The organism is Rhodococcoides kyotonense (assembly GCF_900188125.1).
In the GTDB taxonomy this organism is placed as follows: Bacteria; Actinomycetota; Actinomycetes; order Mycobacteriales; family Mycobacteriaceae; genus Rhodococcoides; species Rhodococcoides kyotonense.
Genome location: NZ_FZOW01000018.1, coordinates 1 through 55193, shown reverse-complemented (window position 1 = coordinate 55193; position 55193 = coordinate 1). Strand labels below are relative to the sequence as shown.

Genomic DNA, 55193 nt, shown 5'->3' with positions numbered 1-55193 from the left:
TCATCGAGGTGTTCCACCGGCGGCGACGACACAGGGTGGTACTGGTGGTACGCGTGCGCGCCCCCGACCCACCGCAATCCGATACCGGCCGAACGAGCTGTCGCGGCGAAATCGGTGTCTTCGCCCCCGTAACCCGAATAGCCCTCGTAAAAGCCACCGATCGTGCTCCACGTAGCCGGCGTGACCGCGAACGACAGGGACCAGAACAGGTCGTAATCCGTGCCGTCCTCGACGACGCCGGGTTCGGGATCGGGCCGGGCGGGATGCGGGCGAGTTGCAGCGTGCAATTCCGCGGTGGTCCAGTTCTCGTGCCGCGGCGGCAGATACGTGACGGGCCCGCACAACAACGCCCCTGCGACGGCGGCGCTCTCGTAGTGACGCAGGAGATCCGTTCCGGGGATGCAATCGACGTCGAGGAAGACCAACAGGTCGGCGCCTGCGTTCGACGCAACCGATGCTCCGATGTTGCGAGCGTGGGCCAGCGGAAGTTGCGGCCTGGGAGCATCGATGTCGACGACGGTGGCGTCGCTGCCCGATTCGCGTACGACGCAGGCGATGTCGGAATCGCCCATCGCGACGACGACGTGTTGCCACGGCGAAACGGAGGATTCCGCAAGTCCATGCAGTTGTCCGGCGAGATGATCGTGACGGCCGGACACGACGGTGATCACAGAGATCTTCACGACGGCATCAGCCGCGTAAGTGCGTCCGCGGCACGTCCCGCGGCCTCGTGCTGCCGAACCTGTTCCCACGCAGCAGGATTCAACGCCAAGGCGTCGTCGAGGAGCTGAGGCCAGTCCGATGCCGCCGGCCATCGTGGCACCGTGACGGCCACCGAGGCGTCGGACAATGCTCGGGCAGTCGCTTCTTGCTCGTCGTACGGTCGCTGCTGCGGAACGACGATTGCTCGCACGCCTGCACATGCGACATCCGCGATGGCGTTCTGTCCGGCGTGCGTGACGACGACCGTCGCCGAACACAACAGAGGCCACACGTCGTCGACCCAGTTGGATGCGTCGATACCCACTGCAGCCCAACGGAACCGCTGATCCGCCGCCGACGCGTCGTCGATGTCGCGCTCGGTCAAGGCAGTTCCGCCTGCGCCCCCGAGAACCAGAACGTCGGGCGCATCGTCCTGTGTCTCACGGACACGTCCGTCGAATCGACTGATGACACCGACGTAGTCGGTCTTGTCGGCGTGAATTCGCAACCACGCGGGATCGTAGACGGACCGTGACCACGGCGCGATGATGTGCGTGGCCATCTGGTAGGCGAGGCGATGAGGCTCGTCGGTCCGCTCGCCCGGCATCGCCATGACGACGACGGGGACACCGAGAAGGCGTACGAACAGCGCGACTTCGACCGAGACGTCGACGACGAACAGTCGGGGGCGCGTTCGGGTGACCCATTCGGCAATGGACGCCATGCGGTCGGTGAGACCCGGCACCCCGAGCGGCGCCCAATGGACGGCGCCACCTGCCGTCGGATCGACGGGGTATTCGTTCTCGTCGACATCGAGTGGCAGCGAGATCCACTCGATGTCGCTGTGCGCGGGTCGGTTTCGCGACGACAACACGACGACGGGTTCCTCGAGTGCGTCCGCGATCGACGTCGCCCGAGTGACGTGACCGGAACCGTGATGGTGTGCGTAGTATCCGATCACCGGGCGAATCCGATCTCGGCGGTATCCCGCGCCAGGGCGCGGTGATAGACGGCGTCGTGCATGGCTGCGATCCGTGTCCGTTCGTGTTCGCGCTGATGCCGAGTCGGCGTCGCAACTCGGTGTCGTGCGGCGTACGCGTCCTGCACCGCCTTCGTCAGTGACTCCGGATCGAATTCGGAGAGCCCGAATCGGTATGTATGACAGGGCTTTTGGTCGGAGTAGTAACCGCAGTTCGGCACGATCGCCGCGGTGCCGACGTCGTAGCACGCCTCCAGCCACCCCGAATGCGTCCCGAATCGATACGGCAGAACCGAGACGTCGATCTCCGTCAGATAGCGCCACAATTCGTCGTCGTCGAACCGGCGGTGGACTCGGACGTCGACACCGTGCGTCGTTGCGTACCGCCGCAGCGCGTCACCGATGGGCGCCGCTCCGCGTGTGTCGTCGGATGCGAAGACGTTCTCGTCGATGTCGAGCCGGACGGTGGCATCGGGCACGTCGGCTGCTGCGGCCACGACAGCATCCATGATCGCGAGCGGATCGAGGTTGGCGCGCAGGTTCTTTGCGTGGACCCCGATGACGAATCCGTTCGAGGGGGGTCTCGGGCGCCCGACGAGATCGAGAGGGACGACGTGCGGGTGAGGCACGACGGTGGCGTCGACGCGCCAGCGGGAGGCGATCTCGTCGGCTGCACCCTGGGTCAGCGTGATCACCTCGGCAGCTGCGGGAACGAGGATGTCGAGGTGTGCGAGATGCAGTGTGTTGTCGGGGAAATGGGGATTGTGCAGATCGTGCACCGTCAGCACGAGGGGCTTGCCGTGGGCTCGCAGAACGGCGACCACGTCGGTGAGCTGCTCGGGTGGGAGCGCGTCGAACCCGAAGTGCACATGCAGCAGATCGAATCGGTCGACATTCCGAACCAACCAGTCCGGTTCGAGCCAGCGAGGTGGCCACCACGGATTGTTGGTCGTGGCACCGGATGGAACGGGATCAGGCAGCCTGACGACCGACGTGCGGGCGTCGACGGGGTCGAGATGCGCGACGTACTGGTGCGCGGTGGGGACCGAAGCAACGGTTATCAAATCGGATGGTTCCTTCGTCGGCAGACGGGATATAGGAGGTAGTGGCGTACCCTGCCCCGGCTGCTCGAGAAGGAGTGTTCTTGACAAGGAAAATACTACAGCGACGCGCACCGACGGCGGCGACGCTGTGAGACCGCCGAGTGCACGAACGCTGCACTACGGCGAGTTCTACTCTGTTTCAGAGGCATCGGGGCGCGATGATCGGCCCGCGCTCGTCGTCTGGGGGAACTGCCAGGCAGAGGCCTTGCGCATCGTCCTGAGCAGCGCGAGCGACCTTCCGTACCGGACGGTCCGCGTACCTCCGGTGCACGAGCTGCTGTCCGAGGATCTTCCCTACGTCCAGCGGTTGCTGGGCGACGCTGCGGTGATCGTGTCGCAGCCGGTCCGAGCCGGCTATCGGGGCCTGCCGATCGGCACCGCGGACATCGTCGACGTCGCGGATCCGAAGGCGAAGACGATCGTCTGGCCCGTCATCCGCTACGGCGGTCTGTTCCCGTTCCAGGTCATCGTTCGGTCACCTGACCGGCCGTCGGCGGTGCCTGCCGCGGTTCCGTACCACGATCTGCGGACACTGCTCGCCGTGCGCGACGGCAGGACCGGACTCGACGGCTGGGACGTCGACGTGACGCCCGAACAGATTCGCGCCGCCGCGCGGTGGAGCGTGGAGCAATTGTCACAGCGCGAACGTGAGCATTGCGACGTCGCGATCTCGAATGTGCTCATCGGGCTCGGCGACGGCGCGGCACACACGATCAACCATCCCGGCAACGCGGTACTGATGACGCTCGGTCGGCGTGTGCTCGATGTGCTGGGCGCGTCGGAACCCAGTGCCCCGGATCGCGAACTGCTCGGAAACCTGCGCGCACCCCTGGACATTCGTGTCGTCGAAGCCCTCGGTCTCGATGCCGCACCGCGTGAACGGTGGACGGTCGAGGGGCATTCGCTGAGCGAGGACGACGTGCGCATCGCCCAGATCGCCTGGTACGCAGATCATCCCGAGTTCATCGACGCGGCACTGGCGCGTTACGGGGAGTTGCTCGAGATCCTGGGCATGACCGTATGAACAAGCCTGTGTGTCACCTCGTCGTCGGGCCACGGAAACACGGTGTCGTCGAATACGCCATATCCGTTCACGAAGCACTGTCGATGCACGAACCGGGGCATCAGCGTGTAGTGATCGACACGCCGTGGTCGCCACTCCCGTCGTCCCTGTCCGAATGCGGCCTCGTTCACGTCCATGTCACGGACCGCCTCTTCGGACGGACCCCCGACAAGGCGTCGGAGCACCTGCGGTCGGTGATCGACGCCGTCGACAGGCCCGTGTCCGTCACGTTGCACGACCTTCCGCAACCGTCGGACGGGCCGTCGATGAGTGCTCGCGTGCAGTTCTATCGCGACGTGGTTCTCGCTGCTGCCGGCGTCATCGTGTCGAGCGAGCACGAAGCTGCGTTGCTCCGCACGCACGTCGACCCGGCAGCGGCGCCGGAAGTGGTGCCGCTCATGATCGAATCGCGCACGGCACGAGCGGTATCGCCGACGCCCGCATCGCCGACCGTCGGCGTGCTCGGCTTCCTGTATCCGGGGAAGGGGCACATCGAGACGCTGCGAGCAATGGCGGATCTCCCACCCGAGGTGGGGTTCCTCGCCCTCGGGAAGCCGTCGCCCGGGCACGAGGACCTCGTCGACGAGCTGCACGAAGTCGCGGCGCTGTCGGGGCGCGCATGCGAGGTCACCGGCTACCTCGACGACCATGAGATGCAGGACAGGATCCGCGCGGTCACGGTGCCGGTTGCGTATCACCGCCACATGTCCGCGTCCGGGTCGATCAACACGTGGATCGCCCACGGCCGCAGGCCTCTGGTGCCTCGCGGTGACTACACGTGCGAGTTGGACCGCAGGTCGCCTGGGGTCCTGGCGATGCACGGCAACGACGACGACTCGCTACGGTCGGCGATCTTCGACGCGGTGGCGGATTCGAGTTCGACGTGGCTCGGCCCCGAGACAGTGCCGTTTCCGACATCCGCGGACGTCGCCGACGCCTATGCGAAGGCCCTGTCGAGGTGGCATCGGTGACCGATGTGCTCCGTCTCGACGACGCACGCGTCGTCGTTCCGGACAATCGCTGGGATCTGGTGCAAGGCCCCGGTAGATGTCCGACTGTCGGTGTCGTCGTTCCGTACTACGACCAGCCTGCGCAGTTGGCGCTCGTCCTGGCGGCGTTGGCTGCGCAGAACTACCCGCGTGAGCTCCTGCACGTGGTCGTCGCCGACGACGGTTCTGCTGTGCCCCCGGATGTCGAACGCTGGCGACATCTGCTGTCCGTCACCGTAGTTGCCCAGGAGGACAGAGGGTTTCGCGCGGCTGCCGCTCGAAACCTGGGGGCGCGGGCGGCGACGGGAGAAGTCCTGTGCTTCCTGGACGCGGACACGGTGCCGACGCCCGACTACATTCGCAGGGCCGTCCGGCTGCCGTCGCTGATACCGGATGCGATCGTCGTGGGGCGGCGAAAGCACGGCGACCTGTCCGATGTCGCAGAAGGGGCTCTGCAGCAATGGTTCTCGGACCACTCGCAGGTCGGTGACGAGTTCGAACCCGAATGGCTCGTCGACGGCTACGCGAGAACGTCGGGGTTCATGCAACCCGGGTGGGACGGATACAAGTACGTCCTCAGTGCGGTGCTCACGTGCAGTCGTGAATTGTTCGATGCTGTAGGGGGATTCGAGGAATCGTTCGTGGAGTACGGGGGAGAGGACTGGGAGCTGGCGAATCGGGCGTTCATGATGGGAGCGGTGTTCGCATACGAACCGGCTGCGCTGGCCTGGCACGACGGGCCGGACTGGGCGGTGCGTGACGTCGAGGATCGAACGACGAAGAAGAATGCGGAGGCGTTGGCGCTCGCGCAGTTCGTCACCGATCCCGCGGCGCGCACGTTGGGTCTGCGGTATCGGGTGCCCGATGTGGTGGCGAGAGTACGCGTCGACGGGCATTCGGCGGCATCGCTGGCGGTGACCATTGCGTCCATCGTCGATGGCAGCGACTGTGCGGTCCAGCTGGTCGGATCCGGGGCAAAACAGCTGTACGACACTCTGAGACTGCATGATTCGCGTATCGAAGTCGGAGAACCCGAGGAGGACGTGCTCGCGCGGTGCCGCTTCGTGCTCGACGTCGTCGGGCGTGCGCAGTTCTCGCCGACGACGATGGCAGCACTCACCGACCAAGTCGGTCCTGGGAAGTGCGGGCGAATCGTTGTCGACGCCGGCTCGGTGTCGGTCACGCTGACGGCGTCGCGTGCGATTCATCGGGCGAGTCGATGGGCCATGCGCCTCGGCCTGAGCGAAACAGATCTAGTGGAACGGCTTTTCGGGATTGCGCGTCGTTCCGCGGACGAGGTGGGAATCACCGTCGCCGCGGACGAACCCTGGTTGTCCTGGTAGCCGCGGATTCCGCCGAGATCGATCCCTCGATCTCGGCGGAACCAGCTGTCAGAGTGCGGCTTTGGCTTTGTTCAGTGTGTCGACGGCGATCTGCAGGCCTTCGAGGGGGCCGTAGGCGGTGTCCTCGTGCTCGATGTTGACGGCCATGTTCGGGTCGACTTTCTGCAGTGCTGCGAGGAAGCGGGTCCAGAAGTCGACGTCGTGTCCTTCGCCGACGGCGACGAAGTCCCACGCGGAGTCCGTCGGCCAGGTGTTGACGAAGTGCTTGCCACCCAGGGATGTACGGGGCTGGTCGGCGGGTGCGCGGGTGAAGGAGTCGTCGAGGACGCCGTAGATCTCGCAGTTGGGGTTGATGCGGGTGTCCTTGGCTGCGGCGTGGAAGACGAGAGGTCCGAGCCATTCGATGGCCTTGACCGGATCGATGCCCTGCCAGAACAGGTGCGAGGGGTCCATTTCGGCGCCGACGTTGGTCAGGCCGCCCTTCTCGACCAGACGCTTCATCGTGGGTGGATTGAAGACGAGGTTCTGGGGGTGCATTTCGATGGCGACCTTGACGCCGTTCTCCCGGGCGAGGGCGTCGATCTCCTTCCAGAACGGGATGGCGACCTCGTTCCACTGGTAGTCCTGTGAGTCGAGGTAGCCCGAGTCCCAGGTGTTGACGTGCCAGGCAGGCCAGGTTCCGCCTGCGTGGGCTGCGGGCAGTCCGGACATCGTGACGACGCGGTCGATACCGAGCAGTCCTGCCACGCGGATGGACTTGCGCAGGTCCTCGGCGTCCTCCGGGCCGACCTCGGGGTCCGGGTGCAGCGGGTTGCCGTTGCAGTTGAGACCGGCGATGGAGACGCCGGTGCCCTCGAAGTTCTTCAGGTACTCCTCGGGGCTGATGGTGCCGGCGAGCAGGTCGTCGACCGGGATGTGGACCGGGGGAAGGAAGCCACCGGAGTTGATCTCGATGCCTTCGAGGCCGAGGGAGGCCACCGTTTTCAGGGCTTCGGGGAGGGACTTGTCGTGCAGGATCGCGTTGTAGACGCCGAGCTTCATGATGAATGTCCTTTGTTAGATCTTGACGGCGATGCCGTTGCCTGCGGCGGATTCGGCGATGGCGGCGACGATTTGCATGCCGCGCAGTCCGTGGGCGAAGTCGGGAAGCTCCGGGAGACCCGAGATGCCGGCGATCTGGTCGAGGAACGCGCGGGCCTGGTAGGCGAAGAACTCGGCCTTGCCGTGTCCGACGCCGCCGGCGTCCATCGGCAGTCCGCCCTGGATGTAGGGGTGCTGCGGTCCGATGATGACCTGACGACGGCCGTTGACCGTGTCGTCGATGTCGGTGGTGGAGATGTGGAACTCCGAAGCACGCTCGAGCGCCCACGACGCCGATCCCTTGGTACCGAACACGTCGAACGACAATCCGTCCGGGTTGCAGTGCGACACACGCGAAGCGGAGAACGTTCCGACGAATCCGCCGGCGAACTGGACGGTGAACGTCGCGATGTCCTCGTTCTCGACCGCGGCCATCTCGCCGGTGGTCTCGGCTTTGGTGTGGCCGTAGGTGACACCGACCGGAACCGGGCGCTCGGTGATGACGGTGGAGAACTGCGCGCCGCGAACCTCGACGATGGGGCCTGCGACGTACTCGGCCAGGTCGAGCAGGTGGCTGCCGACGTCGGCGAGTGCGCCGGTTCCCTGACCGCCGCGGTAACGCCACGTCATCGGGCCGGTCGGGTCGAGCGAGTAGTCGGCGCGGTAACGACCGTCGAAATGGACGATGTCGCCGAGGCGACCTGCCTCGAGCTCGTTCGCGATGGCCTGCACTGCCGGGGAGCGGCGGTAGGTGTAGCCGACGGAGGCGATGCCCTGTGCCTTGGATGCGGCGGCGACCATGGATTCGGCGTCCGCGATCGATCCGGCGAGCGGCTTCTCGCACAGCACGTTCTTGCCCGCGGCGAGAAGGCCTTCGACGATCTCGCGGTGCAGGTGGTTCGCGACCACGACGCTGACGGCGTCGATGTCGTCTGCTTCCGCGATGGCCTGCCAGCTGTACTCGGCGCGTTCGTACCCGTAGCGCTTGGCAGTGTCGTCGGCGACGGCCTGATTGGTGTCGGCGATCGCCACGAGACGCACGTCGGGACGCTCGGTTCCGAACAGGGTGGATGCCATGCGGTACCCGGCGGCATGCGCGCGTCCGGCCATTCCGCCTCCGATGACGGCGACGCCGATCGAGTTCTGTGTCATGAACGTGAGTGCTTTCTCTTGGGAAACGCTGGGGTTAGTTCGGTCTATTTGACCGGTCTAGTTCGACTACTATGAGACACGGCACACCGCGGTGTCAAGGCTGCACCCGAAGTGGGACATCATGAGGGTCGACGCGAGAGGGGTTCCATGGCCGCCGGCAAATCAGTGACGATGCAAGACATCGCGGACCGAGTGGGTGTGTCGAAGGCGCTCGTCTCCATGATTTTCCGTGGAGTGCCAGGTCCGAGCGCCGAGACGAAGGAACGGGTTCTGGCCGTCGCCGACGAACTCGACTACCGGCCGAACCGCACCGCGGCACTGCTGTCGCTGCGTCGCACACACCTCATCGGCGTCATGGCGAACATCCGAAACCCGTTCCACGCCGAGATGGTCGAGCACATGGTCGCCGAGGCCGATTCGGTGGGATACGAGATCGTCCTCGGCGCCGTCACTCCCACACATCCCGAATCCAACGTCATCGAGACGCTCCTCGACTTCCGTTGTGAGGCAGTGGTTCTGCTCGGACCCGAAGTGCCCGACGACGACCTCGCCACGTGGAACAAGAGGGTTCCTCTCGTCGCGGTGGGTCGTCGTGTCAGCGCTGTCGATGCGGTCAGGGCGGGCGATTCCCGCGGCATGAGCGACGTCGTCGACCACCTCGTCGGACTGGGGCACAAGCGAATCGCGCACCTGACGGGTTCGGGCTCCATCGGCAAGGACCGGCAGGCAGGCTACCGCCGCGCGATGCATCGGCATGGTCTCGACGAGTTCGTGTCGGTCGTGGCCGGCGACTTCACCGACCAACGAGGTTTCGACGCAGTAGCCGAGCTTCTGGCCGACGGGTCGGCGCCCCCGACGGCCATCGTCGCGGCCAACGATCGGAGCGCCGTCGGCGTGCTCGACGCGTTGCAACGCTCGGGCGTGTCCGTCCCCGGCGACATGTCGGTCACGGGATACGACGACAGCACGCTCGCCCGGATGGCGCACATCGACCTGACCACCGTCAGTCAGGAGCCCAAGGAGCAGGCGAGGCGCGCGATTCTGGCAGCGGTGGAGCGTCTCGATCACGAACGTACGGAGACGGTGTCGACAGTGTTGAGGCCCAGGTTGGTCGTCCGTGGCACGACGGGACCGGTGTAGCGCGTGCTGTTCCGTCAGCTCGAGTACTTGGTGGCGCTCTCGCGTGAACGTCACTTCACCCGGGCTGCCGAAGCATGTCATGTGTCGCAACCTGCTCTGTCCGAGGCCATTCGGAAATTGGAGATCGAACTCGATCTGCCGCTCATCGTGCGGGGGAGGAAGTTCGAGGGACTCACTCCGGAAGGCGAGCAGATCGTTCGGTGGGCCAGGCGAATCGTCGCCGACCAACAGGCCCTGAAGCACGAAGCGGCGGCGCTTCGCTCCGGAGTCGCGGGAACAGTTCGGCTCGGTGCAGTGCCGACGGCGTCGGCTACCGTCGCAGACCTGACGGGTCCCCTGTGTCAGAAACACCCTCTCGTCACGGTGAACCTGGCCGAGGATCTCCCGTCGGGCGAAATCACCTCGCGCATCGACCGATTCGAGCTCGACGGCGGCATCACCTATCTCGACGACGACATCGAGTCTCGGTTTCGCACTTTCCCGCTGTACCGCGAGTACTACGACCTGCTCGTGTCCGTCGACTCGAGTGCGATGGATGCGAAGGACACCCCAGGCGACAGCATCACGTGGCGTGAAGCGTCGAGCCTTCCGTTGTGTGCGCTGCCGTCGATGATGCGGGGGCGCCGAATCCTGGACGAGTTCTTCGCGTACGACGGCGCCACCCACACGCCTCGGGTCGAGACCGACTCGATCGCATCGTTGTACGCACACGTGAAGACCGGTCACTGGGCCGCCGTGGTTCCGCGCGTCTGGCGACACGTCTTCGGTGAACCACCCGGGCTGCGGTGCCTGCCGCTCGCGAGCGAACTGGAGGCACCGGTCATCGGGTTGATCACAGCGAGGTCTTCGCAAGGGTCAGCACTGATCCGCGCACTCGAAGAGACCGCCATCGGCCTCGAGCAGCAGTCATCGGCCTCACCTATCGAACGGTAGGCGGCCCGTCTTGGACACGGCTACCCCCGGTGAGGCAACGTCGCAGCATGTTCGAACGCGACGACCACGACTACGACGAGGGCGACGTCGTCGTCACCGAGAGCAAGAACTACGCCGCGGGTGTTCCTGCCGTACTGGTGTCGTTGCAGCGAGGTCTCGAACAGATGGGCCCGCTGCGTACGACCTACTCGCTGGCTGCTCTGAACCAACGAAAAGGGTTCGACTGCCCGGGATGTGCGTGGCCCGAGACGCCCGGCCACCGCAAGCACGCAGAATTCTGTGAGAACGGTGCGAAAGCTGTTGCGGAGGAAGCGACGAAACGAACCGTCGGACCGTCGTTCTTCGCCGAGCATTCGATCGACGATCTGCTCGGCCGCACCGAGTACTGGCTGGGGCAGCAAGGGCGCCTGACACATCCGATGGTGCTGCGGCCCGGCGGAACTCACTACGAGCCCATCGATTGGGAGTCCGCGAACGAGCTCATAGCCGACGAGCTCCGGTCTCTTCGGAGTCCGGACGAGGCCATTTTCTACACCTCTGGGCGTACGTCCAACGAGGCTGCGTTCATGTACCAGTTGCTGATTCGGTCCTACGGTACGAACAACATGCCGGACTGTTCCAACATGTGTCACGAGTCCTCGGGCAGCGCGCTGTCCGCGTCCATCGGTATCGGCAAGGGGTCGGTGTCGGTACCGGACATCGAGAATGCGGACCTGATCATCGTCGCGGGCCAGAACCCGGGGACCAATCACCCTCGCATGCTCTCCACGTTGGAGAAGGCGAAGAAGAACGGCGCCAAGGTCATCGCCGTCAACCCTCTCGTGGAGGCCGGACTGCAACGGTTCAAGGACCCGCAGAAGGTGCACGGTGTGATCGGTGACGGTGTGTCCATTTCGGACGAGTACCTGCAGATCCGTATCGGTGGGGACATGGCCCTGTTCCAGGGGCTCGGCAAACTCCTCGTGGATGCCGAAGATGCTGCTCCCGGAACGGTTCTGGACCACGACTTCATCGCCGAGCACACCGCCGGCTTCGATCGGTGGATCGACCACATTCGCCGCGTCGACCTCGACGTGGTTCTCGAGGCCACGGGCTTGAGCATGCAGCAGTTGCAGGACACGGCCGACGCGATGATCACATCGAACGCCACCATCATCTGCTGGGCAATGGGTTTGACGCAGCAGACGCACGGGGTCGCCACGATCGAGGAAGCGGTCAATCTGCTTCTCGCGCGCGGCATGATCGGCAAGCCCGGTGCAGGTGTCTGTCCCGTGCGTGGGCACTCCAACGTGCAGGGCGACCGCACGATGGGGATCTGGGAGAAGGTACCCGACGCGTTCCTCACCGCCCTCGATACCGAGTTCGGCATCGAGTCGCCGCGTGAACACGGTTTGGACGCAGTCGATTCCATTCGTGCGATGCGTGACGGACGTGCGTCGTTCTTCATGGCAATGGGTGGCAATTTCGTTTCGGCGACGCCGGACACCGTCGTCACCGAAGCGGCGCTGCGCTCGTGTTCTCTGACCGTGCAGGTCTCGACGAAGCTCAACAGGAGCCACCTCGTCCACGGCGGCACGGCGTTGATCCTGCCGTCGCTCGGCCGGACGGACAAGGATGTTCGTGCCAGCGGTAAGCAGTTCGTCACGGTCGAGGATTCGATGTCGATGGTGCACCGATCTCGCGGCGGACTGACGCCGTCGAGTCCCGAAATGCGGTCGGAAGTCGCGATCGTGGCGGGAATCGCGGAAGCATTGTTCGGCGGTCAGCACTCGGTGCACTGGGCGAAACTGGCCGACGACTACGACCTGATTCGTGACTCGATTTCTCGCGTTGTCCCCGGTTTCACGGACTTCAACCGAAAGGTAAGGCAGAAAGAGGGATTCGGACTCCCGCACCCGCCGCGCGACAGTCGAACATTCACAACGTCCACGGGTAAGGCGAATTTCGGGGTCAACGAGCTCACGTGGTTGCCCGTTCCCGAAGGCAGGCTGATGCTGCAGACGATGCGCAGCCACGACCAGTACAACACGACGATCTACGGCCTCGACGATCGCTACCGCGGAGTCAAGGGCGGCCGACGCGTCGTGTTCGTCAATCCCGCCGACATCGAGTCTCTCGGCTTCTCCGACGGTGACCAGGTGGACTTGATATCGGAATGGGCGCGGCCCGACGGCACGGTCGAAGAGCGTCGAGCAGACGCATTTCGCGTCGTCTCCTACTCGACGCCGAAAGGCAATGCGGCTGCGTACTACCCGGAGACGAACCCCCTCGTTCCGCTCGACCATGTCGCTCGCAAGTCCAACACTCCGGTGTCGAAGGCCGTTCTCGTGCGCTTGGTGCCGCACGCTCGCGGCTGAACTCGGCACGTGGATTCCGCCACCGGTCGATATCCTCGCGGACACCGATCGGCTCGAAAAACCAGCCCGCGCAAGCGTCGTTCATCATCGCATCACCGGTTGGACATCTGACGGTCACCGGTCGGTCCTGCGGTTGAGAAAGCCTGAGAGCCCTTACGTTTCCGATACGAGGAGTTCTCCCAGATGCCCACCGCATCGATACGCCGACTGGCCACGATGGGTGCACTTGCGCTCGTTGCCGCGTCGGCCACTCTCGCGACCACTGTCGCCACGCCGGCCCCCGCAGCTGCCGCACCGCTGCTGTGCCGGTTCGCCGACGTCCTTCCGACCGGGTCGGCAGGCGGCACGACGTACGGCTGCGCGGAAGCCGGCGATCTACTCGACGTGCGTATCGGCGATGTCCGGGCGACTCAGCCCTCGCTCGGTTACGACGAGGTGTATTACAAGCTGGGCCGATACACCCAGGGCAAGGACGAGATCAACAAGAAGTTCGACGACTGGTGCGAGGCCAACGGCCAGATCGAGGCTGCGTCGGCGTTGCCCGACGCGCGTCTGGACAATCCGTCGTCGTTCACCTGTGAGCTGCCCGTCGGACAGGAGACCGACGAGAGCATCGCGCCGATGAAGACGGTGGTGATCGGGCCGGGCGGCGTGCCGTACCTGACGGACGGGCACCACACTCTGACGTCGTTCTACGAGAGTGCCGACGGTGGACCGAATCTGCATGTGCGGCTTCGTGTCGTCGCCAACCTCAGCGATCTGAGCCCGGCCGACTTCTGGTCGAAGATGCAGGCCGAGAAGTGGGTATGGAACCGCGATGTCAACGGCGCCGAAGTCCCCGTCGAGCAGCTTCCGGCTGGTGTCGGCCTGGCGAACTTCCAAGACGACAAGTACCGCAGCTTGACCTACTTCGCTCGTGACATCGGATTCACGCCGGGATCGATTGCCTTCCAGGAGTTCTACTGGGGTGCATGGGTCCGCGACTCCGATGCCGTCGACATCAGCGGTTGGAACAGCTCCGATCTCGGTAGCTATCTCGCGACGGTCGACGCCGTCTCGCGCGCACAGGTCGCCGTCCCGAAGGATGCCGTCATCGACAACGGCAGGACCGCAGCCGAACTCGGCGCACTCGGTGCATGGAACGACGGAAAAGCCCCTACCAAGGGCGAATTCGGAAAGTTGTCGGCTCCGTACTCGGACGCGAAGCCGGGCAAGCTGGCCTACGCGATGCTGTACAAGTCGGGTCTGGGTAACTGAGGCAGTCGGCGGCGGTCGGTCCACCGGGCTGACCGCCGCCGATTTCGGCGCACGTGTCGGTGGTGTCTGGGAGGGTGGATGCCATGACGGATTCGATGAAGGCGGACCTGCAGCGCTATCTCCAAGCCGGACGCGACGCAATTCTCTGGAAGTTGGATGGACTGTCGGAGTACAACATCCGGAGGCCGATGACCTCGACCGGAACCAATCTCCTCGGACTCGTCAAGCACCTCACGGCCGTCGAACTGGGGTACTTCTCCTGGACGTTCGACCGCCCGTTCCAGGAACGCGTGCCGTGGGCAGAGGACGCGGCAGAGTTGAACTCCGACATGTGGGCCACTCCCGACGAATCCACCGAATACGTTGTCGGCCTGTACAAGAAGATATGGGCGCAGTCGGATGCAACCATCGCCACGCTACCGCTCGATGCTGCCGGTCGCGTTCCGCATTGGCCCGAGGATCGGGCGCACGTGACGTTGCATCGGATCATCGTGCACGTCATTGCGGACATGGACCGGCACGCCGGCCACGCAGACATCGTCCGGGAGTTGATCGACGGGTCTGTAGGGCTCACTCACGGCAACGACAACATGGCGTCGGACGATGCGCAGTACTGGTCCGAATACCGTGATCGCCTCGAGGGCGCGGCTCGACGGTTCCAGCGCTGATCTTGTCGGCGTGCCGTGGCACACTACCGGCATGGTCGACGTCGAAGTACCGGACGCAGTAGTCGAACTCGCCCGCTCGGCCTCCCGGATCACGGTTCTCACCGGTGCCGGTATGTCTGCGGAGTCGGGCATACCGACATTTCGTGACGCCCAGACCGGCCTGTGGTCCACCTTCGACCCGGCGGATCTCGCAAGTCCCGACGGTTGGGCCCGGGACATGGATCTGGTGTGGGGCTGGTACCAGTGGCGCGCCGAGTTGGTGAGGCGCTCCGAACCGAATGCGGGTCACTACGCGCTCGCCGAATGGCAGAAGCGCACGCACCTCGACATTGCCACGCAGAACGTCGACGACCTGCACGAGCGAGCGGGCTCGTCGGTCGTCGCGCATGTGCACGGCAGTTTGTTCGATCCACGATGTTCGGAGTGTGGGGTTCATTCGCAACCCGACATCGAACCCATGGACGACGAGACGGATCGTGTACCGCCGCCGTCGTGTCCCGAGTGCGGTGGCCCCATGCGTCCGGGCGCGGTGTGGTTCGGCGAACCGTTACCGGAGGATCAGTGGCGAGCATCGGTCGACGCCGTCGAGCATGCGGACCTCGTGCTGGTGGTCGGTACGTCCGGTGTCGTGTTTCCGTTCGCGGGCCTGCCGGCGATGGCCCGCAGCACCGGCGCGAAGGTCGTCGAGATCAATCCGGTGGAAACGGAGATCTCCGATATGGCGGATGTCCGTTGGCGGACGACGGCGGCCGCAGGTCTGCCGGCGTTGGTCGGTCGGCTCTGACCTATTCGAATTCGAGTCGCATGGATCGCGCCGCGAAGTGGAGCAGAAGCACGAACCCGCCGATCGACACCACGACGGGCGACCACACGACGATCGACATGAGGATCGCCACGCCTTCGAACAGCACGACATACACGGCGATGAACGTCGTGGCGAGGATGCAGAACACGATATGAGCTGCGAGCATCCAGCGCTCGAAGAAGAAACCGACGAACATGCCGAGTTCGATGAGGAACGCGGTCTTGCCGAGCGTGATCTCGGGAGGGAAGTCGGCGACGAGGGTGGCCGAGAAAATGGCGATGTCGGCGATCATGACGAACGCGAATGCTTGCTTCAACGTCGGCCACGGACCGAACATCCAGAATGCGCCCATGATGTATGCGGCGATCATCGACGCCCACTGCACACCCGACGGGATCGGTGTGGTTGCCCCGTAACCGAATGCCATTTCCAGTGTGACGATGACCGCCATGGCCAAGGTTGCCAGGGCAATGACCTTCTGCACGATGCCGGTCACCGCCAGCGACGACATCAAAGCAATTCCCCACGCGTAATGCTCTTCCGACGATTTCACTGCAACAGTCACGTAGATCCGCCCCTAGGATTTCGTACCGACGTCCGATTCAAGCACAGACAACCCGACTTCGAGCCGGGTTTGCCGTGATGAACCGTCGTAGTTCGGATCACGGCGATCGCAATACTACGAAGGTTGCGACGGATGTGCTAGAAGTGCGAGATTGACTGCAGCAGAGTAAATTTCGACGTCGGTCATGCTACCGTCGATACTCGTGGCAAGTAATACGAATAAGATTTCGGCTGGCGAATTGTCGGGCAAAACCGTCGTTCTGATCGGTGGCGGAACGGGGATCGGTTACCGCGTCGCGGAGCTCGTGACCGCGGCAGGTGCATCCGTAGTTCTGGGTGGGCGTACCGAGATCACATTGACCGATGCATGTGCCCAACTCGGTGAGAGTGCGGCCTGGCGGACCGTCGACACATCGTCGTCGGCATCGGTGACCGAGTTCTTCTCCGGAATCGACACGGTCGACGCGCTGTTCACCACCGCAGCAACGTATGTCACCGGCCCGATCCGAGACTTGTCGGAGGCGGACGCACAGTCTCCTTTCGAGTCGAAGTTCTGGGGCCAGTATCGGGTGGTCAAGGCAGCGCTCGACGTTCTGGCCGATGACGCGTCGATCGTGCTGATGTCAGGAGCTGCAAGCGTGCGGCCGCCAGGGGCTGCTCCTGCGTACGTGGCTGCAAACGCAGCCGTCGAGGGGCTCGGCCGCGGGATGGCCGTCGAGCTGGCACCGATTCGCGTCAACACCGTCGCGCCGGGAACGATCGACGGCCACTTGTGGAGTGAGCGGGCGCAGGAGGTTCGCGAGTCCGCATTCACGCAGTACGCACGGGCGACGACGTTGGGGCGGGTGGGAACCGAAGACGAGATCGCCCGCGCCGTCTTCTATCTGTTCACGAATACGTACACCACTGGATCGACCCTGTATCCGGACGGCGGATATGCCTTGCGATAGCCCTTTGCTTCTGTAATGTGTTCTGTTGTCTTAACAAATTAACGCCATTGGATCCAGGAGGCATCGTGCGCATCGGAGTTGTCGGATATGGGGTCGGTGGCCGGTACTTCCATGTGCCGTTCGTCCAAGCGGCGGAGGGAGTGGAACTCGTCGGCATCGTGACGCGATCGCCCGAGCGCGCCGCCCAAGTCGAGAGCGATGCCCCCGGCACGCCCGTCTATGCCAGCCTCGGTGAGCTCATCGACGCCGGGGTCGATGCGGTCACCATCACGACGCCGCCCGAGACACGACGAGAGTTGGTTCTCGAGGCTCTCTCGCGCGGAGTTCACGTCGTTGCCGACAAGCCTTTCGCGCCGGACCCTCAGGGCGGACTGGATCTCGTGAAGGCGGCCGAGGATGCAGGACTACTGCTCAGTGTCTTCCAGAACCGCCGATGGGATGCCGACATCAGGACCTTGCGCGGAGTGATCGACAGCGGTGAACTGGGCCGTATCTGGCGTATCGAGTCGAGGTTCGATCTGGACGAGCCGCAGACGCTGGAACTCGGACCGACAGGCGGACTGCTGCGTGATCTCGGCGCGCATCTCGTCGACCAGGTGCTGTGGCTGTTCGGTAGGGCGACGTCGGTCTACGCCCGGATGGACTGGGCCGGCGAAGGTGACCAGCTCACTGACAGCGCCTTCGTCGTCGACATCGATCACGTCGGAGGGGTTCACTCGACGGTGTCCGCGACCAAGGTCAACCACTTCCAGGCACGGCAGCTACGGGTGTACGGCACCGACGGCAGCTACTACTCCGACGGCACCGACGTGCAGGCTCAGTCGATCTTCGCCGGCCGGCGGCCTGCCGATGACCCGGCCGAATGGGGATACGAACTCGAAGACCGTTGGGGCACGCTGTATACCGATGCCGGCGCGCGCAAGGTGCCGTCCGCGCAGGGTAGCTACCAGGATTACTACAGTGCGTTCGCTGCGGCGGTGCGTGGTGAAGGCCCTCAGCCGGTTCCTGCGTCGGAGGTCATTCACACGCTGGAAGTTCTCGATGTCGCTCGACGCGCAGCCGAGACCGGGAAGGTCATCGACATCCCCACTCCCTGAATCGAATCGACAGTCAGAGCAAGTGCTCGGCCTGCGTCAGTACCTCGCGCAGAATCTGCTCCATCTCGTCGAACTCGGATTGCCCGCACGTCAGCGGTGGCGCCAGTTGCACGACGGCGTCACCGCGGTCGTCGGGTCGGCAGTACAGCCCGGCGTCGAACAGCGCCGACGGGAGGAACTGCTTGACGATACGTTCTCGCTGCGCCGCGTCGAGTCGTCTCTCGGTGGCCTTGTCGGAGACGAGTTCGATGGCCCAGAAGTAACCGTCGCCTCGCACGTCGCCGACGACAGGGAGGTCGAGCAATGTGCGTAACGTGGTCTCGAAAGCGCGTTCGTTGTCGAGAACATGCTGGTTCAGCTTCTCGCGTTCGAAGATGTCCAGATTCGCAAGGGAGACGGCAGCCGACACAGGATGCCCGCCGAACGTGTAGCCGTGCGTGAACGCGGTCGTGGTGTCGGCCAGGAAGGGTTCTACGACGCGTTCCGACGCGATCATCGCGCCGATGGGGCTGTAACCGGAGGACATGCCTTTTGCGCACGTGATGATGTCGGGTGTGTAGCCGAACTTGCTGCACGCGAACATGGTTCCGTGTCTACCGAACGCGCAGATCACCTCGTCCGAGACCATGAAGACGTCGTACTTGTCGCAGATCTCTCGAACACGACGGAAGTACGACGCCGGCGCCGTCAGGCAACCGCCGGAGTTCTGGACCGGCTCGACGAACACGGCGGCGACGGTGTCCGGTCCCTCGAACAGAATTGCCTCCTCGATGCGGTCGGCTGCCCAGAGTGCGTGGGCTTCACGATCGTCCGAATGCGCTTCTGCCCGAAAGAAGTTGGTGTTCGCCGCACGGAATCCGCCCGGCGCGAGTGGTTCGAATGCCTGCTTCATCGCGGGGACACCTGTGATGGCGAGTGCTCCGTGCGTCGTTCCGTGATAGGCCGTCGCCCGGCTGATCAACTTGTGCTTCAACGGCTTTCCGATGAGCTTGAAATGCTGCTTCGCGACTTTCCAGGCGCTCTCGACGGCTTCTCCGCCACCTGTGGTGAAGAAGACGCGGTTCAGGTCGCCGGGCGTGTAACTCGCCAACCGCTCCGCGAGTTCGATCGCAGGAGGAGTCGCGTAACCCCAGACAGGAAAATACGCGAGCTGGGTGGCCTGCGCCGCGGCGACCTCTGCGAGTTCACGTCTGCCGTGACCGGCTTGCACGACGAACAAGGCGGACAAGCCGTCGAGAATCTTCCGTCCGCGGGAGTCGTAGATGTAGTGGCCTTCACCGCGGGTGATGACGGGTACGTCCCTGTCCTGGAACGACCCCATGCGGGTGAAGTGCATCCACAGGTGATCCCGTGCCGCAGCGTCGAGACCGAGGTCGCGAGAATGCGAATCGGAAGCGGTGAGGTCGTCGAGAGTCATTTTCGCTCACGTCCTTCGTCGGCTCGTCGACGCCATGGTAGTCCCGTGGCCGACAGATGGGGCGTCGGCCGATCAAATAGCATGTCCACGTAGACAACAGCTCGACCTGACACGGAGGCACCATGCCCGAACGCTCGGCACCGCTGCGCAAGTTGGGATTCCTGACGATCGGACTGTTCGACGAGCAGGATCCAGGTCGCGGCCACGAGTCGACGCTGGGAATCATCGAACTGGGGGAGCGCCTCGGGTTCGACAGTGCATGGCTTCGGCATCGTCACCTGCAGTTCGGCATCTCGTCGCCGATCGCCGTGATGGCGGCCGCGTCGCAGCGCACTCGTCGGATCGATCTCGGTACCGCGGTGACGCCTCTCGGATGGGAGAACCCCATTCGCCTCGCGGAGGACCTTGCGACCGTCGACGTGCTGTCCGGTGGACGCGTCAATCCCGGTGTCAGTGTCGGGATCCCCATGCAGTACGAGCGGGTCAAGACCGCGTTGTACCCGGATACCGCCGACGTCGAGGATTTCGGATACGAACGGGTGAACCGGCTCCTGCGGGCTGTGGAAGGACAGCCGGTGTCGGACTGGAGTGGCACCGTCGGGATCGAACAGTTCTCGGATCGAGTGCAGCCGCATTCCGCCGGACTTCGCAGTCGAATGTGGTACGGCGGAGCAAGTCTGAGGTCCGCGGCATGGGCGGGTGAGGCCAGGATGAACCTCCTCGTCAGCAGCGTCGTGAAGGCCGAGGAATCCACGGACTTCGACGATATCCAGCTCTCCCACATCAGGCGGTTTCGCGACGCGCATCCCGACGGGGAGAATGCCCGCGTGTCGCAGGGTCTCGTTGTCGTCCCGACGGATTCGGCGTCGTCCACGCAGATCGAGAAGTATCGGAACTACGCGCAGAGCCGATTCGACCGCACACTAGAGCCGCAGGGACCCGCCCGGATGATGTTCGCGCCCGACATCGTCGGCACGTCCGACGAGATCGCCGAAAAGCTGTACACCAACAAGGCGTTTCGAGAGGTGGACGAAGTGGCGTTCGCACTCCCGTTCAGCTTCGAGCACGAGGATTACGAGCAGATTCTGACCGATATGGCCCAGAAGCTCGGCCCGGCTCTCGGGTGGTCGAGCGCGTCGGTGTGAGGCCCTGTCGCAGCGGGTAGTCGCCCGAAACCGATACTTTCTGCGAAAGGCACACCATGGTTCAGGTTCGACGGACGTTCGTCGTCCGCAAGCCCATCGACGTCGTGGTCTCGTACCTCCGGGACTTCGAGCATGCCGAGAAGTGGGACCCCGGGACACAGAAGTGCGTGAAGTCGACGCCGGGAGACATCGGCGTCGGAACCGAGTGGCACAACGAGTCGAAACTGTTCGGAATCGGCACGGAATTGACCTACCGGATGGTCGAGGACAGTCCGCATCGGGTGGTGTTCGAGGGGACCAACAAGACTGCGAAGTCCGTCGACGATCTGTCGTTCACCGCGTCGGGCTCCGATTCGACCGAGATCACGTACGTTGCCGACATCACGTTCAACGGAGTCGCCAAGCTCGCCGATCCGCTGGCCAAGCTTGCGTTCGAGAGGGTCGGCAACGAGGTCGTTCCGACGATGACCGAGGTACTCGAAGGGCTGTGACATCCCGAGAAACAAAAACGGCCCCGGCGCTGAGCGCCGGGGCCGTCTTGTTGTGTCCGAAGGTCAATACCAGGTCTTTCTGCCACCGACAGCGCGACCTGCAGACCCCAGCAATGTAAGGACCGCGCCGACGACTATCAGCACGATTCCGATGATCCAGAGAATCTGGATCGACGCCAAGAAGCCGATGAGTGCGAGGATGATTCCTAGGACGATCACTGTGGTTCCCTCTTTTCGATTGTGGGCCGCCCCGAGCGGCCTCTGGTGGGGTACCCGGACGGATCCGACTCAAACTCGAACCGCGAAGTTCGGCCGATCAGCCTGCGTTCGACGCGGCCTCGGTTTCGCTGGATGCGCCGCCCGTCGAGAGCTGGCCGCCGGAATTCTCCAGGTGCGCACGGACGAACCAGTGGAACAATTCGAGCTGGCCGCTCTGACCGATCAGCAAATCCTCGGTGATCGGGTCGATCTTGCCGATCTCCTCGATCGCCTTCCTTGTGTCCTCGATGACGCCGACGTACACGAGGTCGAGTGCCCCCAGATGCTCGATGGCCGATGCGCGGCCGATCGAGTAGTCGTCCCACTTGCGCTGATCGACGATGGTCCCCGGAGTGCCCAATGCGGAGGATCCGAGCGTCGCAATGCGCTCGGCGACCTCGTCGGCGAAACCTCGTACAGCCTCGACCTGCGGGTCCAGCATCTCGTGCACGGCGATGAAGTTGGGTCCGACCACATTCCAGTGGATGTGCTTCAGCGTCAGGTGCAGATCGTTGAAGGCGTTGAGACGGTCCTGCAGCAGTGTCGCGACACGAGCGCCGTCGTCGGTGCTCAGTCCGGGAACGGTGTACGAGTTCGAATTTGTCATGAAGAGCTACTACCCGTGGTACTGGGCGGCGAAACACGACACGCCCGCAGCCGGTGCAGGCTGCGGGCGTGTCGATGTGGTGCATAAGGGTGTTACTCGTCCTTGGTGAGACTCGGACGATCGGCTGCTGTCTCGACTTCCTCGTCGTCCTCCTTGGGTGGACGCTTGATACTGAGGATGATCGAGCCTGCCAACACCGTGACGATCACCACGAGACTCACGAACGACGGAATCTCCGGAATCGACGTGCTGATCACCTTGTGGCTCGCCTGCAGAATCAGCTTGACGCCGATGAAGCCGAGGATGATCGCCAGGCCCTTCGACAGGTAGTGGAACTTGTCGAGAAGGCCGGACAGCAGGAAGTACAGAGCACGCAGTCCGAGGATCGCGAACGCGTTCGACGAGTAGACGATGAACGGGTCGTCGCTGACCGCGAGGACGGCCGGAACACTGTCGACGGCGAACACGAGGTCTGCGGCCTCGATGGCGACGACGACTGCCAACAGCGGCGTCGCGACACGCTTGCCGGCTTCCATGACGAAGAACTTGGTGCCGTCGTACTCTTCGCGGACCGGAATGACCTTGCGAAGCAGTCGAACTGCGAGCGAGGTGCTCGGGTCGTAGGAATCTTCCTCGTCCTTCATCAACTTCCACGCGCTGTACAGCAGGATGGCGGCGAAGACGAACAGGACGACGGTGAACTTCGAGACGATGGCCACGCCGGCGGCGAGGAAGATGCCTCGGAAGACCAGGGCGCCGATGACGCCGTAGAACAGCACCCGGTGCTGGTACTCACGCGGGACCTTGAAGTAGCCGAAGATCAGCGCGAAGACGAAGAGGTTGTCGACGGACAGACTCTTCTCGAGCAGCCACGCCGTGGTGTACTCGACGCCCGCGGTGGTACCGAGAGTGGCGAAGACGACGCCGCCGAAGATCAGAGCGACACCGACCCAGACTGCGCTCCACCATGCTGCTTCCTTGAACCCGATGATGTGTGCGCCGCGGTGGGCGAGAAGGTCGATCGCGAGCATGATGAGCACTACGGCGGCGAATGCCGCCCATGCCCACACGGGAACGTTCATCGGCGTGTGTCCTTACCTGTGAATCGGGAGCCGAGGCTTTTCAGCTTGGCCTGGTTCTCGGGCTTGCTTGCGTAGGCCTTGGCCTGCGCGATCAGCTTTCGGCCCTGCGGGCTACTGGCGAATGTCTTCAATCGCTGCGTCAGAGATGCCATGAGTGCTGGTTTCTCCTTGTGTGGTCCATGAAACGCTGTCGGGGGATCTCGGCGGCGGTGTTCACGCCGCGACTCCTCAATTCTGCCTGTCGAGAATGCGGAACGCAGCGTCCGATTCGGGACATGTTTTGCCCGAATTCATTGCCGACATCCGGCAATATAGGCGAGTTTCATCCCCGATGCGCGGGCCAGTCGAGCAATTTGGCGCCGAACACCGCCGTCTGCAGCGCGAAACGCTCACCGGCATCTGCGACGTCGTGGCCGGTCAGCTCGGCTATCCGGGTCAGCCGATACGTGACGGCCCTCACCGACAAATGCATCGATCGGGCCGTCGATGCGGCGTTGCCGCCCGACTCGAAAAACACGAAAAGCGTCTGCAGCAGAGGCTCCGCCCCACCGCGCGACCCGAGCAACGGCGTCAGCACGGTCTCGACGAGATCGGTGATAGCCGGCCTGTCGTCGAGAAGGACTCGGTAGACGAGAAGTTCGCGGGCATCGACGATCGGCGCGTCCATACCCAGCTTGGTCGCGAAGTCGAGCGCGTCGACCGCTTCGCGATACGACGAAGACACGCCTGCCGCGCTGGAACCGGCACGCCCGACGCCGATCCGATGCGACCAGCCGTCGTCGACGCGAGACTGCCGAATCGACGTGCGAAGGCTGTCCAGCACGTGCGAGACGGCACGTTGATCCGGCGCGGAGAACACGACGACCAATCGGCCTTCCTTGCTGGCGACGAGTGTGCCCGCATCCCCCTTGCTGCCCTCGACAGCTCGCTCGACGTCGATGATCGCAGGACTGGCATCGGTGAACGGCTTGTCCGCGACGACCACGGCCGCGCAGTGCGGTCCCGCAAGGTCGAGTCCGAAGTTCTCGGCCCGTCCGAGCACGCCTGCGACGTCGGCGCTACCGGACAGCAGATCGTCGACGAATTCGCGTCGGGCCGAGACCTCTGCACGTACGAGCGATCGGCGGGCGAGCTGGAAGCCCTCGGTGAGCTCGGCAACCGCGTCGTCGGACGCGCGGAGCATGACCTCACCCGCGGTGACGACGGCCTGCGGATTTACTTCCGCGTCGACGACGGCAGGCAGATTGCGCCACAGCCGCCAAACGGACGACAGATAGAGGTCCAACAGTGCGCGCAACGGAACGCCTCGACGGGCTGCGGCGTCGCCCTTGATGCGGAGGGTGCCGAGCTGACGTCTCGTCAGCGGGCGGCCAGCGGACACAGCGGCAGTCAGAACGTCGAGAAAGTCACCGAGCAGCTCGGTGGACAATCCGCCCGCATCCAGAGCCGCCAGTCGCGCGACCTCCTGCTGAGCGTTCTCGGGGTTCGACATGTCGGGGTCCGTTGCCATCGAGACAAGTGTGCACCGGTACCACCTGTGTGCGCATAGTCGGTTCGGGTAAACCGCCGATATGGATCCGCTCGACGAGGAACTCGAACGCCGTCGCACGTCGACCGGCGAACACCGACTACCCCCTGCTGTCGCGGTGATCGTCGCCGGTGCGACCTACGCGTTGCTGCCCAGCTCGCTTCTGTTCGGCCCGCGTTTGATCGTTCCCGTCGTCGAGCTGGCACTGCTGGTCGCATTGATCGCGACCAATCCGCGGCGGATGACACGCGAAACGAAGTGGTCACGCATTCTGTCGGTGGCCCAGGCTGCAGTCGTCATTCTGACGAACATGGTTGCTCTCGGCCTGCTGATCACGACGCTGACGGATCCTGCCGCCGAAGGGGGATCGCTCCTGCTCGCCGCCCTGCAGGTGTGGCTGACGAATGTGATCGGTTTCGGCTTGCTGTACTGGGAACTGGACCGCGGGGGACCGGTCGCCCGCAGGAAATTGCGCCGAGACGACATGCCACCGGCCGACTGGAGGTTCTCGCAGGACGAGAACGACGACGCCGTCCAGGAGGTCTCGGTCGGCGCAAGCAAAGCGTCCGGCTGGATTCCGACGTTCGTCGACTACCTGTATCTCTCGCTCACCAACTCGAGCGCATTCAGCCCGACCGACACGATGCCGTTGACCAGTCGCGCAAAGATGCTGATGGGCATTCAGGCAAGCGCGGCCCTGCTGACGTCGCTGCTCGTCATCGCGCGTGCCGTCGGTTCACTCGGCGGGGGATGACCATGGGTTACGGTCGAACAGGGTCGGCGGCGCGTCGGGGGCGTCGCCGAACCCGATCAACCCCCGGTGTTCGTAGCTGCAGCGCGGTCGAGAATCGGAGTCGTGCGGTACGGGATCAGTTCGCTCATCGCAATCGACATGTTGGTGCGCTCCACACCCGGAATCTTCAGGATCAAACCGGCGACCCGGTACAGGTCGTCGGCGTCGACCGCCGCTATTCGGATGTGCATGTCGGAAGCGCCCGACAGCCCGAACACCTCCAGCACCTCGGGGATGGTCCGTAGATGATCGGTGACCTCGGCAAGCTTGTGCTGGTCGACGCGCGTCGTCACGAAGGCCTGCAGTGCATAGCCGAGGCTGCGAGGGCGAACACGATGGTCGATCGGGGTCAGCGTGTCCTTTTCTTCCCAGCGAGTGAGGCGAGCTTGCACCGTGTTTCGGGACAGGCCGAGCGTCGTCGCAAGTTCGACGCCGGTTGCTCGCGGCTTGTCGCACAGAGCGAGCAGGAGTCGGGCATCGGTGCGGTCGAGGTCCGTCATGGCTCCACGATAAGCGCCTTGGATACTGTGCACGCATGACAGATACGAGCGTGCACGATCAATTTCGCCTGTCCGGAGCATGGAACTTCCGCGATGTGGGCGGCGCTCGGACGGTCGACGGCCGTCGAATCCGGTCGGGTCTGCTGATGCGATCGTCCGAGCTGAGCCTACTGGACGACGACGGACGCGCGGAACTGCTCGCTCTCGGCGTCCGGCAGGTGTTCGATTTACGCGGAGATTCCGAGATCGCGCGCAGTGGCGCCGACCGGGTGCCCGACGGCGTCGTCGTGAACAACGTGCCGTACGACAACCACAAGGGCGAGCGGGCTCCGCACGAGATAGGGGCCATCGTCGACCCCGAGGCCCAGCTTCGCTACATGATGCGTGCCTACACCTCGTTCCCGACGCTCGACGGCGCCAAGACCGCGATCACGGCCGTCATCGGCGCCTTGACCAGGGGCGATGGCCCGGTTCTCGTGCACTGCGCCGCGGGTAAGGATCGTGCGGGGTGGACCGTCGCGACGGTGCTGCGCGCTGCGGGTGTGACCGAGTCCGACATCCTCGCCGACTTCCTGACCAGCAACGCGGCGATCGAACCTCTGCGTGCTCACCTGCGGACGGTGTGGGAGCCGCGAGAGGACGGTGCGCCGATCGAGATCTCCGACGCCGTACTCGGTGTCACCGAGGCGTACTACCGTCACGGAATCGACGTCGTGGAGAAGAATTACGGCTCGTTCGACGGCTATCTGCAGGCTCTCGGGGTGACGGACGACGACCTCGAGAAGTTGAAGCGGACACTGCTCGATGACGGCAGCTGACGGCGGGCCAGTACCCTGTCGAGCATGCGTACTGGCGAAACCGCGCCGGACTTTCGACTTCCCGACCACACGGGGACCATCCGGAGCCTGAGCGAACTGCTGGACAGAGGCCCTGTCGTCCTGTTCTTCTACCCCGCTGCGTCGAGTCCGATCTGCACGGCGGAAGCCTGCCACTTCCGTGATCTCGGGCGGGCGTTCGAGTCACTCGGCGCTCAGCGTGTGGGTATCAGTACGGACACCACCGACAAGCAATCCCATTTCGCGCTCCAGCGGTCGTTCGATTACCCACTGTTGGCCGATTCCGACGGGTCGGTGGCCGAGCAGTTCGGAGTACGACGCGGGGGCTGGTTGATGCGGCGACGTCGTCGCAAGGACTTCGACCGGGGTCGAACACATGCGGTGAAGCGAGGCATTCTGCGTCAGCTGTTGTCGGTGAAGAGGACGACGTTCGTGATCGACAGAAACCGCGTCGTCCGGTTGGTCGTGACCAGTGAACGTTCCAACGTGCACGCGGACAAGTCGCTGGACTATCTACGGTATCTGTCGTGAGGTTCCGTCGCCGCTGAAGAGCGAGGTGTAGACGACAGGGTCCGTCTTGTGCGCCGGGGCGTCGTCAGGGGTGGAATCGGTGTGGCTGAACAGCGTCTCTATCTTCTTGGGTGATTCCATCGCTCGAGCATGCTCCCGATTTTTCGAAAATGCCACTCGGACGCGCCCGCGACGGTCGAATTTCTTGATATGCAACGAGTTTGGTCACCTCGCGGTGGGATGAAACACTATCGGGCATGCACGACGTCGAGTCCGTCCTTCGAGTACTGCGCCGATTCCCCGATGCGGAGGCGCCGAACCTGTTCGCGTCGGACGCTGCGGACCGGCTGATTCTCGACACTGCCGCCGATTCGCTGACCGGGACTGCCGGTGACGATGTCGTCGTGATCGGGGATCGTTACGGGGCGCTGACGTTCGGAGCTGCGGCACACGGCGGAAAGACCGGCATTCGCGTTCACCAGGATCCTGTCACCGGCGAACTTGCGCTGAAGTTCAACGCGTCTGCGCTCGGATCGGCCGAAGCGTACCGGTCCCTCCCGCTGTCGGAGGAGCTTCTGGCCGGTGCACGCGTCGTGCTGATGCAACTACCGCGAAGCCTCGCCGAACTGACGGAGATCGCCGAGAACATCGCCGCATATGCAGCCCCCGACGTCACCGTGTTCGCCGGGGGTCGGGACAAGCACATGACTCCGGCGATGAACGGCGTTCTCCGAGCGTCGTTCGAGTCCGTCACCGCAGGCCGCGGTCGCCAGAAATCGCGGGTCCTGACTGCGTCGGGGCCGATCCGTCGTCCTCCCCGGAGTTATCCCGTCACCGAGAGACTCGAGGACATCGGGCTCACCGTCGTCGCGCACGGGGCCGTGTTCGCGGGTCCGAAACTGGACATCGGCACCAGATTCCTCGCATCCTTCGTCGGCGAGATGAAGCCGGATGCGCGCGATATCGTCGACTTGGGTTGCGGTACAGGAATTCTCGCGTGTCTACTGGCCGAGTCCAGAAAGTCCGCACGAGTCGTGGCGACAGATCGTTCCGCGGCGGCAGTGGCATCGGCGTCGGCCACCGCGTCGGCGAACAACGTGAACATCGCGGTCGTCCGCGACGATGCGATGTCGACGTTCGAGGACCGCTCGGTCGACTTGATCGTGTTGAATCCGCCGTTTCACGAAGGCGCGTCGCTTCACACCGGGAGCGCGGAGAAGTTGTTCGCCGCGGCGGGACGCACTCTTCGGCCAGGCGGGGAGTTGTGGACGGTGTACAACACGCATCTCAACTATCGGGGCGAACTGCGGGCGGCCGTCGGGCCGACCGAGTCGGTGGGGCGAAATGCCAAATTCACCGTCACTCGATCGACCCCGGCCTGAGGTCTACTCGACGGGACCGCCGTCTTCGGGAGTGCCGCCGATCTGTCCGCGGTCGCGCCCGCGATCCTCGACCAGGGTGCCCTCGATGATCTCGGCCTGCCGCTGGCCGTCGGCGTAGTCGATGTCGGGATCTTCGTCCGACTCCAGGATCTCGTGGTCGACCTGTTCCTCGGTCAACTCGTCGTCGGGGGTGTCCGCGACGGCACGTTCGTCGCTCTCGAGAGCGACGTCGGGCTCTTCCTCGCTCAGTTTTTCGTCGAGGCTTTCACCTTCGAGCGCCTCTTCGGGAGTCGTTCCGAACTTGTCGGCCTCGCTCCAGTGCTCGGGTGGTTCGACGATCGTGTCGCCGTCGTCGTTGCGTACCTCGTCGGAATCCAGGCTCTCGCTTTGGTCGAGTGTCTGATCCTGTCCGTCTTCGATGCTCATTGTTCGTTCATGCCCGTAAGTCGTCGGCGGGAAACCGGGCGTGTGTGAGCAGCGAGGCCGTCGGCACGGTAGAGTCCGATTTGTCGGAAGTTCTCTCGCCCGACTGGGAACTTTTGTCCGTATGTGGGAGTTTTACATACAACTGCCGACGACACGTCGGCGTCGGGCCTGATGACAACGAAGGGCTTGCGCTCTTAGAAGGGATGTAACACGGTGCGCACCTCGAGCAACCCGGTGTTCCGCAACCTGCCCAAGCAGGAGGGCGGCGGATACGCCACTTTCGGCACTGCGACGGCTGGTGGCGCGCAAGCCGCACAGCAGTTCGGCCAGCCGCAGACTTACGGCGAGCCCTACCAGACCGGCCCCGCGACGCGGGCCATGACCATCGACGACGTCGTCACCAAGACGGGCATCACGCTCGGTGTGCTGACCATCTCGGCGATCGTCTCCTACGCTCTCTCCAGTGGTAACGCATCGCTGGCGACCATGTTCGTCGTCGGCGGCGGCCTCATCGGTCTCGGCCTCGTACTGTTCGCGACGTTCGGTCGCAAGATGGACAACCCAGCGATCGTGCTTGCGTACGCCGTCGCCGAGGGTGTGTTCCTCGGTGCGCTGTCGCGCCTGTTCACCGATGTCACCTTCGGCGGCGTCGGAGGAGCTGCACTGATCGGGCAGGCCGTTCTCGGCACGTTCGGTGTGTTCTTCGGAATGCTCGTGGTCTACAAGACCGGCGCCATCCGCGTCACTCCTCGCCTGACACGCATGATCATCGGCGCCCTCATCGGTGTCGTCGTTCTCGCGCTCGGCAACCTGGTCGCCAGCTTCTTCATGGACGGCGGCTTCGGTCTGCGTGACGGCGGACCCATCGCCATCATCTTCAGCCTCGTCTGCATCGGCATCGCTGCGTTCAGCTTCCTACTGGACTTCGACCAGGCCGATCAGCTGATCCGCGCTCAGGCGCCGGAGAAGGCAGCATGGGGCGTCGCGCTCGGACTGACGATCACCCTCGTGTGGTTGTACGTCGAGATCCTGCGTCTGCTCAGCTACTTCCAGAACGACTAGTTTCCGACGACGAAGGCCCCGCACTCGACGAGTGCGGGGCCTTTTTCGTATCCAGGTACGAGTGTCGTGATTGCCCGATAGTTCGGTCCGGACGGCAGATCCGGCCCTGAGACGCCAACTATCGGGCAATCACGACTCAGCTCAGCTGAGTCGTTCGAGCACCATGGCCATACCCATGCCGCCGCCGACGCACATGGTCTCGACGCCGAACGTCTTGTCCTGAGTCTTCAGGTTGTTCAGCAGCGTCGTGGTGATGCGTGCACCGGTCATGCCGAACGGATGCCCGACGGCGATGGCACCGCCGGAGATGTTGAGCTTGTCGTGATCGATCCCGAGGTCGCGTGCCGAGCCGAGGACCTGGACCGCGAAGGCCTCGTTGATCTCGAACAGGTCGATGTCGGAGATCGACAGGTTCGCGATCGAGAGAGCCTTGCGCGTCGCCTCGATGGGTCCGAGGCCCATGATCTCGGGGGAGGTGCCGGTGACGCCGGTGGACACGATGCGCGCGAGCGGGGTCAGGCCGAGAGCCTTCGCCTTGGTGTCGCTCATGATGACCAGCGCGGCAGCGCCGTCGTTCAGCGGGCACGCGTTGCCCGCGGTGACGGTTCCGTTCGGTCGGAAGACGGGCTTGAGCTCGCTGATCTTCTCGTAGGTGGTGCCGGCGCGGGGACCGTCGTCCTTCGACACGACGGTGCCGTCCGGCAATGTGACCGGAGTGATCTCACGCTCGAAGAAGCCCGAGTTGATGGCCTCTTCGGCGCGGTTCTGACTGCGCACTGCCCAGTGATCCTGCTCCTCACGGCTGATGCCGGTCAGCAGCGAGACGTTCTCGGCGGTCTGGCCCATCGCGATGTAGGCGTCGGGAAGATCGCCGTTCTCGCGGGGGTCCGTCCAGCTGTCGGCGCCTTCCTCCTGCGCCTTCTTGGTGCGGGCTTCGGCGTCGGCGAACAGTGGATTGTGGCTCTGCGGTAGCGAATCGGAGCTGCCGTGGATGAAGTTGGAGACGCTCTCGACGCCGGCGGAGATGAAGACGTCGCCCTCGCCTGCCTTGATGGCGTGCAGTGCCATGCGGGTGGTCTGCAGTGACGACGAACAGTAGCGAGTGATCGTCGTGCCCGGCAGCGAGTCGTAGCCGAGGAGCACGGCGACGATGCGGGCCAGGTTGTTGCCCTGCATGCCGCCGGGAAGGCCGCAGCCGAGGAGGAGGTCGTCGATGTCGGTCGGGTCGAGCTCGGGAACCTTCGCCAGTGCCGCCGCGACCATTTGCACGGTCAGGTCGTCGGGACGAATGTCCTTCAGTGAACCTTTCATCGCGCGGCCGATCGGGGAACGAGCGGTACTGACGATCACTGCCTCTGGCATGAACTCTCCTTGGGTGAATTTTCAAGTTACCGACGAGTAAGACCGAATCTATCGTTAGCCGTTGGCTCCCTGGATCTCGGCTCCGCGTCGGCGAAGAAATCGGTCGAGAGACGCCGCCGCGCGAGGAGCCACCTTGCGTGACTCGACTGCGGCGGACACTTGGGGGAGTTCGGGCAACGGGCCTCCGTTCCACTCGCCGAGGGCGGCGGCGAGGACGGGGAGGAGTTGCTGCGCGGCCAGTTCGTATCCCGCTGCGGACGGGTGGAACCGATCTGCGGAGAACATCGTGTCCGGGGCAGCGAGGAACTCCGGTGCAAGGAGATCCGCCAGGGCGACGGGGTGGCCACCGGCGGCGAGGGTCGCCGCGGTCTGTGCTCGCGCGAGTCGAAGACCCCAATTACGGACGACGGTGCGCAGCGGTTGCGGAATGGCGGTGACGACGCCGAGGTCCGGACACGTACCCACGACGACGACCGTGCTCTTGGCCGTCAGGCGGTCGACGGCTGTACCCAGGCGCTGCGCCGATGCCGCGATGGAGAACTTCTTGGTGACGTCATTGGCGCCGATGAGGATGACAGCCGCGTCGGGAGGCGGTCCTGCGACGAACATCGCGTCGACCTGGCCTTCGAGACCCTTGGACGTCGCGCCGCCGATCGCTTTGGTGCTCAACCTGATTCGTTTGCCGGTTTCGTCGGCGAGGCCGCGTGCGACGAGGACGCCCGGAACCTCGTCGGCCACGACACAGCCCACGCCGGCCGCCGTCGAGTCGCCGAAAACCATCAGATGAATATCTGCTGAACTTCCGATGCGCCAGGGGGTAGGCGTGCGCTCACCAGGGGAGTAGACGCCGTCGGCCTCGGGTGGTTTGGCGGTGCTGCGTCCGATGACGCCTCGCGCCGACGTCGCCTGCGACATCAGATGTCGGTACGCCGCCCACGATGCAGTTCCGGCCGACGAGCCTGCAAGTACCGTTGCCGCACCGGCTTTGGCGGCGGTACGCCATCGACTCACCGGCACCGTTCTGCTCCTTCGTTACGCGCCACACGACCATCGTATGCATTTCCTCGGTGCCGTCACGGCGGTACCGAGGAGCACGGTGGGCGGCGTCTGGGAAGATGGAGACATGCGCATTGCTCAGCACGTCACCGAACTCATCGGCAACACTCCGTTGGTCAAGCTTTCCTCCGTTGTCGGCGACAACGCGGGGACGGTTGCTGCCAAGATCGAATACCTCAACCCGGGCGGGTCGTCCAAGGACCGCATCGCCGTCAAGATGATCGACGCGGCCGAGGCGTCGGGCGAGTTGAAGCCCGGCGGCACCATCATCGAGCCCACGTCCGGCAACACCGGAATCGGACTGGCGCTCGTCGCTCAGCAGCGCGGGTACAAGTGCGTGTTCGTGTGCCCGGACAAGGTCGGTGAAGAAAAACGCAACGTCCTGCGCGCGTACGGCGCCGAGGTCGTCGTCTGCCCCACCGCCGTCGCGCCGGAGGACCCGAACAGTTACTACAGCGTGTCCGACCGCCTGGTGCGGGAAATCGACGGCGGCTGGAAGCCCAACCAGTACTCCAACCCGGCAGGCCCGCAGAGCCACTACGAGACCACCGGACCCGAGATCTGGGCCGACACCGACGGCAAGATCACGCACTTCGTAGCAGGCGTCGGCACCGGCGGCACCATCTCCGGCACCGGCAAGTACCTCAAGGAGATGTCGGGCGGCAAGGTCAAGGTCATCGGCGTCGACCCCGAAGGCTCGGTCTACTCCGGAGGAACGGGACGGCCGTACCTCGTCGAAGGCGTCGGTGAGGACTTCTGGCCGACCGCGTACGACCCGTCGATCCCCGACGAGATCATCGCCGTCTCCGACGCGGACTCCTTCGACATGACGCGTCGCCTGGCCCGTGAAGAGGGTCTGCTGGTGGGCGGATCGTGCGGCATGGCTGCCGTCGCCGCGATCAAGGTCGCCGAGCGCGAAGGACCCGACGCTCTGGTCGTCGTGCTGCTGCCCGACGGCGGACGCGGCTACCTCGCCAAGATCTTCAACGACGACTGGATGTCGTCGTACGGCTTCCTCCGTTCGCGACTCGACGGCAAGACCGACGAGCCGTCCGTCGGCGACGTGCTGCGCGGCAAGTCGGGCGCGCTGCCCGACCTCGTCCACACGCACCCCTCGGAAACCGTGCGCGACGCCATCGAGATCCTGCGTGAGTACGGCGTCTCGCAGATGCCGGTCGTCGGCGCAGAACCGCCCGTCATGGCCGGTGAAGTCGCAGGCAGTGTCACCGAGCGCGATCTGCTCAGCGCGGTGTTCGAAGGGCGCGCAGCATTGGCCGATCCCGTCGCCAAGCACATGAGCCCGCCCTTCCCGCTCATCGGTGCAGGCGAGAACGTCTCGGACGCGACCAAGGCTCTCGGTGAGACCGACGCGCTCATGGTCGTCGAAGAAGGCAAGCCGGCCGGTGTCATCACGCGGCACGATCTGCTCGGGTTCTTGTCGAAGGGCGCCTGACCCCGTCGTGAGTGAAAATGTATAGCCCGCTATACATTTTCACTCACGTAGGGCGTCAGCGGAACGCGCTGGAACCCGTCAAAGCCTGCCCGATGACGAGCTGATGCACCTCGGACGTTCCCTCGTACGTCAGGACCGATTCGAGGTTGTTCGCGTGCCGCAGTACCGGGTACTCGAGCGTGATTCCGTTGGCGCCCAAGATGGTTCGGCATTCGCGCGCGATCTTGATCGCCTCGCGTACATTGTTCAGCTTGCCGACCGAGACCTGTTCGCCGCGAAGTTCTCCCTTGTCCTTCACACGCCCGAGGTGTAGTGCGAGCAGCTCACCTTTGCCGAGTTCGAGCGCCATGTTCGCGATCTTGGCCTGCGTGAGCTGGTAACCGCCGAGCGGCTTGTCGAACACCTCGCGTGTCTTCGAGTACTCGATCGCGGATTCGAGGCAGTCGCGTGCCGCTCCCATCGCGCCGAAGACGATGCCGAACCTCGCTTCGTTCAGACAGCTCAGTGGACCGCCGAGACCGCGAGCCTCCGGCAGCATCGCGTCCTCGGGGAGTCGCACGTCCTCCAGTACGAGTTCACCTGTGATCGATGCCCGCAGGGACAGCTTCTTCTTCACGGTGTTCGCGGTGAAGCCAGGTGTATCCGTCGGGACGACGAAGCCGCGTACTTTGTCGTCGGTCTGCGCCCACACGATCGCGACGTCGGCGACGGGTCCGTTGGTGATCCACATCTTGCTGCCGTTCAGCACCCAGTCGGTGCCGTCCTTCTTGGCTCGGGTCCGCATGCCTCCGGGGTTGGATCCGAAGTCGGCCTCGGTCAGCCCGAAGCACCCGATCAGATTTCCTTCGGCCATGCCGGGAAGCCAGTGCTGCTTCTGTTCCTCCGAGCCGTATTTCCAGATCGCGAACATCGCGAGCGAACCCTGCACCGAGACGAGGCTGCGAATTCCGGAATCCATCGCCTCGAGCTCCAGGCACGCCAAGCCGTAGGCCGTGGCGGACGTGCCTGCACATCCGTAACCCTCGAGATGCATGCCGAGCAGGCCGAGGGCGCCCAGTTCCTTGGCGAGTTCGCGTGCCGGAACCGTGCCGTCTTCGAACCAATCGGCCAGGTGCGGGCGGATCTTCTCCTTTCCGAACGCACGGACGGTCGCTCGGATCTCCTTCTCCTCGGTGTCGAGGAGGGAGTCGAACGCGAAGAGTTCTTCGACGGACTGTGCATCGGCCACGTGTAACGCCCCATTTCGCTTGCGGTGTCTCTCCCCGCAGGCTACCGATTGCGTCCTCGCTATTAGGCGGGAGTGGAGCCTGCAGGAATGACCAGATTAGGCTGGAACGCATGAGTGAGCAGCGCAGCAAGGCCGACAGCATCTCCTGGCAGGGCTTTTCCACGAAGGCGGTTCATGCCGGGTACGAACCTGATCCGCTGACCGGCGCGGTGAACGTCCCGATCTACGCGAGCTCGACGTTCGCTCAGGACGGCGTCGGCGGCATGCGCAGCGGCTTCGAGTACGCGCGCACCGGCAACCCGACGCGTCGGCCGCTCGAAGCGAATCTCGCTGCGATCGAGTCCGGCACGTACGGCCGGGCATTCTCGTCGGGCATGGCGGCAACCGATGCGCTGCTGCGCGCGACGCTTCGCCCAGGCGATCACCTCGTCATCCCGAACGACGCGTACGGCGGCACGTTCCGTCTGATCGACAAGGTCTTCACGCAGTGGGGCATCGAGTACTCGGTCGCCGCGGTGTCCGACGTCGACGCCGTGCGCGAGGCGATCAGGCCCAACACCAAGCTCGTCTGGGTCGAGACACCCACCAATCCGCTGCTCAACGTCGGTGACATCGAGGCTCTGGCCGGAGTCGCACACGAGGGCGGCGCCAAGCTTGTCGTCGACAACACGTTCGCCTCTCCGTACCTGCAGCAGCCGTTGCAGCTCGGTGCCGACGTCGCGTTGCACTCCACGACCAAGTACATCGGCGGGCACTCCGACGTCGTGGGCGGCGCTCTCGTCACCGACGACGAGGAGCTCGACGCAGCATTCGCATTCCTGCAGAACGGCGCGGGCGGGGTCCCAGGGCCGTTCGACGCATTCCTGACGCTGCGCGGTATCAAGACTCTCGCGCTGCGCATGGAACGCCACAGTGACAACGCGGAGAAGATCGTCGAGGTGCTGTCCGGTCACTCGGCGATCTCGCAGGTCATCTACCCGGGGCTCGCCGAGCATCCGTCGCACGCGGTGGCGGCCAAGCAGATGCGACGCTTCGGCGGGATGATCTCCGTGCGGTTGAAGGGCGGCAAGCAGGCGGCCCTCGACTTCTGTGCACGTACCGAGATCTTCACGCTGGCCGAATCGCTCGGTGGCGTCGAATCGCTCATCGAACACCCGGGCGCGATGACACACGCGTCGACGGCCGGTTCTTTGCTCGAGGTTCCGGACGACCTGGTGCGTCTGTCCGTCGGCATCGAGGACGGCGCCGACCTCGTCGGTGACATCGAGCAGGCGCTGGGTCAGTAAGGGATGATCGTCGGATTGATCGACTCGGGGCTCGGCATGTTGCCGACCGCTGCGCGCCTTCGCGAGCTGCGCCCCGAGCTCGATCTGATCCTGTTGATGGACCCGGATCAGGCTCCCTGGGGCCCGAAACCGGACGAATGGGTGATTCGACGCGTCATCGACACTGCGGATCGGGCGGTGGCGTCGGGCGCCGAGGTGATCGTGTTGCCGTGCAACACCGCAAGTGTCACCGCACTGACGCATCTGCGTGCGCACCTGGGCACTGCCGTTCCGGTCGTCGGTACGGTTCCGGCGATCAAACCTGCTGCGGCAGTGAGTGATCGGATCGCGGTCTGGGCGACGGCGGCGACGACGGCGAGCGCGTACCAGGCTCGGCTGATCGAGGATTTCGCTGCCGGTCGGACCGTGTCGGCGATCGCGTGCCACGGACTCGCCGACGCGATCGATCGTGGTGACGGACACGGTGTTTCGGATGCCATCTCCGCTGCCGTTGCCGCGACACCGCCGGATGTCGAGGCGGTCGTGCTCGGCTGTACGCATTATCCACTCGTCGCGCACGAGATCGCTGCGGCCCTTCCTCCTGGCGTCGCGTTGTTCGACAGTGCGGAAGCCGTTGCGCGTCAAACGCTTCGGCGGATCGATCTGTTGGAGCGTCCGGCAATGGGGTCGGGTGCTGTGACGGTGTCGCTCAGTGGGCGCGATGGCAGCCTTCCGGCGAGCGCGCTCGCTCACAGAGAGGGCCGGCTCTTGGCCGGCCTCGTCGAGGCGCCGTCGATCCACCGATAGCCCGCCCGGCGGAATGCCGAGGGCAGGTCGTGAGTTGAAGCAATGGTATTTGCTTCGATGGGTGGAGGTTGCATGGTCGAGACGGTCGAACCAGGTGTCGCGCGGCGGACGCTCCGGCGGATGCCTCCCGGGATCGCGTTCGTTGCGGTCGGCGTGACATACCTGGTGGTCATGGCGTCGTCGGCAGCGCCGTCGCCGTTGTACCCGGTCTATCAGCAGGACTGGGGTTTCTCGTCGACGACGCTGACCATCGTGTTCGCCGTCTACGCGCTGGCGCTGCTCGTTGCCCTGTTGGTCGTCGGCAGTCTGTCCGACCACGTAGGGCGTAAACCGATCCTGCTGGCGGCGCTTGTGATGCTCGTGGTCAGCCTGGTGTTGTTCGTCTCGGCCGACGGGGTGTCCACTCTGATCGCGGCGCGCGTGGTGCAGGGTCTCGCGGCCGGAACAGCGACGGGTGCGCTCAGTGCGGCGATCATCGATCTGCAGCCGTCGGACTGGGCAGGACCGTTGGTGAACAGTGTTGCGCCATCGATCGGTCTGGCGACCGGTGCCTTGGGCTCGGGCCTTCTGGTTCAACTCGCGCCTGCGCCGACGGTTCTGGTCTTCGCGCTGCTCATCGGCGCGACGGTTCTGCTGGCGTTGATACTGGCGTTCGTGCCGGAGACGTCGGCGTTGAGGGGCGTCGACTCGCGCAGACACCTCGCGCAGTTGCTGCGTCCACGAATCGCGATCCCCACCGGCGTTCGCGCACAGTTCCTGTTGGTCGTTCCGGCGCTCGTCGCGACGTGGTCGCTGGGCGGATTCCACTTGTCGCTTGGGCCGTCGATCATCGGATCGCTGTTCGGAATCGACAATCACATCGTCGGTGGAGTGGAGATCTTCGCGCTGTTCTTCTCCGGTTCCGTTGCTGCCGCACTGGTCCGACTTCGGCCTCCGCGTGCGGTGATGATCGTCGGCGCGATCGTGTTGTCCGTCGGTGTCGCACTGTCGTTGATCGCCGTCGCATTCACATCGATTCCGCTGTATTTCGTCGGTGCCGTGGTTGCCGGAGCAGGCTGGGGAAGTACGTTCCTCGGAGCGATGCGCACCTTGGCCGCGCTCGTCCCGGCGGCCGAGCGCGCGAGTGCATTCGCGACGACGTTCGTCATCAGTTACACCGCCTTCAGTCTCCCGGCCGTGATCGGTGGTCTCGCCGTACATGAATTCGGACTCCGACCGACCGCCATGGTGTACGGATCCGCGGTGATCGTGCTGGCCTTGGCATCGTCGGCGGGCAGTGTCCTGGCCGCGAAACGCGACCGTGTCGTCGTGACCGGCCGGGGCTGACTCCTACCCGATCGTCCAGTCCCTCCATGTCGACCGGGCGGTAGTCGCTCGTCTCGCTGCCGTCCGGTGTCTGTTGTGGGATTATTCGTCCATCTGAACAAGTGCTCAGATGAACGAAGGAGGGTCGATGGTTCGGTCAGGACTGGCTGTGGGCGCTGCATCCGCGTGTGTTCTCGCGCTGGCGGCGTGCAGCGCACCCACGAACTCCGCGGACGGATCCACCGACGACGGGATCGTTCTCGCGGACGGTTACGAACTCGGTGGCTACAACCCGATCGCCGGCTACGGCGCTGCGGGGGAAGCCAAGATGTACGACGGCCTGTTGAAGCTCGACGGAGGCGAGGGCCTGCCCGGTTTCGAGCCGTCGCTCGCCACCGAACTTCCGACGCCCAACGCCGATGCGACGGTCTGGACCGTCCCGCTGCGTGAGGGCGTCACGTTCTCCGACGGGTCCGCGTTCGACGCGGGCGACGTCGTCGCCACCTACGACGCGATCCTGGATCCGGCGTCGGCATCGGAGGCGCGGTCGTCGTTCGACATGATCACCGACGTCACTGCTCTCGATGCGCAGACGGTCGAGTTCCGCCTCGACTACCCGTATTCGGCGCTGCCGACCAAGCTCCTGATCGGCATCGTGCCGTCGGAATCGGTTGCCACGCCTGGCCTTGCTGCCGAATCTTCCCTGAACACCGCGCCGATCGGGACGGGACCGTACACTCTCGTCGACCTGTCGCCGGATCGAGCAGTGTTCGAGGCCAACGAGAACTACTTCGGTGGCGCGCCGAACGTGAAGAAGCTGACGTTGCTGTACGTCCCGGACGACAACACCCGTGCCCAGCGGATGGCGGCGGGGGAGATCGACGGGACGAACCTTCCGCCGCTGCTGGCGAAGACTCTCGACGGGCGTGACGGAATGTCGTTGACGGCCAATACTTCTGCCGATTGGCGTGGAGTGTCGCTTCCGACGAACAATCCCGTCGCCGGTGACAAGGCCGTGCGGATGGCGCTGAATCTCGCCGCGAACCGGCAGTCGATGGTCGACAACGTACTCGGCGGTTACGGCCGGGCGGCCGCGACGCCGATCCCCGAGGTGTACGGCGACGCGTACGAGCCGACTGCGGCCTACCCGTACGACCCCTCCGAAGCCGAGCGGCTGTTGACCGACGCGGGGTGGGTCGCGGGTGCCGACGGTATTCGCGTCAGGGACGGGGTGCGTGCCGAGTTCTCGATCATGTACAACGCGTCGGACACGGTACGTCGAGATCTGGCGCAGGCATTCGCATCCGACGCACTGGCGGTCGGCGTCGAAGTGAATCTCGAGGCTCTCTCCTGGGATCGCATCGATCCACGCATCTCCTACGATGCGACGCTGCTCGGCGGTGGGGCAGAACCCTACGACCCGGACACGCAGGCGTACAACGCACTCGACTCGGTGTTCCTGAACCCGGGCGTCGGAAGTCTGTACGACAACGCCAGCGACTACTCCAACCCTGCGGTCGACGCGGCACTCGAGACGGGACGAACGAGTCTCGATCCTGCCGAGCGCGACGCCGCCTACCGCGACATGCAGCGTGCCTATATCGAGGATCCCGGCTACGTCTATCTGGTGTTCCTCGATCACACGTACGTGTCGAAGGATTCGGACTGGACCGAGTCGGGGCCGATTCTCGAACCGCATTCGCATGGTGTCACCTGGGGACCCTGGTGGTCACTGCAGACGTGGACGAGGCAATCGTGACCGCAACGATGGCGCGGCCGGCGACGACGTCGGCGGCGCGGCACGACCCACGCGCTCGCCGACGCGGAATTCTCGCGATGATCGGGCGGCGACTGCTGTTCGTGATCCCGGTGTGTGCCGCGGTGTCGGGCGGTCTGTTCGCGGCGGCAGCGGTGTCGCCGTTCGACCCGCTCGTCGCGTATCTCGGCGTTCGATACACGACGACATCCGACGCCGACAAGGCGATGATCGCCGAACAACTCGGGCTCGACCAGCCGTGGTACACGACGTACTGGCACTGGGTGCAGGGCGTCTTCACCGGCGACCTGGGCATGTCGAGGTCGTTCGGTCAGCCGGTGGCGGAGGTACTGGCCGAGCGGGTGCCGTGGACGCTGCTGCTGGCAGGCGTCGGCCTGGCTCTTGCAGCGACGCTTGCACTGGTGCTCGGTGTCGTCGCGGGCATTCGCAGCGGCGGGTTGCTCGACCGCGCGATCACGGCACTGTGCATCACGATCCAGGGTTTGCCGCCGTTCGTGCTGTCCCTCGGTGCGATCGCTCTGTTCGCGCTCGGTCTAGGCTGGTTGCCGGTGGCGGGCCTGACCGATGGAGGTGCCGATCCAACAGTCGGTTCGGTCGTGCGGCACATGGCACTTCCGGTATCCGTCCTTGCGCTGTCGCAACTGCCGTGGCTGCTGTTGGCGGTGCGAGAATCCGTGTCCGTCTCGCGCGGTGAGGATTTCGTCGCCGGTGCCGTCGCTCGCGGGATTCCGTCGTCGATGGTGACGCGCAGGCACATCGTGCCGACATCGCTCGCGCCGTTCGTCAACGTGCTCGGAGTGAGGCTGCCGGAGCTCGTCGTCGGGGCCGTGCTCGTCGAGGAAGTGTTCTCGTGGCCCGGAATCGCCGGTGCCATCGTGCAATCCGCGCGTGACCTCGACATGGCGCTGCTGGCGTTCCTGACGGTCGGCACGACGCTGGCGGTGCTGATCGGATCGCTTCTCGCCGATGTGGCTGTCGCCCTTCTGGATCCGCGGGTGAAGACCGATGGATAGGCGGAAACTGCTCGTCGCAGGTGCGGTTCTGGCCGTGCTCGCGCTGTATGCGGTGTTCGTTCCGTGGTTGTCGGGTGTGGACGATCGCGTCACCGACTTCGCGGCGGCTCGGCAGGGACCGTCGTCGTCACACCTGTTCGGCACCGATTCGGCGGGACGAGACCTGTTCGTGCGCAGCGCCGCTGCGATCAGGACGTCGCTGCTGATCGCTGCCGCGTGTGCGCTTCTGGCGACGGTCATCGGTAGCATCGTCGGAGCCGTCGCCGGACTCTGGGGCGGTTGGGTCGACAGGCTCGTCATGCGCAGCACCGACGCGATCAATGCGCTGCCGCATCTGCTGCTCGGGATCGTCATCGTCGCGATGTTCCGCGGCAGCATCGTCGCGATCGTGCTGTCGATCGCGTTGACGCATTGGACTCAGGTTGCGCGCATCGTGCGGTCGGAGATTCTCGGTCTGCGGGAACGGCCGTACATCGATGCGGCTGTTCTCGCGGGGGCATCGAGGGTGCACGTCATCCGACGCCATGTCGTTCCTGCCGTGCTGCCTCAGGCTCTCATCGCCGTGGTTCTGCTTCTGCCGCATGCGATCTGGCACGAGTCGACACTGTCGTTCCTCGGCTTCGGGCTGCCGCCGCACGAGCCGAGCCTCGGTACTCTGTTGTCCGAAGCGCGCAGTTCGCTGCTGCTCGGTGGTTGGTGGACGCTCGTGTTCCCAGCCGGAATCCTCGTCGTGGCAACGGTGTCGGTTGCAGTGGCAGGGTCGTCGCTACGCGGTGCGATCACACCGCCCAAACCCTCGGAGTTGAGACTGTGACTGCGCTTCGGATTCGCGATCTGACCGTTCGAATTCCCCTCCGTGACGGTACCGTCGTCCATGCTGCGAGCGATGTGAATCTGGCCGTCGACGCAGGTACCGTCACTGCGCTCGTCGGCGAATCCGGCTGTGGCAAATCGATTCTCGCGACGGCAGTGATGGCGATGCTGCCTGCAGGATCGGACGTGTCGGGATCGATATCGGTACGGACAGCCGATCGAACCGTCGACGTGTTCGAGGACACCGGTTTCCGGGGACGAGATGTCGCGTTGATTCCGCAGTCCGCGTCGTCGTATCTGACGCCGGTTCGGACGGCGCGGTCGCAACTCGACGAGACCGTTCGGGTCCTCGGGTCGCGGCATCGCAGCGACGAACTCGCGCGGACAGTCGGATTGGACCCGGCCGATCTGGATCTGTATCCGCACGAATTGTCGGGGGGTATGGCGCAGCGTGTCGCGATCGCGGGTGCGCTCGTCGGCGATCCTTCCGTCGTCGTCGCGGACGAGCCGACGGCCAACCTCGACGGGGAACTCACCGATCACATCCTGCGCCTGCTGCGGCGGTGCGCGGACGAGGGCGCCGCTGTCCTGCTCATCACGCATGATCTGTCGTCGTTGATGCGCACGGCTGTCGCAGATCGGGTTGCGGTGATGTACGCGTCGCGCATCATGGAAACCGGCCCTGCCGCACTGGTGTTGGACGACCCGATGCACGATTACACGCGAGACCTGGTGAACGCGTTGCCGTCTCGTGGGCTTCACCCGATGCCGGGTGTCCCTCCGCAGTTGACCGATCTGCCCGACGACTGCGTGTACCACCTGCGGCGGCCGGAATCGGTGATGTCGGGCGGACGGACCGAATTGGTGACCGTCGGCAGTAGGACCTATCGAACGAGGGTGAGCGCATGAGTCTCGATGCTGTGGGAATCACCGCCGGGTACGACGGAACGTCGAACGTGCTGCACGACGCGTCCCTGTCGGTACCGGCAGGGGACGTGGTGGGGCTCGCCGGACCGTCGGGATCGGGGAAGTCGACGATGGCACGGGTACTGTCGCTGCTTCTCGCGCCGCGGACCGGAACCGTGAGCATCGACGGAACCGCGGTGCGGGGAACAGGATTCGGTGTCCCGTCGCACGTTCGTCGACAGGTCGCGATGCTCTTCCAGTCGCCCCGATCGGCGACGGATCCGCGAATGACGTTGCAGGCCATCATCGAACAACCGGCCGTGATCGCCGGCAGAAAGATCGTGGCTCGGGACCTCGCCGCTCGTGTCGGCCTGACTCCCGACCTGTTGACACGTCGTCCGCACCAGGTCAGCGACGGTCAGTTGCAGCGAGCCTGTGTGGCTCGCGCACTCGCTCAGGAGCCGAAATACCTGATCTGCGACGAGGCGACGGCGATGCTGGACGCGGCGACCACAGCGTCGATCATGCAGTTGATCCGGACCGAGGCGCGCGATGCAGGAATGGGTGTACTGCTGATCAGCCACGACACCGAGTTGCTGGACGCGATGTGCACCCGTGTGGACGATGTCGTCCACACGGGCGCACAGTGTTCTACACCGTGACGGTCTCGGTGCAGACGGTGAACTGGCGTTCGGGGTAGGAGTAGCCACCTTCTTCGCACTGCTCGACGTCGACGGCACCCTCGACGATCTTGGTGACGCGTTCGACGTTGGTCGCAGCTGGATCGGCGCAATCCACGCGGGCCGGTTCGTCCATACCCGACGGAATGCTCATGCATCCGTCGACGACCCAGTCGACGTCGAGACACAAAGCGCCCTGCTCGGTTCCACCGTAGGTTTCGTAGTAGACCTGGTCGGCGTCGGACACGCAGCTGGCGTTCTGCTCGGCCTTCGCGATGACCTTGTAGTTCGACTCGGGGCTGCCGCATGCGGCTTCTTCGATTTCCGCGTCGCTCATCGTGCCGCCCAGCTTCACGCAGTCGCCGATCTCGACGTCGATGTCGGTCGATCCGCCGTCGTCGGCGCCTTGCTGGCCCGCGACGGTAGTCACGACGGTCGCGCTCGTCGCGGGCGCGGCCTCACCGGACGTTTCCGATGAGCAGGACGCGGCCAACAGGACCAGGGCGATGCCTGCGGTGACTTTGGAAAGTACGGAACCCCAGCTGCTTCGGGGTGACGAAGAATGCATCTGCAGTAGCTTTCTCGCTATTCGAGGCGGTGCGTGACCGCCGAACGTCCCACGGACGAACGTTGAGAAATTCTTTACTATCGGTAACCTCTCGCACAAGTCTTTCGTCTTCACTGCGGACTCACAGGCCGCGCGGGGCTCGTAGCCAGTCTTCGCGGGCAACCTGACATCGGTAAGCACATTCACCTCGGTACAGGAGTCCTCATGCGTAACTTGTTCAAGAAGGCCGTCGCCGTCGTCGCTGCAGTCGGAGCGGTCACCGTCGGCGGTGCGTCCATTGCAAGTGCAGCGACCGCCGACACCGTCACCGTTCCCGACGTCACCGGGTACTCGGCACCGGCAGCCGTCCAGGTGCTCGAGAATGCAGGATTCACGAACGTGGTGGTGTCCGGTCCCTACGCACACGACACCGACACGACCGTGACCCGCACGTCGTTGGCAGCATCGACGACGGCTGTCGAAACCCAGCCGATCACCGTGTTCGTCAACCCGTGGTGAGTCAGAACCGCACTTCGATGTGGTCGCTGACGGGGCGAGCCTGGCACCCCAGGATCATCCCGTCGGCGATGTCCTCGTCGTCGAGGATCTCGGTGTTCTCCATCTTCACTTCGCCTTCGGTCATGGTGCAGGCGCACGTACCGCATTCGCCTTCTCTGCACGAGTAGGGGACGTCGAGGCCACCTGCCAGCATGATGTCGACGAGCGTCTTGCTTCGCGGCCACGTGAGAGTGTGTGTCTCACCGTCGAGTTCGACGACCGCGGTGGCGTCGTCCTCGTGAACGGGACTCTCGGTCACGCCTGCTTCGGTCACTTCTGTTTCGCTGACTTCTGCTTCGGTGACATCGACGAACGGATCACCGACGAGGGACACGAAGATCTCGCGGCGCACACGGTTGCGGGGAAAGCCGCTCGACGCGAGGCCTTTGTGCGCCGCGTCCATGAACATCGACGGCCCGCACATGAACGCGTGCCGCTCTCGATAGGGCGAAGCGAGAGTGGACAATTGGTCGACCGTCGGGAGGCCCTGGAGTGATTCCAACCAATGTTGAACTGCGAGCCTGTGCGGGTATTCGGCTGCGAGAGTGCGTAGTTCGCGTCCGAAGATGACGGAGTTCTCGTCACGGTTCGCGTAGAACAACGCAATCTTTCCGACGCCTTCGCTCAGCGCCGATTTCAGAATGGACATGACGGGAGTGATTCCGGACCCTGCCGCCAACAGGTAGAAGTCGTCGTCGAGATCTTTCGGCGTGAATCGACCGGACGGGGGGAGTGCCTCGACGACGTCCCCCGGTTGGATGTTGTCGCAGACCCAGTTGGAGCCGTACCCGTCGTACGTGCGTTTGACGGTGACCTTGGGTGGCTCGCTGCCGTGTGGCGAACTGGCGAGCGAATAGCAGCGAGCGACGGAGCCCGTTCGCTCGCTCGGGATGCGCAGCGTCAGAAATTGCCCTGGTAGGTAGTGGAAGTTCTGCGGTGCATCGAAGACGATCGACCGAGCATCTGCGGTCTCGTCGACGACCTCTGCGACGGTGAGCAGCACGGATCGAGTGCTGTGGGGAGCGTCGACTGTGGTCATCGAAAAGATATCCTCTCACCGAATTGCAACGTGTTCTAGTTTATGCACAGCGTTCGCGATCTGTCGACAGCACCGTCTACCTACCCGATCGGGTAGGTAAGCACCTGTCCGCACGCTGGTGGGAAGTGCGGCCGCCTGCCGGATAAGGTTGTAACGTGAGTCACACGGGACCCGGACACCGATAGCGGTAGGCACTGCAGAGGCGAGAAGACATGATCGAAACGGCCGCAACTGGTCGGGCGCTGGCTGATTTGCATTCTCATCGGAGCTCGATCGAGCCTCCACGTGTGCTCAAGTTCCATGCGCCGGAGATCGTCTTCGGCCAGGACTCCCTCGGTGAGGTGGCGCATGCGGCACTTCGGCTCGGCGCCCGGCGTCCAATGGTGGTGTCCGACGGTGGGCTCATCGAGGCGGGGTGGGTAGCTCAATCGACGCTGCTACTCGAAGAACAAGGTCTCGTGCCGACGGTGTGGAGCAGTTTGACGCCCAACCCGAAAGATGTCGAAATCGAAGCAGGCCATTCCGTCTATCAGGAATCAGCATGCGACGTACTCGTCGCCATCGGTGGTGGCTCAGTGATGGATGCCGCCAAGGGGATCGCGATTCTGGCCGGCAACGGAGGATCGATCCTCGACTACGAGGGGGTCGATCAGGCAACCCGGCCCATCCCGCCCCTCGTGATGGTGCCGACGACCTCGGGGACCGGCGCCGACGTCTCGCAGTTCTGTATCGTCACCGACACCACCAGATCCACGAAGATCACCATCCTCGGTCGCGCCCTCGTTCCCGATATCACGGTCATCGATCCGCGGCTTCTGACGACGATGCCCGAATGGCTCAACGCCGCAACAGGTCTCGACGCATTGACGCACGGGATCGAGGCATTCGTCTCGCTGGGGCACAATCAGCTGACCGATCATCACGCACTGCGCGCGGTGACGATGGTGACTACACACCTCGCGCACACCATGGACGAGCCGTCGGACATGAGTGCGCGTACGTCGATGGCGCAGGCGGCGCTCGAAGCGGGTCTGGCATTCACCAACGCGATCCTCGGCGCGACGCATGCGATGAGCCATCAGGTCGGCGGACTGCTCGACCTCCCGCACGGTGTCATCAACGGTGTTCTGCTGCCCCACGTCATTCGATTCAACGCCGCTCAGGACCCCGTACCCTACGTCGCGGTGGCGACGAGCCTCGGACTCGACGAGGCGCGCGGATCGGCGGAGGAGGCCGCGCTCGCCGTGGCCGAGCGAGTCGAGCAGCTCGCGCGACAGGTCGGAGTTCCCAAGGGGCTCAGGGATATCGGCGTCAGTGACGCGGACATCGACGTCCTCGCCACGAACGCTCTGCGCGACGCGTGCATGTCGACCAACCCGCGCTCGGCGACTCACCGTGAAATGGCTGACCTGTTCAGGATCGCACTGTGACCACTTCGCAGCCCGACCTGTCACTCCTGACCGGACTGCGGTCGGGAAAGGGAACGTTCTACACGCAATATCGCGGCGCGGCGGAACGACTGGAACGCGTCGTGCATGCGCTCGAGCTTATTTCGCGGGCGCTTGTCCGTACCGTCGACGGTCCGGAGACACTGATCTGCGCGGTCGCCGAGGCTGCCCGCGCACACCTGAGTGCGCAGTGGGTCGTCTTCGCGCTCGCCGACGGCGCATTGCCCGACGCAGGGCCGCGCAGGCTCGTCCTCGGCCCCGACGCGACGCCGTTTCTCGTCGACAACGTCGAGGGGCCGCCGCTGCCCGACGACGTCGTCGACTGTCTCGAAGCGATTCGGCTCGCCACGATCGGCGACGGCCGGAGCCCGGTCATCGCCGCGCACCACGCGTTCGTTCCCATCGCGCTCGACGGTGGTGTCGTCGGAGCTTTCGCGGCGTGGACGCCGAACCACCGAGTGCTCGACGCCACGGACTCGGCGGTGTTGAGCATTCTGGCCAGGCAGACCGCAGTTGCGCTGCAGAATTCTGCGCTGTATCAAAGCCGACGAATCCTGCTGGAGCGCACCGAGAATGCGTATGCGGAAGCGCACCGAACCGCCGCGGATCTGGCCGTGCGCAACGCAGAACTCGAAGCCACGCAACGGCAACTCGGGGCCGCGCACCGTCACCAGGTGCTCGACGACGAGCGGCACCGCATCGCGCGGGAACTCCACGACAGCGTCACGCAGGCCGTGCTGTCTGCCGGCATGCAGATCGACCTGTGCCGCAACGACATTCCAGCCGACGAGCGCATGGAGCGACTCGACGTGGCGAAGGAGTTGACGCGCCGAGCCGTCGAACAGCTCCGGTCGGCCATCTACGCGCTCAATCATTCGCAGGACGCGGACCGGACGTCGCTGCCCGAGATGCTCGAACAGCTGTCGATCGTGCACATGCCCGACGAACTCAAAGTGTCCCTGCGCGTCGAAGGCACGCCCGTCGAACTGAGCAGTGCATGCGAACACGACTTGCTGCGTATCGCGGGAGAAGCGTTGTTCAACACGGCAGTTCACGCCAAGGCCAACCGAGCGATTCTGCGACTCGCTTACCATCGGGGCTACGTGCAGCTGTCCGTCGCCGACGACGGTGCAGGGGACCCGTCGCACCTTCGTCTCATGTGGCGGATGGCGGAGACGGGCGATGTCGACGGTCGGCATCGTGGCCTGGCAAACATGGCAGCGCGTGCGCGTGAGCACGGCGGCTCGTTCGAGATTCGCAAGGCAAGAATCGGAGGCGTGCGTATCTCGGTGCGCATTCCATCCCAGGAGAGTGAGCAGCCATGACCGTGACCACCGCTTTGATTCGTATCGTGCTGGTCGACGACCACGCGATCCTCAGGGACGGATTGAAATCCGTGCTCGAGCGTGAGTCCGATCTGACCGTCGTCGGGGAGGCCTCGTCGCGGGGGGAGGGCCTCGCCGTCGTCGAAAGTGTGAAGCCCGACATCGTCCTGATGGATCTGAAGCTTTCTGCGAGTTCGGATTACGAAGGGCTGGCGCTGTGCTCGCAATTGTCCAGCGCACACCCGGGTATCGGCCTGCTGGTGTTGACGACCTTCCTCGACGACCGACTCGTCGTCGAGGCCGTGCACGCGGGAGCCCGCGGTTACGTCGTCAAGGACGTCGACACGACCGAGCTGATTCGCGCGGTTCGCGCCGTCTCGCGCGGTGAAAGTGCCTTCGACTCGCGTAGTGCGTCGGCTGTGATCCGGTCGCTCAACGGGCAGGGCTCGGCGGTGGAGCGACTCACCGACCGTGAACTCGAGGTCCTGCGACTACTGGCAACGGGGTTGTCCAACAACAAGATCGGCACCACGCTGTTCATCTCGGCGACGACCGTGAAATTCCATGTCAGCAACATCATGCGGAAGCTGGGAGTCAGCCGTCGGGCAGAGGCCGTCTACGCGGCAAGTAAACAGGGGCTCATCTGAGCGCCGGGGTGCGCGAGGTATCGAGAATCAACCAGCCACCGTGAAACTCGTCGACATCGAAGGGCAGCCCGCTCTGCTCCCCGATGGCACGCAGTACGTCGGTGTCGAACGTGCGAATGTGGCCATGGCATGCAGTCGCTTCGTCTTCGAACGGCACGGCGACGACGACACGTTCGCGCGCGATGCGAATCGCCTCGCCGAGAATCCGGCCGCTGGTGCCGTCGTCGACATGCTCGAGTAGATGCAGGGCCGTCACGGTGTCGGAACTCTTGTCCGGCACCGGGATTCCGGATGCGTCGCACGTGATGACGTCGAGAGTCGCGCCGAGGTGCGGTGCCACGGTGGCGAGCAACCGCATGGTGCCTGCCGACAGATCGGTCGCTGTGACGTCGTGTCCCCGCATGGCCAGCCGCAGGGGGAAGAAGCCGAAACACGACCCGAGATCGAGCACGGAACCGCGGACGAGAGACTCGGCTCGTGCATGGATCGGAGCGAAATCGGCTGCACCCGAAAGTAGTTCGTCGAGTGAGTTGCGGTAGTACGTCGCCCAAGCCGCGACCGGGTCGTCGACGGTGGAACGAACCAAACCGACCATCACGAGCTCGAATTCGCGCTGAGACAAGCCGAAGTCGGTAATCTGCGACACCAGGCGCTCCCCGATGTGCGACGACGTGAGGCCGTGACGGACGAGGATCCCGCTCGCGGTGTCCTGAAGCTCCAGAACGCCGGGGATGATCGATTCGGACCACTCGACCGTCGTGTTCTCGTGAGTCCAGCGGTGCGGCGTTCCAGGGGCGAGTGCGTCGAGTTCGGTCATGTCTGTTCTTTCGAGGCCAGAGCGTCGAGCCCCGAGTAGAGGGCGGTCATGCCCTCGGACAGCAGGTCGGCGAGCTCGAGTTGTTCGTCGGTGAGCCACTGCTCGTACGCAGACATTGCCACACCGAGCACCATCCAGCCAACGGTACGCGGGAAATGGTCGTCCGGGGCCCAATTGGTCCGTCCTGCTACGTATTCGGCGATCACTCCGCGCCAGTCTTCGTACATCAGCATCGAATAGCTTTGCAGAGCCGAGTTTCGGAGGATCAGCGCCATACGTTGCCGGTGCACCGGCTTCTCGTCCTCCGGAAAGGTGTTGAACTGCAACAGCGCAGATCGAATGCCGTCCGCGAGAGTGATGTCGGTAGGGAGTGCGGCCAGCAGTGCACGCAACGCTGCGAGCTGCTCGTCGAAATCGCCCCACGGGACCGCGTTCTTCGACGGGAAGTACCGGAAGAACGTGCGACGGGCTATGCCGGCGGCCTCGGCGATCTCGTCGACGCTGGTCTCGTCGAACCCTTGTGTCGCGAAGAGTTCGATGCCGATGTCGCTGATCTGCCCCCGCGTCGTGGACGGGCGACGACCTACCCGGCTGGACGGTTTCGATCGTCTGCCCACTTTTTTCTCCCGGATTGCTGTCATTGTGCACTCGATGCCATTATTGTGGTGAATCAAGTCACTGCCGCAACTGGCTGTGACCCACACGATGATTCTCTCCGATGGAGGTACCGATGTCCCAGAACCCGAAGACCGATGTCGTCAACGCAGCCGTGATCGAGTCCGATCTCGTCGAAGAGTCGCTGGTGGAAGAGGTTTCCATCGACGGTATGTGCGGCGTGTACTGACATGTCCGCACCTGTGAAGACCTCTGACGCTGCGCTCGATCTCGATGCTCGGTGGGCTCTTCACCCGCAGGTGGCGCTGCGTCCCGAATCGTTCGGGGCGCTGCTCTACCACTTCGGGACACGTAAGCTCTCCTTCCTCAAGAACCGCACGATCGTAGCGATCATCGAATCCTTCCCCGAGCACCCGGACATGCGTAGCGCCCTCGAGGCCGCCGGAATTTCCGAGTCGGGCCAAGCGCCGTATGTGAAAGCCCTGGCCACGCTCGCCGATTCGCGCATGATCCACAAGCTCTGACCACTGCAGGAAACAGCCCTTTCTCGCAGCACTCCCACACCTCGAAGAGGACACCCCCATGACCTCCATGCTCGAGCGGCCGTCGCAGCCGCCTGCGGTCGGCCGTCTGGTCGATCAGTTCGAACTCGGACTCGACGCCCCGATCTGCCTGACCTGGGAATTGACGTACGCGTGCAATCTGTCGTGCGTGCACTGTCTGTCGTCCTCGGGCCGCCGCGACCCGCGTGAGCTCAGTACCGAGCAGTGCAAGTCGATCATCGACGAGCTGCAGAAGATGCAGGTCTTCTACGTCAACATCGGCGGCGGCGAACCGACTGTGCGTTCGGACTTCTGGGAACTCGTCGACTACGCGACCGCGCACCAGGTCGGAGTCAAGTTCTCCACCAACGGAGTCAAGATCAACAAGGAAGTCGCGGCCCGTCTCGCGGCGTCGGACTACGTCGATGTGCAGATCTCCATCGACGGCGCGACCGCCGAGGTCAACGACGCCGTCCGCGGACCGGGTTCGTTCGACATGGCATGCCGCGCACTGGAAAATCTGCGCGAGGCCGGGTTCAAGGACGCGAAGATCTCCGTCGTCGTCACCCGCCACAACGTCAGCCAGCTCGACGAGTTCAAGGCGCTCGCCGACAAATACGGTGCGACGCTTCGCATCACGCGTCTGCGCCCGTCGGGCCGCGGCGCCGATGTGTGGGACGACCTGCATCCCACCGCGGGCCAGCAGCGTGAGCTCTACAACTGGCTCGTTGCCAACGGTGAAGGCGTGCTCACCGGTGACTCCTTCTTCCATCTCTCCGCATTCGGTGACGCCCTTCCGGGTCTGAACCTCTGCGGTGCGGGGCGCGTGGTCTGCCTGATCGACCCGATCGGCGACGTCTACGCATGCCCCTTTGCCATCCATGAGCAGTTCCTCGCCGGAAACATCGTGCGGGACGCGAAGGACGGCATGGGCGGCTTCCAAAGCGTTTGGCAGACTTCGGAATTGTTCCAGGAACTGCGGTCGCCGCAGACCTCCGGTGCATGCACCAAGTGCGCGCATTTCGACGCGTGCCGTAGCGGCTGCATGGCCGCGAAATTCTTCACGGGCCTCCCCATGGACGGCCCCGACCCCGAATGCGTCATCGGTAACGGTGAATTGGCGTTGGCTGCGGCGGGGGAGATCCCCAAGTCGAGCGTCGACCATTCTCGTTCCGGGCAGCGCAAGACACCCCGCAAGTCGGTGCCGCTCACATTGATGATGCGGCCACCGGCTAAGATCTGCGACGAAAACCCGCTCGCAGGAATGGAATAGGAAGCACAGTAGCTATGGCCAAGAGTGCGTGGTTCGAGACCGTTGCCGAAGCGCAGCGGCGTGCCAAGAAACGTCTGCCCAAGTCCGTGTACGCCGCGTTGGTGGCGGGCTCCGAGCGTGGCATCACCGTCGACGACAACACGGCGGCGTTCGGCGAACTGGGGTTCGCCCCGCATGTCGCCGGTTTGTCGGACAAGCGTGATCTGTCGACAACGGTCATGGGACAACCACTCTCGTTCCCGGTCATGATTTCGCCGACGGGTGTGCAGGCTGTGCATCCGGACGGTGAGGTCGCGGTGGCTCGGGCGGCAGCGGCGCGTGGGATCCCGATCGGCTTGTCCTCGTTCGCCAGCAAGTCCGTCGAGGAGGTCGCTGCTGCGAATCCGCAGACGTTCTTCCAGATGTACTGGGTCGGGTCCCGCGAGGTTCTGCTGCAGCGGATGGAACGTGCACGCGCGGCCGGCGCTGTCGGTCTGATCATGACGCTGGACTGGTCGTTCTCCAACGGTCGCGACTGGGGTAGCCCGTCGATTCCGGAGAAGATGGACCTGAAGGCGATGTTCCAGTTCGCGCCCGAGGGCATCACGCGTCCGAAGTGGTTGTGGGAGTTCGCCAAGACCGGCAAGATTCCGGATTTGACGACGCCGAACCTGACTCCGCCGGAGGGTGGCGTCGCGCCGACGTTCTTCGGCGCGTACGGAGAATGGATGGGCACTCCGTTGCCGACGTGGGAGGACGTCGCGTGGTTGCGCGAGCAGTGGGGCGGTCCGTTCATGCTCAAAGGTGTCATGCGTGTCGACGACGCGAAGAAGGCCGTCGACGCCGGTTGTACTGCTATTTCGGTGTCCAACCACGGTGGCAACAACCTCGATGGCACCCCGGCGCCGATCCGTGCGCTGCCTGCGATCGCCGAGGCCGTCGGCGATCAGATCGAGATCACGCTCGATGGCGGTGTTCGACGCGGTAGTGATGTGGTGAAGGCGTTGGCGCTCGGTGCGCGTGCTGTGTTGATCGGCCGTGCGTACTTGTGGGGCCTGTCGGCGAACGGTCAGGCCGGTGTCGAGAACGTGCTCGACATCCTGCGTGGCGGAGTCGATTCCGCGGTCCTCGGCCTCGGGCACACCTCCGTGCACGACCTGTCGCCGACCGACGTCGTCATGCCGCAGGGGTTCGACCGGAAGCTCGGTGTGTGAGGCCGGGAGTGGAGCCTGCGGAATGACCCAGGAGTGACAGCCTGGTTCGAAACGGTTGCCGAGGCGCAGCGGCGGGCTGAGAAGCGACTGCCTCCGTCCGTGTATGCCGCGCTGCGGGCAGGGTCTGAACGGGGCATTACTGTCGCGGACAACACGGCGGCATTCGGTGAACTCGGCTTCGCTCCGCATGTCGCCGGGTTGAAGGACGATCGTGACCTGTCGACCACGTTGATGGGACAACAGCTTTCGTTTCCAGTCATGATTTCGCCGACGGGTGTGCAGGCCGTGCACCCGGACGGTGAGATTGCGGCGGCTCGGGCTGCGGCGTCGCGGGGTATTTCGATGGGGTTGTCGTTGTTCGCGAGCAAACCCATCGAGGACGTCGTCGCGGCGAATCCGCAGACGTTCTTCCAGCTGCACTGGGTCGGGTCCCGAGAATTTCTGCTGCACATGATGAATCGAGCCAGATCGGCCGGCGCGGTGGGGCTGATCCTGACGATGGACTGGTCGTTCTCCGAAGGCCGCGACTGGGGAAGCCCGTCCATCCCGGAGAAGGTCGACCTTCGTACCATGATCCGGTTTGCGCCCGAAGCACTGTCGCATCCTCGGTGGCTCGGTCGATGGGTACGCTCCGGTGCGATTCCCGATCTGACTGCGCCGAATCTCACTCCTCCCGGTGGCGTCGCGCCCACGTTCTTCGGTGCTTACCGCGAGTGGATGTCGACGCCGTTGCCGAGCTGGGACGACATCGCGTGGCTGCGTGAGCAGTGGGGTGGGCCCTTCATGCTGAAGGGCATCTCACGCGTCGACGATGCCCGCCGTGCCGTGGACATCGGATGCACCGCCATCTCGGTGTCGAACCACGGCGGGAACAACCTCGACGGCACACCCGCGTCCATACGTGTGCTGCCGGCAATCGCCGACGCGGTCGGTGATCGGATCGAGGTCACCCTCGACGGTGGTGTTCGTCGAGGGAGCGACGTAGCGAAAGCATTGGCGCTCGGTGCGCGTGCGGTGCTGATCGGACGCGCCTACCTGTGGGGCCTGGCCGCGGGCGGCCAGGCGGGGGTCGAGAACGTCCTCGACATCCTGCGCGGCGGTCTCGATTCCGCGGTCCTCGGACTCGGTCGTGCGTCGGTGCATGAACTCGATCGATCGGATCTTGTGGTGCGCTCGTGAGCGAAAATGTATAGCCCGCTATACATTTTCGCTCAGTGATACTGGAGTTGTTCGTCGATGCAGGAGTTTGACTCGTTTTCGCTCTGACGCCGATGGCTGTCTTCCTCGTGATGTGTCTGCTGCTGC

General features: G+C 64.4%; 58 protein-coding genes (1 of these 58 running past the window's edge). 36 read left to right on the top strand and 22 right to left on the bottom strand.

The genetic code is table 11. The features are described 5' to 3' along the window. The 3 genes in view from CHB96_RS24090 to CHB96_RS24080 are tightly spaced (each overlapping or abutting the next) and all read right to left on the bottom strand, a layout consistent with a single transcriptional unit that may run on beyond the window. Nucleotides 1-683: the 5' portion of a glycosyltransferase family 2 protein gene (locus tag CHB96_RS24090; RefSeq protein ID WP_089251078.1), read on the bottom strand. The gene continues 151 nt to the left of window position 1, outside the view; the window shows 683 of its 834 coding nt (coding positions 1-683); the start codon lies at nucleotides 681-683; the stop codon falls past the left edge of the window. Next, nucleotides 680-1663 carry a glycosyltransferase gene (locus CHB96_RS24085; RefSeq protein WP_089251076.1) on the bottom strand — a complete coding sequence of 328 codons (984 nt, stop codon included), beginning with the start codon at nucleotides 1661-1663 and terminating at the stop codon, nucleotides 680-682. The genes CHB96_RS24090 and CHB96_RS24085 overlap by 4 nt, the downstream gene beginning before the upstream one ends. Beyond that, the gene (locus CHB96_RS24080) at nucleotides 1660-2745 is read right to left on the bottom strand and encodes a glycosyltransferase family protein (RefSeq protein ID WP_089251074.1); all 1086 of its coding nucleotides are present in this window, start codon (nucleotides 2743-2745) and stop codon (nucleotides 1660-1662) included. Before CHB96_RS24080 ends, CHB96_RS24085 begins: the two co-directional genes overlap by 4 nt. A 127-nt stretch (nucleotides 2746-2872) precedes the next feature. Here CHB96_RS24080 and CHB96_RS24075 point away from each other — a divergent pair, with 127 nt between their 5' ends. From CHB96_RS24075 to CHB96_RS24065, 3 genes are read left to right on the top strand one after another with little or no spacing between them, the layout of a single operon-like run. Then, nucleotides 2873-3808: a WcbI family polysaccharide biosynthesis putative acetyltransferase gene (locus CHB96_RS24075; RefSeq protein WP_089251072.1), complete on the top strand. Its 936-nt coding sequence runs from the start codon at nucleotides 2873-2875 to the stop codon at nucleotides 3806-3808. Beyond that, a complete protein-coding gene (locus tag CHB96_RS24070; RefSeq protein ID WP_089251070.1) occupies nucleotides 3805-4818 on the top strand; it encodes a glycosyltransferase family protein in 1014 nt (337 codons plus the stop codon). Before CHB96_RS24075 ends, CHB96_RS24070 begins: the two co-directional genes overlap by 4 nt. Continuing rightward, a complete protein-coding gene (locus CHB96_RS24065) occupies nucleotides 4815-6179 on the top strand; it encodes a glycosyltransferase (protein ID WP_245866116.1) in 1365 nt (454 codons plus the stop codon). Before CHB96_RS24070 ends, CHB96_RS24065 begins: the two co-directional genes overlap by 4 nt. A 48-nt stretch (nucleotides 6180-6227) precedes the next feature. Here CHB96_RS24065 and CHB96_RS24060 read toward each other — a convergent pair whose 3' ends face one another. Together CHB96_RS24060 and CHB96_RS24055 are read right to left on the bottom strand one after the other, a co-directional pair. Next, nucleotides 6228-7220 (bottom strand): sugar phosphate isomerase/epimerase family protein, encoded by a 993-nt coding sequence (locus CHB96_RS24060; RefSeq protein WP_089251068.1) that lies wholly within the window; start codon nucleotides 7218-7220, stop codon nucleotides 6228-6230. A 15-nt stretch (nucleotides 7221-7235) separates the two neighbouring features. Continuing rightward, entirely contained in the window at nucleotides 7236-8411 is a 1176-nt protein-coding gene (locus CHB96_RS24055; RefSeq protein ID WP_089251066.1) for a Gfo/Idh/MocA family protein, read from the bottom strand. A 147-nt stretch (nucleotides 8412-8558) separates the two neighbouring features. Between CHB96_RS24055 and CHB96_RS24050 the strand changes: the two genes are divergently transcribed. The 6 genes from CHB96_RS24050 (at nucleotide 8559) to CHB96_RS24025 (ending at nucleotide 15550) form a co-directional block, all read left to right on the top strand. Beyond that, on the top strand, nucleotides 8559-9551 hold the full coding sequence (locus CHB96_RS24050; RefSeq protein WP_089251064.1) for a LacI family DNA-binding transcriptional regulator: 993 nt from the start codon (nucleotides 8559-8561) through the stop codon (nucleotides 9549-9551). A gap of 3 nt (nucleotides 9552-9554) precedes the next feature. Beyond that, complete coding sequence (locus CHB96_RS24045) at nucleotides 9555-10484, top strand: LysR family transcriptional regulator (RefSeq protein ID WP_089251062.1); 930 nt, start codon at nucleotides 9555-9557, stop codon at nucleotides 10482-10484. A gap of 47 nt (nucleotides 10485-10531) precedes the next feature. After that, nucleotides 10532-12841 (top strand): FdhF/YdeP family oxidoreductase, encoded by a 2310-nt coding sequence (locus CHB96_RS24040; RefSeq protein ID WP_089251060.1) that lies wholly within the window; start codon nucleotides 10532-10534, stop codon nucleotides 12839-12841. Nucleotides 12842-13024: 183 nt separating this feature from the next. Beyond that, nucleotides 13025-14098 (top strand): ParB/Srx family N-terminal domain-containing protein, encoded by a 1074-nt coding sequence (locus tag CHB96_RS24035; protein WP_089251058.1) that lies wholly within the window; start codon nucleotides 13025-13027, stop codon nucleotides 14096-14098. A gap of 83 nt (nucleotides 14099-14181) precedes the next feature. Next, nucleotides 14182-14766, top strand: coding sequence for a DinB family protein (locus CHB96_RS24030; protein WP_089251159.1), 585 nt, complete (start codon nucleotides 14182-14184; stop codon nucleotides 14764-14766). A gap of 31 nt (nucleotides 14767-14797) precedes the next feature. Next, nucleotides 14798-15550, top strand: coding sequence for an SIR2 family NAD-dependent protein deacylase (locus CHB96_RS24025; protein WP_089251157.1), 753 nt, complete (start codon nucleotides 14798-14800; stop codon nucleotides 15548-15550). A 1-nt stretch (nucleotide 15551) separates the two neighbouring features. Here CHB96_RS24025 and CHB96_RS24020 read toward each other — a convergent pair whose 3' ends face one another. After that, complete coding sequence (locus CHB96_RS24020; RefSeq protein ID WP_089251056.1) at nucleotides 15552-16136, bottom strand: giguanylate cyclase; 585 nt, start codon at nucleotides 16134-16136, stop codon at nucleotides 15552-15554. 184 nt (nucleotides 16137-16320) lie between these two features. On the opposite strand from CHB96_RS24020, the gene CHB96_RS24015 reads away from it, so the two are divergent. Both CHB96_RS24015 and CHB96_RS24010 read left to right on the top strand, forming a co-directional pair. Further along, a complete protein-coding gene (locus tag CHB96_RS24015) occupies nucleotides 16321-17085 on the top strand; it encodes an SDR family oxidoreductase (RefSeq protein ID WP_089251054.1) in 765 nt (254 codons plus the stop codon). A gap of 65 nt (nucleotides 17086-17150) precedes the next feature. Beyond that, the gene (locus CHB96_RS24010) at nucleotides 17151-18182 is read left to right on the top strand and encodes a Gfo/Idh/MocA family protein (RefSeq protein WP_089251052.1); all 1032 of its coding nucleotides are present in this window, start codon (nucleotides 17151-17153) and stop codon (nucleotides 18180-18182) included. 13 nt (nucleotides 18183-18195) lie between these two features. Here the strand turns inward: CHB96_RS24010 and CHB96_RS24005 are convergent, their stop codons facing one another. Then, the gene (locus CHB96_RS24005; protein WP_089251050.1) at nucleotides 18196-19599 is read right to left on the bottom strand and encodes an aspartate aminotransferase family protein; all 1404 of its coding nucleotides are present in this window, start codon (nucleotides 19597-19599) and stop codon (nucleotides 18196-18198) included. A 122-nt stretch (nucleotides 19600-19721) separates the two neighbouring features. On the opposite strand from CHB96_RS24005, the gene CHB96_RS24000 reads away from it, so the two are divergent. Together CHB96_RS24000 and CHB96_RS23995 are read left to right on the top strand one after the other, a co-directional pair. Then, entirely contained in the window at nucleotides 19722-20744 is a 1023-nt protein-coding gene (locus CHB96_RS24000) for an LLM class flavin-dependent oxidoreductase (protein ID WP_089251048.1), read from the top strand. A 56-nt stretch (nucleotides 20745-20800) separates the two neighbouring features. Continuing rightward, nucleotides 20801-21235, top strand: a complete 435-nt coding sequence (locus CHB96_RS23995; RefSeq protein ID WP_089251046.1) for an SRPBCC family protein — start codon at nucleotides 20801-20803, stop codon at nucleotides 21233-21235. 63 nt (nucleotides 21236-21298) lie between these two features. Here CHB96_RS23995 and CHB96_RS29840 read toward each other — a convergent pair whose 3' ends face one another. The 5 genes from CHB96_RS29840 to CHB96_RS23975 form a co-directional block, all read right to left on the bottom strand. Then, nucleotides 21299-21454: a DUF6131 family protein gene (locus CHB96_RS29840; protein ID WP_089251044.1), complete on the bottom strand. Its 156-nt coding sequence runs from the start codon at nucleotides 21452-21454 to the stop codon at nucleotides 21299-21301. Nucleotides 21455-21551: 97 nt separating this feature from the next. Beyond that, complete coding sequence (locus tag CHB96_RS23985; RefSeq protein WP_089251042.1) at nucleotides 21552-22100, bottom strand: Dps family protein; 549 nt, start codon at nucleotides 22098-22100, stop codon at nucleotides 21552-21554. Nucleotides 22101-22192: 92 nt separating this feature from the next. After that, complete coding sequence (locus tag CHB96_RS23980; RefSeq protein WP_089251040.1) at nucleotides 22193-23182, bottom strand: TerC family protein; 990 nt, start codon at nucleotides 23180-23182, stop codon at nucleotides 22193-22195. Continuing rightward, nucleotides 23179-23334 (bottom strand): hypothetical protein, encoded by a 156-nt coding sequence (locus CHB96_RS29835; protein WP_176444477.1) that lies wholly within the window; start codon nucleotides 23332-23334, stop codon nucleotides 23179-23181. The genes CHB96_RS23980 and CHB96_RS29835 overlap by 4 nt, the downstream gene beginning before the upstream one ends. A gap of 170 nt (nucleotides 23335-23504) precedes the next feature. After that, the gene (locus tag CHB96_RS23975; protein WP_245866114.1) at nucleotides 23505-24692 is read right to left on the bottom strand and encodes a PucR family transcriptional regulator; all 1188 of its coding nucleotides are present in this window, start codon (nucleotides 24690-24692) and stop codon (nucleotides 23505-23507) included. Nucleotides 24693-24753: 61 nt separating this feature from the next. On the opposite strand from CHB96_RS23975, the gene CHB96_RS23970 reads away from it, so the two are divergent. Then, nucleotides 24754-25464 (top strand): hypothetical protein, encoded by a 711-nt coding sequence (locus CHB96_RS23970; RefSeq protein ID WP_089251036.1) that lies wholly within the window; start codon nucleotides 24754-24756, stop codon nucleotides 25462-25464. A gap of 56 nt (nucleotides 25465-25520) precedes the next feature. Here the strand turns inward: CHB96_RS23970 and CHB96_RS23965 are convergent, their stop codons facing one another. After that, complete coding sequence (locus CHB96_RS23965) at nucleotides 25521-26003, bottom strand: Lrp/AsnC family transcriptional regulator (protein ID WP_089251034.1); 483 nt, start codon at nucleotides 26001-26003, stop codon at nucleotides 25521-25523. A gap of 35 nt (nucleotides 26004-26038) precedes the next feature. On the opposite strand from CHB96_RS23965, the gene CHB96_RS23960 reads away from it, so the two are divergent. After that, nucleotides 26039-26821 carry a tyrosine-protein phosphatase gene (locus CHB96_RS23960; RefSeq protein WP_089251032.1) on the top strand — a complete coding sequence of 261 codons (783 nt, stop codon included), beginning with the start codon at nucleotides 26039-26041 and terminating at the stop codon, nucleotides 26819-26821. Nucleotides 26822-26845: 24 nt separating this feature from the next. Continuing rightward, nucleotides 26846-27370, top strand: coding sequence for a peroxiredoxin (locus CHB96_RS23955; RefSeq protein WP_089251030.1), 525 nt, complete (start codon nucleotides 26846-26848; stop codon nucleotides 27368-27370). Here CHB96_RS23955 and CHB96_RS29830 read toward each other — a convergent pair. Further along, a complete protein-coding gene (locus CHB96_RS29830; RefSeq protein ID WP_176444476.1) occupies nucleotides 27353-27490 on the bottom strand; it encodes a hypothetical protein in 138 nt (45 codons plus the stop codon). The two genes, CHB96_RS23955 and CHB96_RS29830, sit on opposite strands and share 18 nt — an antisense overlap. A 116-nt stretch (nucleotides 27491-27606) precedes the next feature. Between CHB96_RS29830 and CHB96_RS23950 the strand changes: the two genes are divergently transcribed. Next, nucleotides 27607-28731 carry a class I SAM-dependent methyltransferase gene (locus CHB96_RS23950; RefSeq protein WP_089251028.1) on the top strand — a complete coding sequence of 375 codons (1125 nt, stop codon included), beginning with the start codon at nucleotides 27607-27609 and terminating at the stop codon, nucleotides 28729-28731. Between the two features lie 3 nt (nucleotides 28732-28734). Here the strand turns inward: CHB96_RS23950 and CHB96_RS23945 are convergent, their stop codons facing one another. Next, nucleotides 28735-29157, bottom strand: a complete 423-nt coding sequence (locus tag CHB96_RS23945) for a hypothetical protein (protein WP_089251026.1) — start codon at nucleotides 29155-29157, stop codon at nucleotides 28735-28737. Nucleotides 29158-29370: 213 nt separating this feature from the next. On the opposite strand from CHB96_RS23945, the gene CHB96_RS23940 reads away from it, so the two are divergent. After that, nucleotides 29371-30219, top strand: coding sequence for a Bax inhibitor-1/YccA family protein (locus CHB96_RS23940; RefSeq protein ID WP_089251024.1), 849 nt, complete (start codon nucleotides 29371-29373; stop codon nucleotides 30217-30219). 141 nt (nucleotides 30220-30360) lie between these two features. Here CHB96_RS23940 and CHB96_RS23935 read toward each other — a convergent pair whose 3' ends face one another. Together CHB96_RS23935 and CHB96_RS23930 are read right to left on the bottom strand one after the other, a co-directional pair. Beyond that, on the bottom strand, nucleotides 30361-31581 hold the full coding sequence (locus CHB96_RS23935; protein ID WP_089251022.1) for an acetyl-CoA C-acetyltransferase: 1221 nt from the start codon (nucleotides 31579-31581) through the stop codon (nucleotides 30361-30363). A gap of 54 nt (nucleotides 31582-31635) precedes the next feature. Next, on the bottom strand, nucleotides 31636-32598 hold the full coding sequence (locus tag CHB96_RS23930) for an SGNH/GDSL hydrolase family protein (protein WP_089251020.1): 963 nt from the start codon (nucleotides 32596-32598) through the stop codon (nucleotides 31636-31638). Between the two features lie 106 nt (nucleotides 32599-32704). Between CHB96_RS23930 and CHB96_RS23925 the strand changes: the two genes are divergently transcribed. Then, nucleotides 32705-34090 carry a cystathionine beta-synthase gene (locus CHB96_RS23925; RefSeq protein WP_089251155.1) on the top strand — a complete coding sequence of 462 codons (1386 nt, stop codon included), beginning with the start codon at nucleotides 32705-32707 and terminating at the stop codon, nucleotides 34088-34090. Between the two features lie 55 nt (nucleotides 34091-34145). On the opposite strand, the gene CHB96_RS23920 is transcribed toward CHB96_RS23925, so the two are convergent. Further along, complete coding sequence (locus CHB96_RS23920) at nucleotides 34146-35318, bottom strand: acyl-CoA dehydrogenase family protein (protein ID WP_089251018.1); 1173 nt, start codon at nucleotides 35316-35318, stop codon at nucleotides 34146-34148. 110 nt (nucleotides 35319-35428) lie between these two features. Here CHB96_RS23920 and CHB96_RS23915 point away from each other — a divergent pair, with 110 nt between their 5' ends. The 8 genes from CHB96_RS23915 to CHB96_RS23880 all read left to right on the top strand — a co-directional run bounded on the left by CHB96_RS23915 (nucleotide 35429) and on the right by CHB96_RS23880 (nucleotide 43866). Continuing rightward, the gene (locus CHB96_RS23915) at nucleotides 35429-36604 is read left to right on the top strand and encodes a cystathionine gamma-synthase (protein WP_089251017.1); all 1176 of its coding nucleotides are present in this window, start codon (nucleotides 35429-35431) and stop codon (nucleotides 36602-36604) included. A 3-nt stretch (nucleotides 36605-36607) separates the two neighbouring features. Next, nucleotides 36608-37390, top strand: coding sequence for a glutamate racemase (locus CHB96_RS23910; protein ID WP_089251015.1), 783 nt, complete (start codon nucleotides 36608-36610; stop codon nucleotides 37388-37390). Between the two features lie 72 nt (nucleotides 37391-37462). Continuing rightward, entirely contained in the window at nucleotides 37463-38716 is a 1254-nt protein-coding gene (locus CHB96_RS23905; protein ID WP_089251013.1) for an MFS transporter, read from the top strand. 127 nt (nucleotides 38717-38843) lie between these two features. Then, entirely contained in the window at nucleotides 38844-40454 is a 1611-nt protein-coding gene (locus tag CHB96_RS23900; RefSeq protein ID WP_089251151.1) for an ABC transporter substrate-binding protein, read from the top strand. A gap of 77 nt (nucleotides 40455-40531) precedes the next feature. Further along, nucleotides 40532-41485: an ABC transporter permease gene (locus CHB96_RS23895; protein WP_245866120.1), complete on the top strand. Its 954-nt coding sequence runs from the start codon at nucleotides 40532-40534 to the stop codon at nucleotides 41483-41485. After that, complete coding sequence (locus tag CHB96_RS23890) at nucleotides 41478-42299, top strand: ABC transporter permease (protein WP_089251011.1); 822 nt, start codon at nucleotides 41478-41480, stop codon at nucleotides 42297-42299. The genes CHB96_RS23895 and CHB96_RS23890 overlap by 8 nt, the downstream gene beginning before the upstream one ends. Further along, complete coding sequence (locus CHB96_RS23885) at nucleotides 42296-43207, top strand: ATP-binding cassette domain-containing protein (protein WP_089251009.1); 912 nt, start codon at nucleotides 42296-42298, stop codon at nucleotides 43205-43207. Before CHB96_RS23890 ends, CHB96_RS23885 begins: the two co-directional genes overlap by 4 nt. Next, a complete protein-coding gene (locus CHB96_RS23880; protein WP_089251007.1) occupies nucleotides 43204-43866 on the top strand; it encodes an ABC transporter ATP-binding protein in 663 nt (220 codons plus the stop codon). The genes CHB96_RS23885 and CHB96_RS23880 overlap by 4 nt, the downstream gene beginning before the upstream one ends. Here the strand turns inward: CHB96_RS23880 and lppU are convergent. Further along, entirely contained in the window at nucleotides 43856-44452 is a 597-nt protein-coding gene (gene lppU, locus CHB96_RS23875) for an LppU family putative lipoprotein (RefSeq protein WP_089251005.1), read from the bottom strand. The two genes, CHB96_RS23880 and lppU, sit on opposite strands and share 11 nt — an antisense overlap. A gap of 204 nt (nucleotides 44453-44656) precedes the next feature. Between lppU and CHB96_RS23870 the strand changes: the two genes are divergently transcribed. Then, nucleotides 44657-44950 carry a PASTA domain-containing protein gene (locus CHB96_RS23870; protein WP_089251003.1) on the top strand — a complete coding sequence of 98 codons (294 nt, stop codon included), beginning with the start codon at nucleotides 44657-44659 and terminating at the stop codon, nucleotides 44948-44950. 1 nt (nucleotide 44951) lies between these two features. Here CHB96_RS23870 and CHB96_RS23865 read toward each other — a convergent pair whose 3' ends face one another. After that, on the bottom strand, nucleotides 44952-46028 hold the full coding sequence (locus tag CHB96_RS23865) for a ferredoxin--NADP reductase (protein ID WP_089251001.1): 1077 nt from the start codon (nucleotides 46026-46028) through the stop codon (nucleotides 44952-44954). Nucleotides 46029-46240: 212 nt separating this feature from the next. On the opposite strand from CHB96_RS23865, the gene CHB96_RS23860 reads away from it, so the two are divergent. Genes CHB96_RS23860 through CHB96_RS23850 form a run of 3 tightly spaced genes read left to right on the top strand, consistent with a single transcriptional unit; the run spans nucleotide 46241 to nucleotide 49448 of the window. Beyond that, nucleotides 46241-47458: an iron-containing alcohol dehydrogenase gene (locus CHB96_RS23860; RefSeq protein WP_089250999.1), complete on the top strand. Its 1218-nt coding sequence runs from the start codon at nucleotides 46241-46243 to the stop codon at nucleotides 47456-47458. Then, nucleotides 47455-48801 carry a MadS family sensor histidine kinase gene (locus CHB96_RS23855; RefSeq protein WP_089250997.1) on the top strand — a complete coding sequence of 449 codons (1347 nt, stop codon included), beginning with the start codon at nucleotides 47455-47457 and terminating at the stop codon, nucleotides 48799-48801. Before CHB96_RS23860 ends, CHB96_RS23855 begins: the two co-directional genes overlap by 4 nt. Continuing rightward, entirely contained in the window at nucleotides 48798-49448 is a 651-nt protein-coding gene (locus tag CHB96_RS23850; RefSeq protein WP_089250995.1) for a MadR family response regulator transcription factor, read from the top strand. The genes CHB96_RS23855 and CHB96_RS23850 overlap by 4 nt, the downstream gene beginning before the upstream one ends. Here the strand turns inward: CHB96_RS23850 and mftM are convergent. Together mftM and mftR are read right to left on the bottom strand one after the other, a co-directional pair. Further along, nucleotides 49441-50265 carry a mycofactocin oligosaccharide methyltransferase MftM gene (gene mftM, locus CHB96_RS23845; protein WP_089250993.1) on the bottom strand — a complete coding sequence of 275 codons (825 nt, stop codon included), beginning with the start codon at nucleotides 50263-50265 and terminating at the stop codon, nucleotides 49441-49443. The two genes, CHB96_RS23850 and mftM, sit on opposite strands and share 8 nt — an antisense overlap. Then, the gene (gene mftR, locus CHB96_RS23840) at nucleotides 50262-50882 is read right to left on the bottom strand and encodes a mycofactocin system transcriptional regulator MftR (RefSeq protein ID WP_089250991.1); all 621 of its coding nucleotides are present in this window, start codon (nucleotides 50880-50882) and stop codon (nucleotides 50262-50264) included. The genes mftM and mftR overlap by 4 nt, the downstream gene beginning before the upstream one ends. Nucleotides 50883-50995: 113 nt before the next feature. On the opposite strand from mftR, the gene mftA reads away from it, so the two are divergent. Genes mftA through mftD (CHB96_RS23815) form a run of 5 tightly spaced genes read left to right on the top strand, consistent with a single transcriptional unit; the run spans nucleotide 50996 to nucleotide 55067 of the window. Then, nucleotides 50996-51109: a mycofactocin precursor MftA gene (gene mftA / locus CHB96_RS23835; protein ID WP_089251149.1), complete on the top strand. Its 114-nt coding sequence runs from the start codon at nucleotides 50996-50998 to the stop codon at nucleotides 51107-51109. 1 nt (nucleotide 51110) lies between these two features. Further along, complete coding sequence (gene mftB / locus CHB96_RS23830) at nucleotides 51111-51404, top strand: mycofactocin biosynthesis chaperone MftB (RefSeq protein ID WP_089250989.1); 294 nt, start codon at nucleotides 51111-51113, stop codon at nucleotides 51402-51404. Nucleotides 51405-51462: 58 nt separating this feature from the next. After that, complete coding sequence (mftC, locus tag CHB96_RS23825; RefSeq protein ID WP_089250987.1) at nucleotides 51463-52695, top strand: mycofactocin radical SAM maturase; 1233 nt, start codon at nucleotides 51463-51465, stop codon at nucleotides 52693-52695. A 14-nt stretch (nucleotides 52696-52709) separates the two neighbouring features. Further along, entirely contained in the window at nucleotides 52710-53888 is a 1179-nt protein-coding gene (gene mftD, locus CHB96_RS23820; RefSeq protein WP_089250985.1) for a pre-mycofactocin synthase MftD, read from the top strand. A gap of 33 nt (nucleotides 53889-53921) precedes the next feature. Further along, nucleotides 53922-55067: a pre-mycofactocin synthase MftD gene (gene mftD, locus CHB96_RS23815; protein WP_089250983.1), complete on the top strand. Its 1146-nt coding sequence runs from the start codon at nucleotides 53922-53924 to the stop codon at nucleotides 55065-55067. Nucleotides 55068-55193 lie beyond the last annotated feature (126 nt).

What these genes read in the sequence shown, in the direction of transcription:
- CHB96_RS23910 (WP_089251015.1), top strand. Translation starts at nt 36,608, where the DNA reads ATGATCGTCGGATTGATCGACTCGGGGCTCGGCATGTTGCCGACCGCT.
- CHB96_RS29835 (WP_176444477.1), bottom strand. Translation starts at nt 23,334, where the DNA reads ATGGCATCTCTGACGCAGCGATTGAAGACATTCGCCAGTAGCCCGCAG.
- CHB96_RS24005 (WP_089251050.1), bottom strand. Translation starts at nt 19,599, where the DNA reads ATGACTCTCGACGACCTCACCGCTTCCGATTCGCATTCTCGCGACCTC.
- CHB96_RS24035 (WP_089251058.1), top strand. Translation starts at nt 13,025, where the DNA reads ATGCCCACCGCATCGATACGCCGACTGGCCACGATGGGTGCACTTGCG.
- CHB96_RS24060 (WP_089251068.1), bottom strand. Translation starts at nt 7,220, where the DNA reads ATGAAGCTCGGCGTCTACAACGCGATCCTGCACGACAAGTCCCTCCCC.
- CHB96_RS24040 (WP_089251060.1), top strand. Translation starts at nt 10,532, where the DNA reads ATGTTCGAACGCGACGACCACGACTACGACGAGGGCGACGTCGTCGTC.
- CHB96_RS23950 (WP_089251028.1), top strand. Translation starts at nt 27,607, where the DNA reads ATGCACGACGTCGAGTCCGTCCTTCGAGTACTGCGCCGATTCCCCGAT.
- CHB96_RS23995 (WP_089251046.1), top strand. Translation starts at nt 20,801, where the DNA reads ATGGTTCAGGTTCGACGGACGTTCGTCGTCCGCAAGCCCATCGACGTC.
- CHB96_RS23890 (WP_089251011.1), top strand. Translation starts at nt 41,478, where the DNA reads ATGGATAGGCGGAAACTGCTCGTCGCAGGTGCGGTTCTGGCCGTGCTC.
- CHB96_RS23935 (WP_089251022.1), bottom strand. Translation starts at nt 31,581, where the DNA reads ATGCCAGAGGCAGTGATCGTCAGTACCGCTCGTTCCCCGATCGGCCGC.
- CHB96_RS24055 (WP_089251066.1), bottom strand. Translation starts at nt 8,411, where the DNA reads ATGACACAGAACTCGATCGGCGTCGCCGTCATCGGAGGCGGAATGGCC.
- mftC (WP_089250987.1), top strand. Translation starts at nt 51,463, where the DNA reads ATGACCTCCATGCTCGAGCGGCCGTCGCAGCCGCCTGCGGTCGGCCGT.
- CHB96_RS29830 (WP_176444476.1), bottom strand. Translation starts at nt 27,490, where the DNA reads ATGGAATCACCCAAGAAGATAGAGACGCTGTTCAGCCACACCGATTCC.
- CHB96_RS24050 (WP_089251064.1), top strand. Translation starts at nt 8,559, where the DNA reads ATGGCCGCCGGCAAATCAGTGACGATGCAAGACATCGCGGACCGAGTG.
- CHB96_RS23955 (WP_089251030.1), top strand. Translation starts at nt 26,846, where the DNA reads ATGCGTACTGGCGAAACCGCGCCGGACTTTCGACTTCCCGACCACACG.
- CHB96_RS23870 (WP_089251003.1), top strand. Translation starts at nt 44,657, where the DNA reads ATGCGTAACTTGTTCAAGAAGGCCGTCGCCGTCGTCGCTGCAGTCGGA.
- CHB96_RS23905 (WP_089251013.1), top strand. Translation starts at nt 37,463, where the DNA reads ATGGTCGAGACGGTCGAACCAGGTGTCGCGCGGCGGACGCTCCGGCGG.
- CHB96_RS23970 (WP_089251036.1), top strand. Translation starts at nt 24,754, where the DNA reads ATGGATCCGCTCGACGAGGAACTCGAACGCCGTCGCACGTCGACCGGC.
- mftB (WP_089250989.1), top strand. Translation starts at nt 51,111, where the DNA reads ATGTCCGCACCTGTGAAGACCTCTGACGCTGCGCTCGATCTCGATGCT.
- CHB96_RS23900 (WP_089251151.1), top strand. Translation starts at nt 38,844, where the DNA reads ATGGTTCGGTCAGGACTGGCTGTGGGCGCTGCATCCGCGTGTGTTCTC.
- CHB96_RS23895 (WP_245866120.1), top strand. Translation starts at nt 40,532, where the DNA reads ATGATCGGGCGGCGACTGCTGTTCGTGATCCCGGTGTGTGCCGCGGTG.
- CHB96_RS23965 (WP_089251034.1), bottom strand. Translation starts at nt 26,003, where the DNA reads ATGACGGACCTCGACCGCACCGATGCCCGACTCCTGCTCGCTCTGTGC.
- CHB96_RS23985 (WP_089251042.1), bottom strand. Translation starts at nt 22,100, where the DNA reads ATGACAAATTCGAACTCGTACACCGTTCCCGGACTGAGCACCGACGAC.
- CHB96_RS23860 (WP_089250999.1), top strand. Translation starts at nt 46,241, where the DNA reads ATGATCGAAACGGCCGCAACTGGTCGGGCGCTGGCTGATTTGCATTCT.
- mftD (WP_089250985.1), top strand. Translation starts at nt 52,710, where the DNA reads ATGGCCAAGAGTGCGTGGTTCGAGACCGTTGCCGAAGCGCAGCGGCGT.
- CHB96_RS24030 (WP_089251159.1), top strand. Translation starts at nt 14,182, where the DNA reads ATGACGGATTCGATGAAGGCGGACCTGCAGCGCTATCTCCAAGCCGGA.
- CHB96_RS23925 (WP_089251155.1), top strand. Translation starts at nt 32,705, where the DNA reads ATGCGCATTGCTCAGCACGTCACCGAACTCATCGGCAACACTCCGTTG.
- lppU (WP_089251005.1), bottom strand. Translation starts at nt 44,452, where the DNA reads ATGCATTCTTCGTCACCCCGAAGCAGCTGGGGTTCCGTACTTTCCAAA.
- CHB96_RS24015 (WP_089251054.1), top strand. Translation starts at nt 16,321, where the DNA reads ATGCTACCGTCGATACTCGTGGCAAGTAATACGAATAAGATTTCGGCT.
- CHB96_RS23850 (WP_089250995.1), top strand. Translation starts at nt 48,798, where the DNA reads ATGACCGTGACCACCGCTTTGATTCGTATCGTGCTGGTCGACGACCAC.
- CHB96_RS23880 (WP_089251007.1), top strand. Translation starts at nt 43,204, where the DNA reads ATGAGTCTCGATGCTGTGGGAATCACCGCCGGGTACGACGGAACGTCG.
- CHB96_RS23915 (WP_089251017.1), top strand. Translation starts at nt 35,429, where the DNA reads ATGAGTGAGCAGCGCAGCAAGGCCGACAGCATCTCCTGGCAGGGCTTT.
- CHB96_RS23960 (WP_089251032.1), top strand. Translation starts at nt 26,039, where the DNA reads ATGACAGATACGAGCGTGCACGATCAATTTCGCCTGTCCGGAGCATGG.
- CHB96_RS24000 (WP_089251048.1), top strand. Translation starts at nt 19,722, where the DNA reads ATGCCCGAACGCTCGGCACCGCTGCGCAAGTTGGGATTCCTGACGATC.
- mftM (WP_089250993.1), bottom strand. Translation starts at nt 50,265, where the DNA reads ATGACCGAACTCGACGCACTCGCCCCTGGAACGCCGCACCGCTGGACT.
- CHB96_RS23865 (WP_089251001.1), bottom strand. Translation starts at nt 46,028, where the DNA reads ATGACCACAGTCGACGCTCCCCACAGCACTCGATCCGTGCTGCTCACC.
- CHB96_RS23980 (WP_089251040.1), bottom strand. Translation starts at nt 23,182, where the DNA reads ATGAACGTTCCCGTGTGGGCATGGGCGGCATTCGCCGCCGTAGTGCTC.
- CHB96_RS23945 (WP_089251026.1), bottom strand. Translation starts at nt 29,157, where the DNA reads ATGAGCATCGAAGACGGACAGGATCAGACACTCGACCAAAGCGAGAGC.
- CHB96_RS24025 (WP_089251157.1), top strand. Translation starts at nt 14,798, where the DNA reads ATGGTCGACGTCGAAGTACCGGACGCAGTAGTCGAACTCGCCCGCTCG.
- mftA (WP_089251149.1), top strand. Translation starts at nt 50,996, where the DNA reads ATGTCCCAGAACCCGAAGACCGATGTCGTCAACGCAGCCGTGATCGAG.
- CHB96_RS24070 (WP_089251070.1), top strand. Translation starts at nt 3,805, where the DNA reads ATGAACAAGCCTGTGTGTCACCTCGTCGTCGGGCCACGGAAACACGGT.
- CHB96_RS23975 (WP_245866114.1), bottom strand. Translation starts at nt 24,692, where the DNA reads ATGGCAACGGACCCCGACATGTCGAACCCCGAGAACGCTCAGCAGGAG.